The organism is Ensifer oleiphilus, from assembly GCF_013371465.1.
GTDB lineage: Bacteria > Pseudomonadota > Alphaproteobacteria > Rhizobiales > Rhizobiaceae > Ensifer > Ensifer oleiphilus.
Genome location: NZ_JABWDU010000001.1, coordinates 509,139 through 566,809 on the forward strand (window position 1 = coordinate 509,139; position 57,671 = coordinate 566,809).

At 62.1% G+C, this 57,671-nt stretch carries 49 protein-coding genes and 2 tRNA genes (2 of these 51 cut by a window edge); 29 read left to right on the forward strand and 22 right to left on the reverse strand.

The genetic code is table 11. From position 1 onward, the window contains the following. Positions 1–1,173: the 5' end (the start) of a PAS domain-containing hybrid sensor histidine kinase/response regulator gene (locus HT585_RS02475; protein ID WP_176351466.1), read on the reverse strand. Its footprint begins 2,331 nt before the window's first position; only the first 1,173 of its 3,504 coding nucleotides appear in the window; its start codon is at positions 1,171–1,173; the stop codon falls past the left edge of the window. A gap of 274 nt (positions 1,174–1,447) precedes the next feature. Between HT585_RS02475 and mscL the strand changes: the two genes are divergently transcribed. The 3 genes from mscL to galE all read left to right on the forward strand — a co-directional run bounded on the left by mscL (position 1,448) and on the right by galE (position 4,494). After that, complete coding sequence (gene mscL / locus HT585_RS02480) at positions 1,448–1,876, forward strand: large conductance mechanosensitive channel protein MscL (protein WP_176351467.1); 429 nt, start codon at positions 1,448–1,450, stop codon at positions 1,874–1,876. A 248-nt stretch (positions 1,877–2,124) separates the two neighbouring features. After that, on the forward strand, positions 2,125–3,291 hold the full coding sequence (locus HT585_RS02485) for a pyridoxal phosphate-dependent aminotransferase (protein ID WP_176351468.1): 1,167 nt from the start codon (positions 2,125–2,127) through the stop codon (positions 3,289–3,291). A 180-nt stretch (positions 3,292–3,471) separates the two neighbouring features. Further along, positions 3,472–4,494, forward strand: coding sequence for a UDP-glucose 4-epimerase GalE (galE, locus tag HT585_RS02490; RefSeq protein ID WP_176351469.1), 1,023 nt, complete (start codon positions 3,472–3,474; stop codon positions 4,492–4,494). A gap of 9 nt (positions 4,495–4,503) precedes the next feature. Here the strand turns inward: galE and HT585_RS02495 are convergent, their stop codons facing one another. The 8 genes from HT585_RS02495 to HT585_RS02530 all read right to left on the reverse strand — a co-directional run bounded on the left by HT585_RS02495 (position 4,504) and on the right by HT585_RS02530 (position 12,341). Then, complete coding sequence (locus tag HT585_RS02495) at positions 4,504–4,824, reverse strand: chorismate mutase family protein (protein ID WP_176351470.1); 321 nt, start codon at positions 4,822–4,824, stop codon at positions 4,504–4,506. Between the two features lie 420 nt (positions 4,825–5,244). Further along, a complete protein-coding gene (gene cydB / locus HT585_RS02500; RefSeq protein WP_176351471.1) occupies positions 5,245–6,249 on the reverse strand; it encodes a cytochrome d ubiquinol oxidase subunit II in 1,005 nt (334 codons plus the stop codon). Beyond that, positions 6,239–7,642, reverse strand: a complete 1,404-nt coding sequence (locus tag HT585_RS02505) for a cytochrome ubiquinol oxidase subunit I (RefSeq protein WP_176351472.1) — start codon at positions 7,640–7,642, stop codon at positions 6,239–6,241. The genes cydB and HT585_RS02505 overlap by 11 nt, the downstream gene beginning before the upstream one ends. Positions 7,643–7,970: 328 nt before the next feature. Beyond that, entirely contained in the window at positions 7,971–9,140 is a 1,170-nt protein-coding gene (locus tag HT585_RS02510) for a M20 aminoacylase family protein (protein WP_176351473.1), read from the reverse strand. A gap of 1 nt (position 9,141) precedes the next feature. After that, the gene (locus tag HT585_RS02515) at positions 9,142–9,966 is read right to left on the reverse strand and encodes an ABC transporter permease (protein WP_176351474.1); all 825 of its coding nucleotides are present in this window, start codon (positions 9,964–9,966) and stop codon (positions 9,142–9,144) included. Continuing rightward, complete coding sequence (locus HT585_RS02520; RefSeq protein WP_176351475.1) at positions 9,963–10,688, reverse strand: ABC transporter permease; 726 nt, start codon at positions 10,686–10,688, stop codon at positions 9,963–9,965. Before HT585_RS02520 ends, HT585_RS02515 begins: the two co-directional genes overlap by 4 nt. Before the next feature lie 59 nt (positions 10,689–10,747). Continuing rightward, positions 10,748–11,530, reverse strand: coding sequence for a transporter substrate-binding domain-containing protein (locus HT585_RS02525; protein ID WP_077502847.1), 783 nt, complete (start codon positions 11,528–11,530; stop codon positions 10,748–10,750). Between the two features lie 37 nt (positions 11,531–11,567). Further along, positions 11,568–12,341, reverse strand: coding sequence for an ABC transporter ATP-binding protein (locus HT585_RS02530; RefSeq protein ID WP_173418950.1), 774 nt, complete (start codon positions 12,339–12,341; stop codon positions 11,568–11,570). A 286-nt stretch (positions 12,342–12,627) separates the two neighbouring features. On the opposite strand from HT585_RS02530, the gene HT585_RS02535 reads away from it, so the two are divergent. From HT585_RS02535 to HT585_RS02570, 8 genes are all read left to right on the forward strand, one after another. Beyond that, complete coding sequence (locus HT585_RS02535; RefSeq protein WP_176351476.1) at positions 12,628–13,251, forward strand: TetR family transcriptional regulator C-terminal domain-containing protein; 624 nt, start codon at positions 12,628–12,630, stop codon at positions 13,249–13,251. Positions 13,252–13,268: 17 nt separating this feature from the next. Continuing rightward, positions 13,269–14,459, forward strand: a complete 1,191-nt coding sequence (locus HT585_RS02540) for a pyridoxal phosphate-dependent aminotransferase (protein ID WP_176351477.1) — start codon at positions 13,269–13,271, stop codon at positions 14,457–14,459. Next, a complete protein-coding gene (locus HT585_RS02545) occupies positions 14,456–16,060 on the forward strand; it encodes a 5-guanidino-2-oxopentanoate decarboxylase (protein WP_176351478.1) in 1,605 nt (534 codons plus the stop codon). Before HT585_RS02540 ends, HT585_RS02545 begins: the two co-directional genes overlap by 4 nt. Before the next feature lie 249 nt (positions 16,061–16,309). Beyond that, positions 16,310–16,645 (forward strand): hypothetical protein, encoded by a 336-nt coding sequence (locus HT585_RS02550; RefSeq protein ID WP_176351479.1) that lies wholly within the window; start codon positions 16,310–16,312, stop codon positions 16,643–16,645. 111 nt (positions 16,646–16,756) lie between these two features. Next, the gene (secD, locus tag HT585_RS02555) at positions 16,757–19,291 is read left to right on the forward strand and encodes a protein translocase subunit SecD (RefSeq protein WP_176351480.1); all 2,535 of its coding nucleotides are present in this window, start codon (positions 16,757–16,759) and stop codon (positions 19,289–19,291) included. Between the two features lie 509 nt (positions 19,292–19,800). Further along, entirely contained in the window at positions 19,801–20,013 is a 213-nt protein-coding gene (locus tag HT585_RS02560; RefSeq protein WP_077502841.1) for a hypothetical protein, read from the forward strand. Positions 20,014–20,184: 171 nt separating this feature from the next. Continuing rightward, positions 20,185–20,640 (forward strand): RrF2 family transcriptional regulator, encoded by a 456-nt coding sequence (locus tag HT585_RS02565; RefSeq protein ID WP_053248737.1) that lies wholly within the window; start codon positions 20,185–20,187, stop codon positions 20,638–20,640. A gap of 145 nt (positions 20,641–20,785) precedes the next feature. After that, the gene (locus HT585_RS02570; protein WP_176351481.1) at positions 20,786–21,796 is read left to right on the forward strand and encodes a KpsF/GutQ family sugar-phosphate isomerase; all 1,011 of its coding nucleotides are present in this window, start codon (positions 20,786–20,788) and stop codon (positions 21,794–21,796) included. 32 nt (positions 21,797–21,828) lie between these two features. Here HT585_RS02570 and HT585_RS02575 read toward each other — a convergent pair whose 3' ends face one another. From HT585_RS02575 to HT585_RS02595, 5 genes are read right to left on the reverse strand one after another with little or no spacing between them, the layout of a single operon-like run. After that, positions 21,829–23,157, reverse strand: a complete 1,329-nt coding sequence (locus HT585_RS02575; protein WP_176352163.1) for a capsule biosynthesis protein — start codon at positions 23,155–23,157, stop codon at positions 21,829–21,831. A gap of 13 nt (positions 23,158–23,170) precedes the next feature. Further along, positions 23,171–24,805: an LTA synthase family protein gene (locus HT585_RS02580; protein WP_176351482.1), complete on the reverse strand. Its 1,635-nt coding sequence runs from the start codon at positions 24,803–24,805 to the stop codon at positions 23,171–23,173. Positions 24,806–24,860: 55 nt separating this feature from the next. Then, positions 24,861–25,679 carry an SDR family oxidoreductase gene (locus tag HT585_RS02585; RefSeq protein ID WP_176351483.1) on the reverse strand — a complete coding sequence of 273 codons (819 nt, stop codon included), beginning with the start codon at positions 25,677–25,679 and terminating at the stop codon, positions 24,861–24,863. A gap of 52 nt (positions 25,680–25,731) precedes the next feature. After that, complete coding sequence (locus tag HT585_RS02590) at positions 25,732–27,027, reverse strand: aminotransferase class I/II-fold pyridoxal phosphate-dependent enzyme (protein ID WP_176351484.1); 1,296 nt, start codon at positions 27,025–27,027, stop codon at positions 25,732–25,734. Next, positions 27,024–34,568: a type I polyketide synthase gene (locus HT585_RS02595; protein ID WP_176351485.1), complete on the reverse strand. Its 7,545-nt coding sequence runs from the start codon at positions 34,566–34,568 to the stop codon at positions 27,024–27,026. Before HT585_RS02595 ends, HT585_RS02590 begins: the two co-directional genes overlap by 4 nt. Before the next feature lie 405 nt (positions 34,569–34,973). Between HT585_RS02595 and HT585_RS02600 the strand changes: the two genes are divergently transcribed. The 3 genes from HT585_RS02600 (at position 34,974) to pncB (ending at position 38,378) form a co-directional block, all read left to right on the forward strand. Beyond that, on the forward strand, positions 34,974–36,161 hold the full coding sequence (locus tag HT585_RS02600) for a polysaccharide biosynthesis/export family protein (protein WP_176351486.1): 1,188 nt from the start codon (positions 34,974–34,976) through the stop codon (positions 36,159–36,161). Positions 36,162–36,343: 182 nt separating this feature from the next. After that, positions 36,344–36,943: a bifunctional nicotinamidase/pyrazinamidase gene (gene pncA / locus HT585_RS02605; RefSeq protein ID WP_176351487.1), complete on the forward strand. Its 600-nt coding sequence runs from the start codon at positions 36,344–36,346 to the stop codon at positions 36,941–36,943. 130 nt (positions 36,944–37,073) lie between these two features. After that, complete coding sequence (gene pncB / locus HT585_RS02610; protein ID WP_176351488.1) at positions 37,074–38,378, forward strand: nicotinate phosphoribosyltransferase; 1,305 nt, start codon at positions 37,074–37,076, stop codon at positions 38,376–38,378. 575 nt (positions 38,379–38,953) lie between these two features. Here pncB and HT585_RS02615 read toward each other — a convergent pair. After that, a complete protein-coding gene (locus HT585_RS02615; protein ID WP_025425871.1) occupies positions 38,954–39,163 on the reverse strand; it encodes a cold-shock protein in 210 nt (69 codons plus the stop codon). A 279-nt stretch (positions 39,164–39,442) separates the two neighbouring features. Next, a tRNA-Thr gene (locus HT585_RS02620) sits at positions 39,443–39,517 on the reverse strand. A 157-nt stretch (positions 39,518–39,674) separates the two neighbouring features. Between HT585_RS02620 and HT585_RS02625 the strand changes: the two genes are divergently transcribed. From HT585_RS02625 to HT585_RS02670, 10 genes are all read left to right on the forward strand, one after another. After that, a complete protein-coding gene (locus HT585_RS02625) occupies positions 39,675–39,914 on the forward strand; it encodes a hypothetical protein (RefSeq protein ID WP_246707556.1) in 240 nt (79 codons plus the stop codon). A 160-nt stretch (positions 39,915–40,074) separates the two neighbouring features. Then, entirely contained in the window at positions 40,075–41,367 is a 1,293-nt protein-coding gene (murA, locus tag HT585_RS02630) for a UDP-N-acetylglucosamine 1-carboxyvinyltransferase (protein WP_077504382.1), read from the forward strand. A 106-nt stretch (positions 41,368–41,473) separates the two neighbouring features. Further along, positions 41,474–41,914: a DUF2948 family protein gene (locus tag HT585_RS02635; protein WP_176351489.1), complete on the forward strand. Its 441-nt coding sequence runs from the start codon at positions 41,474–41,476 to the stop codon at positions 41,912–41,914. 37 nt (positions 41,915–41,951) lie between these two features. Then, entirely contained in the window at positions 41,952–43,256 is a 1,305-nt protein-coding gene (hisD, locus tag HT585_RS02640; RefSeq protein WP_176351490.1) for a histidinol dehydrogenase, read from the forward strand. Continuing rightward, positions 43,253–43,729, forward strand: coding sequence for a UPF0262 family protein (locus HT585_RS02645; RefSeq protein WP_176351491.1), 477 nt, complete (start codon positions 43,253–43,255; stop codon positions 43,727–43,729). The genes hisD and HT585_RS02645 overlap by 4 nt, the downstream gene beginning before the upstream one ends. 14 nt (positions 43,730–43,743) lie before the next feature. Beyond that, a complete protein-coding gene (locus HT585_RS02650; RefSeq protein ID WP_176351492.1) occupies positions 43,744–44,211 on the forward strand; it encodes an arsenate-mycothiol transferase ArsC in 468 nt (155 codons plus the stop codon). 394 nt (positions 44,212–44,605) lie between these two features. Continuing rightward, on the forward strand, positions 44,606–44,824 hold the full coding sequence (gene infA / locus HT585_RS02655) for a translation initiation factor IF-1 (protein ID WP_004435948.1): 219 nt from the start codon (positions 44,606–44,608) through the stop codon (positions 44,822–44,824). A gap of 49 nt (positions 44,825–44,873) precedes the next feature. Then, positions 44,874–45,494 carry a Maf-like protein gene (locus tag HT585_RS02660; protein WP_176351493.1) on the forward strand — a complete coding sequence of 207 codons (621 nt, stop codon included), beginning with the start codon at positions 44,874–44,876 and terminating at the stop codon, positions 45,492–45,494. A gap of 5 nt (positions 45,495–45,499) precedes the next feature. Then, positions 45,500–45,709 carry a DNA gyrase inhibitor YacG gene (gene yacG / locus HT585_RS02665; protein WP_176351494.1) on the forward strand — a complete coding sequence of 70 codons (210 nt, stop codon included), beginning with the start codon at positions 45,500–45,502 and terminating at the stop codon, positions 45,707–45,709. A 181-nt stretch (positions 45,710–45,890) separates the two neighbouring features. Continuing rightward, positions 45,891–45,966 (forward strand) — tRNA-Phe (locus HT585_RS02670). Between the two features lie 633 nt (positions 45,967–46,599). Here HT585_RS02670 and HT585_RS02675 read toward each other — a convergent pair. The 6 genes from HT585_RS02675 to HT585_RS02700 all read right to left on the reverse strand — a co-directional run bounded on the left by HT585_RS02675 (position 46,600) and on the right by HT585_RS02700 (position 51,876). Beyond that, positions 46,600–46,986 (reverse strand): DUF930 domain-containing protein, encoded by a 387-nt coding sequence (locus tag HT585_RS02675; RefSeq protein ID WP_176351495.1) that lies wholly within the window; start codon positions 46,984–46,986, stop codon positions 46,600–46,602. A 121-nt stretch (positions 46,987–47,107) separates the two neighbouring features. Beyond that, entirely contained in the window at positions 47,108–47,569 is a 462-nt protein-coding gene (locus tag HT585_RS02680; RefSeq protein ID WP_176351496.1) for a YbaK/EbsC family protein, read from the reverse strand. Positions 47,570–47,664: 95 nt separating this feature from the next. Continuing rightward, positions 47,665–47,853, reverse strand: a complete 189-nt coding sequence (locus tag HT585_RS02685; RefSeq protein WP_077504366.1) for a hypothetical protein — start codon at positions 47,851–47,853, stop codon at positions 47,665–47,667. A gap of 78 nt (positions 47,854–47,931) precedes the next feature. Beyond that, on the reverse strand, positions 47,932–48,186 hold the full coding sequence (locus HT585_RS02690) for a GlsB/YeaQ/YmgE family stress response membrane protein (RefSeq protein WP_053250496.1): 255 nt from the start codon (positions 48,184–48,186) through the stop codon (positions 47,932–47,934). Positions 48,187–48,470: 284 nt separating this feature from the next. Next, a complete protein-coding gene (gene rhaI / locus HT585_RS02695) occupies positions 48,471–49,763 on the reverse strand; it encodes an L-rhamnose catabolism isomerase (protein WP_176351497.1) in 1,293 nt (430 codons plus the stop codon). 13 nt (positions 49,764–49,776) lie between these two features. Beyond that, on the reverse strand, positions 49,777–51,876 hold the full coding sequence (locus tag HT585_RS02700; RefSeq protein WP_176351498.1) for a bifunctional rhamnulose-1-phosphate aldolase/short-chain dehydrogenase: 2,100 nt from the start codon (positions 51,874–51,876) through the stop codon (positions 49,777–49,779). A 202-nt stretch (positions 51,877–52,078) separates the two neighbouring features. Here HT585_RS02700 and HT585_RS02705 point away from each other — a divergent pair, with 202 nt between their 5' ends. The 5 genes from HT585_RS02705 to HT585_RS02725 form a co-directional block, all read left to right on the forward strand. Continuing rightward, positions 52,079–52,891, forward strand: a complete 813-nt coding sequence (locus tag HT585_RS02705; RefSeq protein WP_176351499.1) for a DeoR/GlpR family DNA-binding transcription regulator — start codon at positions 52,079–52,081, stop codon at positions 52,889–52,891. Positions 52,892–53,015: 124 nt separating this feature from the next. Continuing rightward, the gene (gene rhaS, locus HT585_RS02710; RefSeq protein ID WP_176351500.1) at positions 53,016–54,005 is read left to right on the forward strand and encodes a rhamnose ABC transporter substrate-binding protein; all 990 of its coding nucleotides are present in this window, start codon (positions 53,016–53,018) and stop codon (positions 54,003–54,005) included. Between the two features lie 258 nt (positions 54,006–54,263). Continuing rightward, positions 54,264–55,760, forward strand: coding sequence for a sugar ABC transporter ATP-binding protein (locus HT585_RS02715; protein ID WP_176352165.1), 1,497 nt, complete (start codon positions 54,264–54,266; stop codon positions 55,758–55,760). After that, positions 55,757–56,737 carry an ABC transporter permease gene (locus HT585_RS02720; protein WP_176351501.1) on the forward strand — a complete coding sequence of 327 codons (981 nt, stop codon included), beginning with the start codon at positions 55,757–55,759 and terminating at the stop codon, positions 56,735–56,737. Before HT585_RS02715 ends, HT585_RS02720 begins: the two co-directional genes overlap by 4 nt. Then, on the forward strand, positions 56,737–57,671 hold the 5' portion of the coding sequence (locus HT585_RS02725) for an ABC transporter permease (RefSeq protein WP_176351502.1). Its footprint extends 70 nt past the window's final position; the window shows 935 of its 1,005 coding nt (coding positions 1–935); the start codon lies at positions 56,737–56,739; the stop codon falls past the right edge of the window. Before HT585_RS02720 ends, HT585_RS02725 begins: the two co-directional genes overlap by 1 nt.

Here is a 57,671-nt window from a genome sequence, read left to right on the forward strand (position 1 = left end):
ACGGCGGATGTTGAGCAGCGTGCCTGCGAGATTTTCCTGCAGCCCACCTCGCTGGCCGAGGTTTCGGCGCAGGAACACCGGCATGACGATATCGTTGGAGATCATGATCGACAGCGCCACGGAGGCGACGATGACCATCGCCGTCGCGGCGGAAAAACCGCCGATGAAAGTGATCAGCGTCAACAGCGGCAGGCCGTTGGCGAGCGGCAGCGTCAGGAGATAGAGGTCGGCGTCGCCGGAGCCGGAGAAGGTCAGGATGCCGGCGATGGCGATGGGCAGGACGAAGAGGTTGATGGCGACGAGATAGAGCGGAAAGAGAATGCCGGCGGTGCGCAATTCGCCTTCCGTGCGGTTCTCGACGACGGTGACGTGAAACTGCCGCGGCAGCATGATGATCGCGAAGGCCGAGGTGACGATCAGGAGGATCCAGCGCGCGATCGGCGTTTCGTAGTGGAGCGCCTGCTCGACCGCCGGGCTCTGCTGGGCGAGCGCCCACAGGTGCGACGGTCCGTCGAAGATCACGAAGACGATGTAGAGGCCGGCGGTGATCAGCGCCACCAGCTTGACCACCGATTCCATCGCGATCGCCAGGATTAGGCCGTCCTGGTGTTCGGTGGCATCCGTATGGCGGGTGCCGAAGACGATGGCGAAGCAGGCGAGAAACAGGGTGACGAGAAGCGGCAGGTCGATGAAGCTTTGCCCAGCGCCGATGCCATAGTCGCTGGTGTTGATCATGGCCGCGACCGAGCTCGAGATCGCCTTCAGCTGTAGCGCGATATAGGGCACGGCGCCGACCAGCGAAATCAGCGCGACGATCGCGGCGACCGCGGGGTTCTTGCCGTGTCGGGCGGCAATGAAGTCGGCGACCGACGTCAGCTTCTCGGTCTTGGCGAGCCGGATGATCTTGCGGATCAGCGGCATGCCGAGTGTGAACATCAGGATCGGGCCGATGTAGATGCCGGTGAATTCGAGGCCACGCTCGGCCGCAAGCCCGATGCCGCCGAAATAGGTCCAGGACGTGCAATAGATCGCAAGGCTCAGCGCATAGACCAGCGGCCTGCCTTTGACCGCAGAGCTTTTTCTCCTGGCCCGCCTGTCGCCGTAGCTTGCGACTGCGAAAAGCAGCAGCAGATAGGCGAAAGCCGAGGCGAAGATGACCGAACCCGAGAGCATGCCTCATTCCTCCGGGCGTCAGCATAGGCCAAGTCCGGGAGGTTGAGAATTGCCTCCGGCATCAGTCTTAAGTCCAAGGCGAGACTGGGAAAAACGTGGCCGGTCTGCAGTCTTGGATCGCGTGCGGCCCGCGACCGCAGAACTCGCTTGCACGCGATTTGATCAAAGGCAAAGAAAGGTTTCTTCGCTGGCGGCTTTGGTTTAGATTTCGTGAACGGTTGCAGCGCGGGACAGCGCCGGCGGTCGCCTTCAACGGGGATATACGGAGAGACGTATGCTGAATGAGTTCAAAGAGTTTATTGCCCGCGGGAACGTCATGGATCTCGCGGTCGGTGTGATCATCGGCGCTGCCTTCAGCAAGATTGTCACGTCGGTTGTCGAAGACCTCGTGATGCCGATCGTCGGCGCTCTGACGGGCGGCGGCTTCGATTTCTCCAATTACTTCCTGCCGCTCTCGGCCAATGTGACGGCGACGTCTCTGGCTGCTGCCCGTCAGCAGGGTGCCGTCTTTGCCTATGGCAACTTCATCACCGTCCTCATCAACTTCCTGATCCTCGCCTGGATTATCTTCCTGATGATCAAGGCGGTGAACCGCATGCGCGCATCGCTCGAAAAGCAGAAGCAAGCAGCACCGGCCGCACCGCCGCCGGAGGACATCCTGCTTCTGTCGGAAATTCGCGACCTGTTGAAACAGCGCGCCTGAGTTTTGTTTTCGCGGGCTCCGCCCAGGGGCGGAGTCCGCGAAACATCACAGAAATCAATAAACCGGTCAGATAAAGTCGTGTGATCGCCGCTGCGAAAGCGGCTAGAAGCGATGGGCAATTGCGGAGCGGGGTTGAGGAAAGGCATGTGCGGCCTTCCGATCGCCTGTCTCTAACCTATCAGAATCGTTCACGTTTATCATCCTGTGGACGATCCGTCCCAAGATCGTCGTGATCCAGGAGCCCGTCGATGACCATCATGACCACCATCAGCCCCCGTGCACTCGCAGCGCCGGAAAGCGGCATCGTCGAGGTTGTGAATTATGCCCGTGGGCGCGACGGTCTGATCCCGCTCTGGGTGGGTGAAGGCGATCTTTCGACGCCAGCCTTCATTTCCGAGGCGACCAGCGAAGCGCTGCTCGCCGGTGAGACCTTCTACACCTGGCAGCGCGGCATTCCGCCGCTGCGCGAGGCGCTGTCGCGATACTATCAGCGCCGCTTCCAGAAGGATCTGTCTCCGGACCATTTCTACGTCACCGGCTCGGGCATGCAGGCGATCAAGCTTGCGATCGAGGCCATCACCTCGCCAGGCGATGAAATGGTGCTTCTGACCCCCGCCTGGCCGAATTTTGCTGCCGCCGCCGAACTGTCGGGCGCCAAGCCGGTCCCGGTGCAGCTTCGTTTCGAAAACGGCATGTGGCAGCTCGACCTTGAGCGACTCGAAGCGGCGATAGGCCCGAAGACCAAGGCCCTGTTCATCAATACACCGTCGAACCCGACCGGCTGGACCGCGAGCCATGACGATCTGCGCGCCATCCTTGGACTTGCGCGCAAACACGGCCTGTGGATCGTCTCCGACGAGATCTATGCGCTTTATCATTACGCTGGCGGCCGGGCGCCTTCCTTCCTCGACGTGATGGACGATGACGAGCGCATCATCTTCGTCAACTCCTTCTCCAAGAACTGGTCGATGACCGGCTGGCGCGTCGGCTGGATCGTTGCGCCGCCGGCAATCGGCCAGGTGCTTGAAAATCTGGTGCAATACGCGACCTCGGGCGTTGCACAGTTCATGCAGCGCGGCGCCGTGGTGGCTCTGGACGAGGGCGATGCTTTCGTCGACGCCAACATCGCCAAGGCGGCACAGAGCCGTGACCTGCTTTGCGACGCATTGATTGCCACCAATCGGGTCGAGACGCTGAAGCCCGACGGCGCGATCTATACGTTCCTCAAGATCGACGGCGTTACGGATTCGCGCGCGGCGGCCATCGACATCGTCGACAAGACGGGTGTCGGCCTTGCGCCGGGAACAGCCTTCGGCGATGGCGGTTCGCTGTTCATGCGTGCCTGCTTCCTGCGCGATCCGGCGCAGGTCGCCGAAGCGGCAAGCCGCCTGCAGAATTACATTCTCGGCCGCTGAGCCTCCGTCCTGGCCTCGGCCCGTGGGTGTTGCGGCCCGCGGGTTCCCGGCGTGACCCTTTCTTAACTCTACACCAAGGAATTGTGCCCACGCGACCGTGCCGGCGTGCCGCCTTTACCTATTCCGAAAGCATCGATGGGCTTTGCTGTCTGCGATGGTCTAGGGAACGGGACGCAGCGAATGGCCGTGTTGGTAACGGGCGGTGCCGGCTATATCGGCAGTCACATGACGTGGGCGTTGCTCGACGCGCATGAGGATGTGGTCGTGCTCGATCGGCTATCGACCGGTTTTCGCTGGGCCGTGCCGCCCGAGGCACGCTTCTATCGCGGTGACGTCGGCGACAAGGCCTTGCTTGCGCGGATCTTTGAAGAACACGCCATTGACGCGATCGTGCATTTTGCAGGCTCTGCGATCGTGCCTGAATCCGTTGCCCATCCATTGGCCTATTACCAAAACAACACCGCCAATACCTGCACGTTGATCGAGGCGGGCATAAAGGCCGGGGTCGGTCATTTCGTCTTTTCGTCGACGGCCGCCGTTTACGGTAGTCAGGACGGTGAAGACCCGGTCCGCGAGACGGCGACACCCCACCCGGAAAGCCCTTACGGACTGTCGAAGCTGATGGCCGAGTTGATGCTGCGGGATGCAGCGGCTGCGCATGCATTCCGCTATGTGGCGCTGCGCTATTTCAATGTTGCCGGCGCCGACCCCAAGGGCCGAACCGGCCAGTCGACGACGGGGGCGACGCACCTGATCAAGGTCGCCTGCGAGGCCGCCCTCGGCAAAAGGCCAAAGATCGATATCTACGGAACCGACTATCCGACACCGGATGGAACCGGCGTGCGCGATTACATCCACGTCACGGATCTGGTCGAAGCCCATATGCGCGCGCTTGCCTATCTCAGGGCCGGCGGGGAGCCACTGGTCAGCAATTGCGGCTATGGCGAGGGTTTTTCCGTGTTGCAGGTCATCGACGCCATCAGGCGCCTCTCCGGCCATGACATCGCAGTCGAGCATGGGCCGAGGCGACCGGGCGATATCGCACGTATCGTCGCCGATCCGTCGCTGGCGCGGCTGAAGCTGGATTGGGTGCCAGTCCATGCAAGCCTTGAAGTGATCGTCCAGAGTGCATTCGCCTGGGAAGAACATCTCGCACGCAAGAACAGCTACGATCTGGCGCGTCCTCTGATCCGGCTGGCGTGAGTTGCGCGATCAGCGCGCTTGATCGTCGCCGTCCGTCTCGCCCAGTATCTTCTGCTCGTGCGCGATGGCGTGGTTGATCAGCCGCGCCCAGAGATCCTCGTAGAAAGCCGGGTCGAGGCCTTGGCTTTCCGCATTCTTGCGGGCATTTTCCCGCACTTCCATCACCCGCGCCGGGATATCGGCTTTCAGGTTCAATGGCCGTTTGATTTCCGCCGCCCGGTCGATATAGCCCCAGCGCTCGGCGAAAAGTGCCATCAGCGCCTGATCGAGCCGATCGATCTCGGCGCGCACGTCCGCCATATCAGTGCATTCGGCTGGGGTCTTTTGCATCTGTCTCGTCCGGTTGCGGCAGGGATGCCTGGCGCCCCGCAGGGGCATGCGGCGCTCTTGCGGCGCACTGCTAACAAACGGCGGGTGATCTGAGAAGAGGCAACAGGGTCGCACTGTGCTGGGATTCCAACAGGGCGGTGCTCACCACGTGCCACCGGAACGGTGGTCACCTCAGCAGGCGATCGCTTGGCGGGGGAGGAGGGTGCGGTCCTGTCTCCGTCCGCGGCGATCGCCTGCTGACGTGTTGAGGAAAGCTAACCCGCCAAGCTTGAGCGAGGCTTTTTGCCCTGTCATCTAATGATTACAATCAGGTGCCGATCATCAACTTGATGGCAAGCCCGACGACGGTGACGGCCGCCACGCCCGCACACCAGAGGCCGACGAACCACAGCAGCTTGCGGCCGGTTCCCGTTTCGCTTTTCAATGGTAGCCCTCCTCCGGGTCGATCTTGCCGCGGAACACCCAATAGGCGTAGCCGGTATAGGCAAGGATGATCGGCACCAGCACCAGCGCGCCGGCCAGCAGGAACGACAGGCTCGCGTCGGGTGCTGCCGCATCCCAGATCGTCAGCGATGGTGGCACGATATAGGGAAAGAAACTGATGCCGATGCCGGCATAGCCGAGCACGAACAACCCGAGCGCGGCAAGGAACGGCCTGCTGTCATGGCGGGTCCTGATGCCCGTTATCAGCAAATAGAGGCAGCCAAGCACCAGGAGTGGCACGATGATGCTGAAGATCGCCGTCGGCCAGCCGAACCAGCGTTGCAGATAAAGCGGCTCGAGGAACGGTGTCCACAGGCTGACGATGCCCATGGCGGCGATGGTGCCGAACGAGCATTTGAGAGCGAGGTTTCGTGCCCGATCCGCCAGGTCCCCATGGGTCTTCATGACCAGCCAGGTGGCGCCGAGCAGGGCATAGCCGACGACGACGGCAATGCCTGTCATGATCGAGAATGGCGTGAGCCAGTCCCACCACCCACCGATATAGGCGCGGTTGGCGATGGGGATGCCCTGAACCAGCGCCCCGAGCGTGATGCCTTGCGCGAAGGCGGCGAGCATCGAGCCACCGGCAAAGGCCCAGTTCCAGAGATACTCTGCCCGCCTCGTTCGCCAGCGATATTCGAAGGCAACACCGCGGAAGATGAGGCCGATCACCATGGCGATGATCGGCGCGTAAAGCGCGGGCAGGATGGTGGCGTAGGCGAGCGGGAACACCGCCATCAGGCCGCCGCCGCCGAGCACGAGCCAGGTCTCGTTGCCGTCCCAGACGGGCGCGACCGAGTTCATCATCACGTCGCGATCATGCTTCTCGGGAAAGAACGGAAAGAGAATGCCGACACCGAGGTCGAACCCGTCGAGGATGACATAGGCGAGAACCGCAAAGGCGATGATACCGGCCCAGATCAGCGGCAGATCAATGTCCATGATGACCTCCATGGGGATTGGCGAGAGCGGCACCGGCCGTGCGGATCGGTCCCTCGTCGAGATCGGGCGTCGGATCGCGCGGCAGCCGCGCCATCAGCCGCAGGATGTAGAAGGTGCCGGCGCCGAAAACGAAGAAGTAGACGATGATGAAGGCCAGCAGCGAAGCGCCGACGGCGGGTGCTGCAATCGGTGCGACCGAGTCTTTTGTCAGCAGATGGCCGTAGACCGTATAGGGCTGGCGGCCGACTTCGGTGGTGACCCAGCCGGCGAGCACGGCGACGAAGCCGGCGGGTCCCATCGCGACGGCGGCGCGATGCAGCCAGGCATTGCTGTCGAGGGTGCCGCGATACCGACACCACAGGCTCCAGAGCCCGATGCCGAGCATGGCGAAGCCGAGGCCGACCATGATGCGGAACGACCAGAAGACGATGCCGACAGGCGGATGCAGTTCCTCGGCAATGGTGTCGAGGCCGGCAAGCGGCGCGTTGAGATCGTGCTTGAGGATCAGGCTGGACAGCTTCGGCACCTCGATAGCGTAGTCGACGCGTTTCTCGGCTGAATTGGGAATGCCGAAAAGAATGAGCGGAGCCCCTTCCGGGTGGCTTTGGTAGTGGCCTTCCATCGCCATCACCTTGGCCGGCTGATGCTCCAGCGTGTTGAGCCCGTGCATGTCGCCGGCAAAGATCTGGATCGGCGCGACGATCGCCGCCATCCACATCGCCATCGAGAACATTTTTCGCGCGCGGCGCGGTGCGGTCCTGCGGATGAGATGCCAGGCACCGCAGGCGCCGACGACAAAGGCTGTCGTCAGGTAGGCGGCAAGCACCATGTGCACCAGGCGATAGGGGAAGGATGGGTTGAAGACGATTGCCCACCAGTCGACCGGTACGAACTGTCCGACGTCGTTGATTTCAAAGCCTCTCGGCGTCTGCATCCACGAATTTGCCGAAAGGATCCAGGTGGCCGAGATCAGTGTGCCGATCGCGACCATGGCAGTCGCCAGGAAATGCAGCTGTGGCCCGACGCGGTTGAGGCCGAAGAGCATCACACCGAGAAAGCCTGCCTCGAGGAAGAAGGCGGTCAGCACCTCATAACCCATCAGTGGCCCGATGATCGGCCCGGCCTTGTCGGAAAAGACGCTCCAGTTGGTGCCGAACTGGTAGGACATGACGATGCCGGAGACGACGCCCATGCCGAAGGCGACGGCGAAGATCGTCTTCCAGAAATTGAACAGCTCGAGATAGACCTCGTCCTTCTTCCACAGCCACAACGCTTCAAGCACCGCAAGGTAGCTTGCAAGCCCGATCGAGAAGGCCGGGAAGATGATGTGGAACGAGACGGTGAAGGCGAACTGGATGCGGGCAAGTATCGTCGCATCGAAATTTTCGAACACGGGCACAATCCTTTCAGACGCGCAGCGCCGGGCGTCGATTCCGACGTACGGAGGTCGCTGCAGCTTTCTGGTCTGCTGCGCACGTTCAGCCCCGCATCATTGCGATCCCAGGCCTTGCGCAGTGCCTTTCAGACCGGGTCAATCCTGTGGTTGTACCCGCGTTTCAGCATGTGCTTGAATCTGCGCCAAAATTGCCAAAGGTCAATGATGGGCGGGCCGCCATGTTGTCACACTGCGGCAATGTCGCGCTTGCGGCAAAAGGGAGCGGGCACGCCGGTCAGCGCCGGCGCGAAGAAGTGGAATGTGCTTTAAGCTCGAGGGCCGGCTTTCAGCGGGTCGGCAGATAGGCTTCCGCAAGCTCGGTCCAGAATGCGGCGCCGATCGGCAGGAGATCGTCGTTGAAATTATAGCCTGGATGATGAAGGGGCTTCTCCTCGCCGCTCACTTTCGAGCCGAGGAAGAAGTAGGTCCCCGGCCGCTCCTGCAGCATGTAGGCGAAATCCTCGCTGCCCATGAAGGGGCGGGCGAGATCGACGACGTTGTCGGTACCGGCAAAACGAACGGCGAGGTCACGGACGAAATCCGTCTCTGCCTTGTGGTTGATGGTCGCGTCGTAGCTGCGCAGGTAGTCGACCGTCGCGCGCATGCCGAAGCTCGTTGCCTGCGCCTCGGCGATCATGCGGATGCGGCGTTCCAGCTCGTCACGAACGGCAGGTTCGAAGGAGCGGATGCCGACAACGATCTCGGCGCGTTCCGGGATGATGTTGCTGGCCGAACCCGCATGGAAGGCGCCGACGGTGACGACGGACGGGTCCATCGGATGGATGTTGCGCGAGACGATCGATTGCAGCGCCATGATGATCGAGGCGCCGCAGACAATGGGATCCGCCGTCTCCTGCGGTTCTGCTCCATGGCCGCCGCGTCCGTGCACGGTGATGCGCGCCTCGTCCACCGCCGCCATGATAGGTCCTTCGCGCAAAGCGAACTGACCGAAGGGCAGGCCTGGTTCGTTGTGAAGCGCAAAGACCGCGTCGCAGGGGAATTTTTCAAACAACCCTTCGTCCATCATGATCTTGGCGCCGCCGAAATTCTCCTCGGCCGGCTGGAAGATCAGGTGGATGGTGCCATCGAAATTGCGGCGTTCGGCAAGTGCGCGCGCGGCGCCGAGCAGCATCGTCGTGTGGCCGTCGTGGCCGCAGGCATGCATCAGCCCCGGTGTCTTGCTGGCGTAGCCGAGGCCGGTTTCCTCCAGGATCGGCAGTGCGTCGATATCGGCGCGAATGCCGATCGACCGTGATCCACCGCCGTTGCGCAGCGTCCCGACGACACCGGTTTTGGCCAGCCCCGTCGTCACTTCGTAGCCGAGCTCGGCGAGGTGCCTTGCGATGAAGGCCGAGGTTCGCGTCTCTTCCAGCCCCAGTTCCGGATGGGCATGCAGGTCGTGGCGGATGGCGACGAGGTCCGGCATGGCGTTGTCGATGGAAGAGGAGAGCTTCATGTCAGGCACCACGGGTTGGTATGCGGTTTTCGAATGTCCGGAAGGCCACCACCAGAATGCCGGTGAGGCACATGTAGATGAGCGCGAGCAACAGCAGCGGCTCGTAGGTCAGGAACGTTTCCTGCCGCACCTTGGAGATGACGGCATAGACGTCGACGACCGTGATCGTCGCCACCAGTGGGGTCGATTTCAGCTGCAGCACCGTCTCGCCGTTGAGCGTCGGCAGGGCGCGATGGATGGCGCGCGGCAGCCAGATGCGGCGGAACATCGTCCAGCGGCTCATGCCATAGGCTTTCGCCGCCTCCAGTTCGCCGGCGGGAACGCCTGCAAAGGCGCCGCGCATCACTTCGCCCTCATAAGCCGCAAACGATATCGTCAACGCCGCAACGCCATAGGGCCACGCCTCGCGCAGATAGGGCCAGAGGAAGGATTGGCGGATGGCGGGAAACTGCGGGAAGAGCGAGCCGAGCCCGTAATAGAGAAGCCAGAGCTGCAAGAGCAGCGGCGTGCCACGAATGACCGTGCAGAACACCTTGGCCGGCAGCTTGAAGAACCAGGGGCCGGTTACCTGCGCGAGCCCGATCGGCACCGCCAGCAGGAAGCCGAGGATCGCGGTGCTGAACAGCATCACCAGGCTGACGAGGATGCCCCAGCCGAGCCGTGGCAGGTAACGCGGCAGCCAGTCCCAGCGCATGAAGACGGCGACGCAGACGACGAAGGCGGCAAAGACCAGCATCATCACGATGCGATGTGGTTGGAAGAAGCTGCGTGCGGTGGGCAGGTCCTCGGGTGTGTAGGCGACGGCGTGGGTGGTTTGATCCGTCATCGCTGCTCCGCGAAACCGCGCCTCGCATGCCGTTCCAGCATGCCGATGAAGACGTTGGAAACGAGCGTCAGCGCCAGATAGAGCGCGCCTGCGGCCAGGAAGAACAAGAGGTAGGCCTTGGTCGTGCCCGCCGCCTGCCGCGTGACCAGTGTCAGTTCGCTGAAGCCGACGACTGCCAGAAGTGCGGTGTCTTTGGTGGCGATCAGCCAGAGATTGGAGAGGCCGGGAATGGCATAGGGCAACATCGCCGGCAGAGTGATGCGCCGCAGCACCTTCAGCGGCGACATGCCATAGGCACGCGCGGCCTCGATCTGACCGGCCGGAACCGCCTTGATTGCACCGCGAAGGACTTCAGTGGAATAGGCGCCCTGGACCACGCCGATGACGAAGATGCCGGCCATCAGGCCGCTGATGTCGACCGGGCCGATCGAGAACAGTGCGAGCAACTGGTTCAGGAGATCGGTGCCGGCGTAGTAGAGAAGAAGGATGAGCACCAGCTCGGGCACGGCTCTGACGACGGTGGTGTAGCATTCGAGCAGATCACGCAGGATCGGCCCGCCATAGAGCTTGCCGAAGGCGCCGCCGACGCCGAGCGTCAGGCCGAGCGCAAAACCGCCGATGGCGATCTGGATGGAATTGACGAAGCCTTGCAGTAGCACGCCGCCCCAGCCGGGCGCGGACAGTGCAAGCAGGCTCCAATTGACGATAGAATCCGATGCCATGCGTCTTCGACCTCCGAAGGCATCGGCCGGCAGCCTGAGGGCTACCGGCCGCTTGCGCCTTATTCGCCGTAGATGTCGAAGTCGAAGTACTTCTTCGAGAACGTGTCATAGGTGCCGTTGTCGCGGATCGCCTTGATCGCGGCATTGAGCTTGTCCTTCAGCTCGGTCTCGCCCTTGCGCAGGCCGACGCCGACGCCCGGGCCGATGACGGCCACGTCTTCGGCGACGTCACCCTTGTAATCGCAGCATTCCTTGCCCTGGTCGGTCGCAAGGAAGGCCTTGAGCGCGATTGCGTCCGCCTGGACCGCGTCGACGCGTCCGGCGGCGAGATCGTTGTTGGCCTCGTCCTGGGTCTGGTACTCCTTAACCTCGATGCCGGCCGCGGCGAAGTGCTTGGCGGCATAGGCCTGGTGCACGGTCGAGACCTGGACGCCGATCGTCTTGCCGGCAAGGCCCTCCGGCGTCGGTTTGAAGTCCACGCCCTTGGTGCCGATGACGCCGGTCGGCGTGTTGTAGTACTTGTCGGAGAAGTCGATCGTCTTCAGCCGCTCGTCGGTGATCGACATCGAGCTCATGATCATGTCGATCTTCTTCGAGGTCAGCGCCGGGATGATGCCGTCCCAGGCGACTGGTGTCAGCACGCATTCGAGCTTTGCTTCCGCACAGACGGCGTTCATGAGTTCGACTTCCCAGCCTTCCCATTTGCCGCTGGCATCGGGCGCGGTGAAGGGCGGGTAAGGCTCGGCGGCGACGCCGACCTTCAGGGCTTCCGCCGAAGCGGCAATCCCTCCGCTGACTGCAATGGCGGCTGCGACCGCCAGGACTTTCAATGTCTTCTTCATGCTGTTCCCCTTTTTTGGTTGTTGAGCATTGCTGAATTCAGTGAATGGAGCTGATGAACTTCTTGAGCCTTTCGGATCTGGGGGCGCCGAAGATGGCCTCTGGCGGGCCCTGTTCCTCGATGACGCCGTTGTGCAGAAAGACGATGTGGTTGGCGACGTCGCGCGCGAACTTCATCTCGTGGGTGACGAGGATCATGGTGCGCTTCTCGCGGGCGAGATCGCCGATCACCGAGAGCACTTCGCCGACCAGCTCCGGATCGAGCGCCGAGGTCGGCTCGTCGAAGAGCATGACCAGCGGCTGGATGGCGAGTGCGCGGGCAATGGCGGCGCGCTGCTGCTGGCCGCCGGACAGGAAGGCCGGATAGGCATCGCGCTTCTCATAAAGCCCGACACGCTTGAGCAACGTTTCGGCAGTTGCGATCGCCTCGGCTTTCGGCTTGCCGAGCACGTGGATCGGTGCCTCGATGACGTTTTCGAGGATGGTCATGTGCTGCCAGAGATTGAAGCTCTGGAAGACCATGCCGAGCTGGCTGCGCAGGCGCTGGACCTGCTTGCGATCTTCCGGGACAAGTCCGCCGCGGCCGTCCGGCTTCATCCGGATCTTTTCGCCGTGCACGCTGACGGTGCCGGCCGACGGCAGTTCCAGCATGTTGATACAGCGCAGGAAGGTCGATTTTCCGGAGCCGCTGCCGCCGATGATGGCGATGACGTCACCCTGTTTCGCTGTGAGCGAAACTCCCTTCAGCACTTCCAATGGCCCGAAACGCTTGTGCAGGTCAGTGACCGCGATTGCCTGGGCCGCATCCGTCATCGGCGCGCCACTCCCATGGCTCTACGAGCTTTTTTTGAAGGCATGAAACAGTTCCCCTGTCGTCTTTCCGCGCAGCATCTTTGGCTTGTCACGGTGTTTGTTGGCAGGCATGGTTGCACTTGTGCCGCTATTGTTCAAGCGTATAATAATGCGTATCGTCGTTTTTTTATCGCCCGCCACGTGCACGATTTCACCCCAAGGAGCCTCCCATGCGCCCGTTCTGCTCGAAGGATTCGACGAGCCTGTTCGCCAGCCCCCGCGCGCGGATGCCCAAGCGGATGGCCCGATGAATCGCCGCACGTTTCACCGGGCCCCCGAGGGAGAACGCCGCCAGGAACTGATCGAAGCGACACTCGATTGCATCTCCGAATTCGGCCTGAAGGGCGCGACCGTGCGCCAGATTGCCATCCGCGCCGGCGTGACGGCGGGCCTCGTCCGGCACTACTTCGAATCGAAGGACCAGATGGTCGCCGAAGCCTATCGGGCGGTGATCGCGTCCCTCACGGACAAGGCGGCCCATGTCGAAGGCGATCCCGAAACGCGGCTCAGGGACTTCATCGCCATCAACCTGACCGAGCCGGTGGCCGACAGCCGCAGCATCTCGCTCTGGGCGGCCTTCATCAGCCAGGTGCGCGTCGACCCGGTCCTCGCCGAAATCCACCGCGACGGCTATGTGACGTTCCGCAACACGCTGCAGGATCTGTTGGCCGACTTCCTGGCGGTGAAGAACAAGCCGGCCGACGCAGAAACATGCCGCGCCTATGCGATCGCGATCAACGGTCTTGTCGACGGCCTGTGGATCGAAGGATGCCTAGCGGGAGACCTGTTCCGCGAAGGCGAACTGGTCGCCATCGCCATGGCCTCGGTCGAGGCGCTGCTCGGCGCGTCGATCGGCAGTGACAAACAATGAAAACGGGAGAGAACACCATGCGCTACGCCTCGATCACCGATCGGCTCGCAGACCTCGGTTCGGGAAAATGGTCGCTGCACATCCGTGCGCGCCAATTGAAGGCGGGTGGTGCCGATATCATCGAGCTGACGATTGGCGAGCCGGACGTGCCGCCGGACCGTGCGCTCATCGACGAATGCCAGCGTGCCATGAACGCCGGTCGTTATCGCTACTCCAACGGCCGCGGCGAGCATGCGGTCGTGGCCGCGCTTGTCGAAAAGTACCGCCGCCGCCGCGACGACGTGACCACGGAAAACGTCCTCTGCTTCCCGGGCACGCAGACCGCACTTTTCAGCGTCATGCTGGGCCTGGTCGAGGCTGGGGATGCTGTTCTTGTCGGCGATCCGCTCTATGCCACCTACGAGGGCGTCATCCAGTCGACGGGTGCGCACCAGGTGCTGGTGCCGCTGAAGCCGGAATTCGGTTTCCACATGCAGGCCGCCGATATCGAAAAGGCGATCACGCCGGCATGCCGGGTGCTGCTGCTCAACACGCCGCACAATCCGACGGGCGCCGTACTCACCGCTTCCGAAATAGCCGAGATCGGCGAGGTCGCGCGCCGCCACGACCTCTGGATTGTCTGCGACGAAGTCTATGAGGAGCTGGTGTTCGACGCCGTCTTTGCCTCTCCGTTCGACAATCCGGATCTGGCCGAGCGCACGATCGTCGTCTCATCGATCTCCAAGTCGCACGCGGCCCCAGGCTTTCGCAGCGGCTGGGCCATCGGCCCGGCGGAATTTACCAGCCGGCTGCTGCCGGTGTCGGAAACCATGCTTTTTGGCGTGCAGCCGTTCATTGCCGATATGACGGCCTACGCGCTGACCCATGACATCGATACGGCGCGGCGGATGCGTGAAAGCTACAAGTCGCGCTCGCGCCGCGTCGTCGATGGTCTGGCCAGTGCACCCGGCATTATGGTCCTGCCCCCGGAGGCCGGCATGTTTACGCTGATCGACGTGTCGGCAACGGGCATGTCGGGCGAAGCCTTCGCCTGGGCGCTGCTGGAGGAAGAGGGGGTCGCGGTGATGCCCGGATCCTCCTTCGGCGATGAGGCGCAAAACTTCCTGCGGATGAGCCTGACCGTGCCCGACAAGGACATCGATGAGGCCTGCCGCCGCATCACCGCGCTTGCCGAGCGCGCCACACTGCGAAAGGAGCGCCGTGCATGACCACGAAAACGGTAGGCGAAGCTCTGGTCGATCTGCTCGAGGCCAATGGCGTTGAGGTGGTCTTCGGCATTCCGGGCGTCCATACGGTCGAGCTCTATCGCGGCCTGGCCGCGTCGAAGATCCGCCATGTGACGCCCCGGCACGAACAGGGCGCCGGTTTCATGGCCGACGGCTACGCCCGCGTCAGCGGCAAGCCGGGCGTCGCCCTTGTCATCACCGGACCGGGTTTGACCAACACCATCACCGCGATGGCGCAGGCACGGCAGGATTCGATCCCGATGTTGGTGATTTCGGGCGTCAACCGTCGCGATTCGCTCGGCCACGGTCGCGGGCTGCTGCATGAGCTTCCCGACCAGCACGGCATGATCAAGACGCTGGCGCTCTATTCGCACACCTTGCTCAATCCGGACGATCTGCCCTTTGTCGTCGACCGGGCTTTCTCGGTACTTCTGTCCGGCCGGCCGGGGCCGGTGCATATCGAGATCCCGACCGATGTCATGGCGGCGCAGATCGAGCCGAAGACGATCCGCTCGGCGGCCGCGACCCGGCCACGCTCCGACAGCGAGACGCTGCAACGCGCAGCCATCCTCTGTGCCGACGCAAGCCGCCCCGTCATCATCTGCGGCGGCGGCGCGCTTACCGCCGAGGCGGAGGTGAGGGCGCTTGCCGAACAGATCGGCGCACCTGTCGTCACCACGGTCAATGCGCGCGGCATGCTCGCCGGCAGTTCGCTGCGCGTTCCCGCAAGCCCGAGCCTCAAGGCGGTTCGATCGCTGCTGAAGGAGGCCGACCTCGTTCTTGCGCTTGGTACGGAGATGGGACAGACCGATTACGACATGTATGCGGATGGCGGGTTCCCGGTCCTGCGCAACTTGATCCGCACCGACATCGATGCGGCACAGCTCGCTCGCGGGCCGCATGCGGCGCTGTCGATCCTGTCCGGTGCAAAGACGGCGACGGCGAGCATTCTCGCCTTCCTGCCGGGACACGCGCCGAAGGATGGCGCCGCGCGCGCGGAAGCCGCGCGCAAGTCCGCATTGAAGGAACTGACGGCGAAGATGCGGGCGGAGATCGCCGTGGTCGATGCGGTCTACAAGGCGCTGCCCGACTGCACCATCGTCGGCGATTCCACCCAGGCCGTCTATGCCGGCAATCTCTATTGCGATGCGCCGCGCCAGCGCAGCTGGTTCAACTCGGCAACCGGTTACGGCGCACTCGGCTACGCCCCGCCGGCAGCCGTCGGCGCTGCCGTGGCAGACCCGTCGCGGCCCGTTGTCTGCCTTGTCGGCGACGGCGGTTTCCAGTTTTCGCTTGCCGAAATCGGCTCTGCCGTTGACGTCCAGGCACGGGTGGTCTTCCTCGTCTGGAACAATGACGGCTACCAGGAGATCGAGTCCTATATGATCGAGACCGGGGTGACGCCCGAAGGTGTCAGGCCGTCTGCGCCGGACTTCATCCTTGCCGCCAAGGCCTATGGCATCGAGGCGGAAAGGCTGGCCTCTGTCGCCGATCTCCCGCGTGCACTGGCGGACGCCGGCGCACGCAGCGGACCGTCGCTGATCGAGATCCACCAGGTCACCACCACCGGTGCAACCGCGTAAACTGCAGATCCAGACACCTTTTGCGTGGCGCGAAATTTGACATTTCGCGTCCGCAATGGTGTTAAGAGCGCCTCGTGCTCGATTCCGGCCATTTTCTTCGGCTAGATTTGCTGCATTCCGGCTGAATTGAACTTTCAGGCGCCAAGCGCCGAGGAAGGGGCGGCGTCCCGAATGGACCCAGTGTGTGGTGGCAACAGAGGCAAGTTTGCCGGCCGGCTAATCGCCGTCCTGTGGCTGTTCTGTGCCTCCATGGCCATGCAGTTGATCGTCGTCGGGCAGGGTTTCTCCTCGCGTCTTTCGGCCGAACAGCAGACGGGCAATTTCTCCGCGCCCGACACCGTTCCTTCGGACCACCCCGCCGCACGCCAGATTTCGCGCGCCACGCCGGTTTCGGATCTGCGCTTCACCGCCGAACGCAAGGATGCCAAATCCGCGACCGGCGACGGCGCGGGGCCGATGCTTTTTGCGTCGGTCTTGGCGCTGCCCTTCGAGCCAACGGGCGACGTCCTCGCTTTCGGCCGTGTTGCCTTTGCCGACGGTTTACCGAACCGCGGCCTGCAAATCCGCGCCCCCCCGGGCGCCTGATCGTCACCGATATTCGGGCACGATGATCGTTGCGATCCTGTTCGTGCCCCCGATGAAACAAAGTCCTGACGACGTGCTTTGCGCCCGCTCAGGCTCTCTTGGAACCACAACATGCGTACATCCAAATGGGCGATTATCGCCTATGTCGCCGTCATCCTCTTCGGATGCCTGGCGGCGCTACCAAACGTTCTCTCGCCGGCGCAACGCGAGCAATTCGGTGCCTGGCTCCCGGTCAAGCCCGTTACCCTCGGCCTCGACCTGAAGGGTGGTTCGCACCTCGTGCTCGAAGTCGATGCCGCCGGTCTGCGCAAGGCACGGCTTGAAACCCTGCTCGACGATACCCGCCGGGTGCTGCGCGGCGAGCGCATTCCTGCCTCGTCCGCGCGCATTAGCGGCGACACCGTCACCGTCAAGATCGACGATCCGGCCGACCTCGAAAAGGCGCTGCCCAAGCTCAAGGAGCTTGCAGCCCCCGTCGGCACGCTCGGTTTCGGCGGTTCGGCCTCCGATGTCGAAGTCACCGAAAACGGCGGCAACATTACCCTGGCGATGACGGAGGCCGGCCTCAACGATCGCATGACCAAGGCGGTCGAGCAGAGTCTCGAGATCATCCGCCGCCGCGTCGACACGGTCGGCGTCGCAGAGCCGTTGATCCAGCGCGTCGGTTCCAACCGCATTCTCGTCCAGCTTCCGGGTCTGCAGGATCCGACCGGGCTGCGCCAGCTCTTGGGTTCGACCGCCCAGATGAGCTTCCACATGCTCGACCAGACCGTGGACGTGACCCAGCCGGCCCCCCGTGGCGTCGATATTCTTCCTGGCGCCAACGACGGCAACAAATATCCGGTCGAAAGCCGCATCGCCATCTCCGGCGAGCGTCTGGCCGATTCCAAGGCTGGCTTCGATCAGCGCACCAACGAGCCGATCGTCTCGTTCACCTTCGATTCGCTCGGCGCTCGGCAGTTTGCTGAAATCACCCGGGACAATGTCGGCCGGCCCTTCGCCATCGTGCTCGACGGCAAGGTCCTGACCGCGCCGGTCATCCGCGAACCGATCATCGGCGGCAACGGCCAGATCAGCGGCAATTTCACCGCACAGGAAGCAACCGTCCTTTCGGCGTTGCTGCGCTCGGGCGCACTGCCCGCACCGCTGACCGTGATCGAAGAGCGCTCCGTCGGCCCTAACCTCGGCAGCGATTCCATCCGCATGGGCATCTTCACCGGCCTCGCCGGCTTCGCCCTCGTCGTTGCCCTCATGGTCGTGCTCTACGGCGCATGGGGTATGATCGCCAACATCGGCCTGGTGCTGCACACGATCCTGACGATCGGCGTGCTGGCCATGCTCGGCTCCACCCTCACGCTGCCCGGCATCGCCGGTATCATTCTCGGCATCGGCATGGCGGTGGACGCCAACATTCTGATCAATGCCCGTATTCGTGAAGAAACCGAGGGCGGTGCCGGCGCCATGAAGGCGCTCGATATCGGCTTCAACAAGGCCTATGCGACCATCATCGACTCCAACGTCACGACGCTTTCGGGCACCGTGCTGCTGTTCGCCTTCGGCTCGGGCCCGGTCAAGGGTTTCGCCGTCACGATGATGCTCGGCATCGTCATCTCGATGTTCACCTCGATCACCGTGGTGCGCCTGATGATGCGTGAAGCCGTCGTTCGCCGGAAGATGAAGAAGCTCGAGATTCCCTCGCTCTTCGGCAAGGTTCCGAAGCTGCCGAGCTTCTCCTTCATGAAGGGACGCTTCGTCGCCATCGGCATGTCGGCCTTCCTGTCGGTCAGTTCGGTCGTACTGTTCTTCACCCCAGGCCTCAACTACGGGATCGACTTCGTCGGCGGCATCCAGGTGGAAGCAACATCCAAGCAGACGCTCGACCTGCCGGCGCTTCGCCACAGCCTCGAATCGCTCAATATCGGCGAAGTGGCGCTGCAGGAATTCGGCCAGGACAAGTCGGTCCTGATCCGCGTCCAGCGTCAGCCGGGCGGCGAGCAGGAACAGACGGTTGCCCTCAACAAGATCAAGGATGCGGCCGTTCAGACGATCGCGGATGTGACCTTCGAACGCACGGAAGTCGTCGGCCCGACGATCAGCACCGAGCTGGCACGTTCGGGCTTCCTTGCCGTCGGTCTCGCGATGATCGCGATCCTGTTCTACATCTGGTTCCGCTTCGAATGGCACTTCGCCGTCGGGGCGATTGCGGTGCTGCTGCTCGACATTACCAAGACGATCGGCTTCTTCGCGCTCACCGGTATCGACTTCAACCTGACGGCCATCGCAGCCCTGCTGACGATGATCGGTTACTCCGTCAACGACAAGGTCGTGGTCTACGACCGCATGCGCGAGAACCTGCGCAAGTACAAGTCGATGCCGTTCTCCGATCTCATTGACATGAGCATCAACCAGGTGATCGCGCGATGCATCTTCACCTCGATGGCGACAGCCTTCTCGCTGGTGCCGATGGCGATCTGGGGCGGCGATGCCGTCAAGAGCTTCGCCTGGCCGATGATCTTCGGCGTCATCGTCGCGACGACGTCGTCGATCTACATCGGCGGCCCGATCCTGCTCTTCCTCAATCGCTGGTGGAAGGATCGCGAAGCGACCCGCACCGGCACCACGCAGCCGGGCGCACCGGCCGCCTGATCCAAGAGCGAGGATACAAAATGTGAAGGGGCGGTCTCATGGGCCGCCCCTTTTTTGTCCGAAAGTGCTGTCTTTATCACCCTCGTACCTTGCAGGTTGATTCGACGCTTCCTAGATAGTGAGGGCCTCCGGTTTCGGATCGGGAGAACGGATATTTCATCCTGACCCCCTAGAATTTGATGGGTTGAGAAATATTTTTCGCGACATCATCTTTTTAATTGACGGAATTGGTAGATTATTCTAGTTTGCAGCTCTGTGAAGCGGCCGAGTCCGCCTCACGGTTGTTCATGAACCGCTCCGGCATTGCGATGCCGGACCAAGCCAAAGGAGTGTGACATGTCCGAAACCGTCTCGATTGCCGCCTTCTTCGGCACGCGTTCCCATTGTCGTGCAACAGTGAAGAAACGTCTCATTCGCCTCTGCCGAATGTGATCCTCGAACTCTCGAAATTCATCCTTTGCCGAAATTGAAATGTCCGCGCCTTCGGGTGTGGAAGGAGCGTTATTTGCATGAGCAAGCAGGTTATCGAATATGGCGGCGAGGCCGTCGGGGTCGTCGTCCCGGACGAAGGCCGTTTCAAGTTCCTGGCAGTGAAGTACCATGTCTGGGATCTGGACGCGCAGCGGTTCCGCTCGGCTGATGAGGCCCGCGCGGCCATCCGCCATCTGCTCGCCCGCCAGACGATGCCAACCGAGCGTCATGGTGACGCGGCCGCAGCGTAGCTGACAGCGGCCGTGTCCAGTATGTCGGGCAAGCTTAAAGACCAGGTTTTGCGTTGATTCCGCGCCACAATTGTGTGTTGGCCGCACGTTTCTTGTGCTATGCCAAACACACGATTGCGTTTGCGCGGATGATTCCCGTTTTTGAGGGAGCCGCAGGGGAAGCTTGCCGGAATGCTGACGAAGAAGGGAAAGTACGGATTGAAGGCTCTTGTCGACCTCGCGCGACTGGAGCCCGGAGAGACGGCTTTCATCACCGAGATCGCCCAGCGCAACAACATCCCGAAAAAATTTCTGGACACTATTCTGCTGGAATTGCGCAACGCCGGCATGCTTCGCTCGAAAAAGGGGCCAGGTGGCGGCTATTCGCTGTCGCGCCCGGCGGCAGAAATCCGAATCGGCCATGTCATCCGCACGCTTGACGGCCCGCTCGCCCCGATCCGTTGCGCCAGCCGCACGGCCTACGAGGTCTGCGAGGATTGCAACGATCCCGAGACCTGTCAGGTCCGCGTTTCGATGACGACCGTGCGCGACGCGGTTGCCTCTATTCTCGATTCCATGACGCTTGAAGAGTTTGCGGCCGACAAGTCGATGCCGCTCGAAGCGCCGGAAGAAAAGCGCGTCGGCTGACGAAAACGTCTTCTTTGCGGGATTTCCTGCGCAAACTCGACGGCTTCGGCTTGGTTTGCCAAGAAAAAGCGCCTATCTGCCTGCAATGGATCTGAGAAACGCCGCTTCTGACCGGCGCAAACGTCTTTGCGGGAATGGAAACACAATGGGTTTGAGACACGCATCAGCGGATGAGCGGCGCGGTTTGGCTGCATTGGAGTCGGTCGGCAGGACTTTGACGACGGCGATGGCCGGCATCAAGGCGCTCTCCGATCATCTCGGCGCCGATACGACGTTCGCCCAAAGCATGGTCGAGGCGATCGAACTCATCGGCGAAAGCCACGGCCGCGTTGTCGTTTCCGGTATCGGCAAAAGCGGGCATATCGGCCGCAAGATGGCCGCGACCATGGCGTCGACAGGCACATCGGCCTATTTCGTCCACCCGACCGAAGCGAGCCACGGCGATCTCGGCATGGTGACGTCGCAGGACGTGCTGATCCTGTTGTCCTGGTCGGGCGAGACGGCGGAACTCGCCAACATGCTCACCTACGCCAAGCGCTTCAAGGTGCCGATCGTTTCGATCTCGTCCAACCGTGATAGCGTGCTGGCCCGCAATTCCGAAGTGCCGATCGTTTTGCCGAAGGTTCAGGAAGCCTGTCCGCATGGGTTGGCGCCGACGACGTCGGCGATGCTGCAGCTCGCGGTCGGCGACGCGCTTGCCATTGCCCTGCTCGAGCGCCGCGGCTTCTCGGCCGAAGATTTCAAGACGTTCCATCCAGGTGGCAAGCTTGGCGCACAGCTGCGCCTCGTGCGCGAACTGGCGCATGTGGGTGAACAGGTGCCGCTGTTGAGTGTCGGTCACCCGATGAGCGAAGCGGTCATCGAAATGTCTTCCAAGGGCTTTGGCGTTGTCGGCATTGTCGACGAGGACGGCAAGCTTGCCGGCGTCATCACCGATGGCGACCTTCGTCGCCACATGTCGGGCGATCTGCTGGCGCAGACCGTCGAGGCGGTGATGTCGCGCAATCCACGCGTCATCAGGGGTGATGTCCTGGCAAGCGGTGCGATGGAGTTCATGCAGGATCACAAGGTGACCGTGCTGTTCCTCATCGACGAAGACGGGCTTCCTGTCGGCATCCTGCACATTCACGACCTGCTTCGCGCAGGCGTCGCCTAAACGCGGGCACTTCGTAAACGGTAACGGTCAGCCTATGCGGATAGCGAGGCTGGCCGTTGTCGTTTCTGGGGCTTGCGCCGCGGTGGCGGATCGACGAAGGCACCGGGCAGGTTGACCGTGTTCTTGTGCAGACGCTCGGCGATCGCTTGTGCGCCCGCATCGGTTCCCGCCCGGGAGTAGAGATTGCCGCGCACCTGGATCGAAGCAGCAAGCAGACGGAACATGGCGGCGCTCACCTCGGCATCGGGGGGCGTCGGTTTTTTCCAGAAATCCTCGAGAGGCTGCTGGTCCGTCAAACCGGCGATGTCGAAAACGGCCGTGCCGAGCACCTTCACCGGTCGACCCTGTTTCAACGCATGCAGACCCGCGGTCGAGTTGACCGTGACCATTCCGGCGCTGGCATCTGCGAGCACATCAAGATTGCCGCCATCGAGATAGAACACACGCCCGCTCAAGCCGAGCGCCGCCGCCCTGTCGTCGATGAATTTGCGCCAGGCAATGAGGTCGTTGTCGAGCGGATGTACCTTGAAGACCAGTCCGGTACCCCCGGCCGCATGGGTTGCAAACGAGCGCAGGACCTCGTCGATCGCGTCCTTCTGGCTATGGAACGGCGAGTGGGCGCGCAGCTGGAAATCGGTCTCGAGCTGCAGCGGATAGACGAAATAGGGCGCCCGTCGCGAAAGCAGCGCACGCACGCATCCTTCGGCTTCGGCTGTGCGCCGCTTGCCGGTCAGCAGACGGCGAACCCAGCCCGCATATTCAGCGAGCGGATGAAAGATCCCGTGACGTCGGTAATGCGGGAAAAGGAACCACAGGAAGACGTTGGGAAGATTGTAGAGGAGATCGTAGCTGGCGTCGGCCACGAAGGTCTGGGTGTAGTGCTTGCGCCAATCCGGCTCCGGTAAATCCTTCGCTGCATCGACGATCAGGCCGGCGTCTGCGGGGAAATGGGAGTTCGACGACATGCCGTTGCGCTCCAGCGTCAGCCAGTCGGGTCTGAGATACCCCATCTCGACGATCGAGATCGCGACGCCGTTCCGGCGCGCAACGGCGGTGGCGGCCTGATGGTAGGGCCGCTCCTCGCCAAGCAGGATCATGTCGGTAACGTGGTGGGTGTCGATGAAGCGTTCGAGATAGGCGGGCCAGTCCGCAAGCGCTCCGCGATAGTTGAAGGCCCCTTTGCGCCGCCAGAAGATCTGGTCGCCGACGTTGAGGTTGATCCGCAGGCAGGTATGGCCATAGCTTTCGAGCCGGTCGGCGATCTTGCGGAAGATCGGTGACGAAGGGCCCTGCAGGAACAGAAAGACCCGCCGGCCTGATCGATCGGCTGAAACGCGAATGTCGTGCACAGCGTTCTTCATCATCTCGCCGCCGCTAACGCAGCGTGTCTTTCTTGAGGTTGGCGTGGTTGAGCAACGCTTCGATCAGATCCCAGGCCGCCACATCCTGCGGTTCGGCCGGCCGATGGTGCGCCGATTTTGCCTTGGCGAGCGGCACGATGAAATAGTCCGTGCGCGGGTCGGGGAAGGGGTCGGCAAAAGACTTCAAGAGCGGCGCATGATCGCCATAGAAGACGAACCAGACGGGCCGGTCGAGTTTGTCGAGACGATCGGTCAGCTGCTTCAGTGCCGCGTCGGATTGCTCCAGGATCGCCAGGTAGATTTCCACCGGATTGGTGAGGTCGCCAACGCGGCCCGGCTCCCATGGGCCATGGTTCGCCATCGAAGCGACGAAAACGAAACCGCTCGTGTCTTCCGGCAGCTTCTCACAGGCATCGATGACTTTGGTCGCGAGCTTCTCGTCGGAGACATAGGGGCCGTCGCGCGAGGGCACATGGTCGAACCCGTCGAGCATCGTCAACTCGGCAAAGCCGAGCTGGGGCATCGCCTTGTGGCGCAGGAAGAAGGTGCGATCGTAGGGATGGATGAAATGGGTGTGCCAGCCGGCGCGCTTCATCTTTCCCGGCCACACGACGTCGGAATAGTGCGATGCCCGCAGATAGGGGTAACTCGCATCCACGTGGATATCGTCGGGCACGAGGCCGCTGATGACGGCAAACTCGGTGCGCAGCGTATAGCCACCCTCAAAGACGCTGCTGAGGCGGCCCCATTGGGCGGCCTGTCGCCGCAATCGGTCAAGCGTCGGCATCTTCAGGGTATCGACACCGAAATGGCGCATGTCGATGAAGGACTCCGATTGCCAGACGACGATCAGCGGCGAGCCGTCGTCACCGATCAGGTCCTGAACGGCGGCACGGACAATTTGCGACAGTTCGGCGACGATCTTCTCGCGTTTGACGCCAAGCCAGATGATGAAGCGGAAGATGACCGATCCAAAAGTGCCGAAGCGCACCGTGTTCATCTTGACGTCGAGCACCTTGACGAGCCGCTGGACGAGCGCCGCCGTCGGTCGGTTCACCGGGCCGTAGAACAGGAGAAGCCACGGTCCGGCAGCGACTGCCACCATCAACAGGATCCAGAAGGCCTTACCGCTGCTCGGCAGGATCGTCGGCTCGAAATACAGGTAGAGCCCGGAGACGCCGAAGACATAGAGAAAGGCGACGGTCCAGAACACGATGTTCAGCGAACTGGCGTAGAAGATCGTCTTGTATTTGAAGACATCGACGACGAGGGCGATATCGGAGAAGATCAGCGGCTCGCGGATGAACTTGAACTTGGCCCGCGAAATCCCGGTGAAGATGATGAAGAAGCTCATCGTGCCGGCGGCGGCATAGAGCGGCCGCCAGGAGCCTGCAAAGAAGCCGGCGAACACCAGCGCGATGACCGGCAAGCGGGCGAGGACATCGATAACGTCCTGTTTGCGCCCGAAGGGGGAAGGGTTCGCCCGGCGCTCGCGTTTCGGCAGTGCGAAGCGGTCGGTGAAGAAGATCACCGCGCAGGACAAGATGAAACAACAGATCGTCAGCGTTATCGGATAGTCGTGCAATTGAACGGGGAGCAACGCCAAGCGGAAACCTTCATGCTTTCTTGCACGCCGACACCGCCTCATGCAGCCCGGGATCGGTCTGAGACTTAGAACCTATCGTCGGCACGCACAAGCGCCGTCACCCGCCGTGTTTTGATACTCCACTGCTACTGCGGGCCACCGCCCGATCGAACCACCAGTTGAGAAGCGGTCTGACGGCCGGGCCGAACCGGCCGAGAAGAAAAAGCGTGAGGCCAAAATAGATCTCGAACCGACCGCGCTCGATGCCGGCGACGACCTTGCGGGCCACCGCTTCTGCCGGCCACGGGCTGACCGTCCCCATGACCGCTGCCGCCTCGGCGGGCCGAAATGCAAGCTCGCGCTGAAACTGCGGCGTCTCAGTGTCCGGCGGAAAGCAGACGGAGACGTTCACGCCACGCCCGCGCGCCTCCGAGCGAAGCGCCTGCGCAAAGCCGTGAAGGGCGAACTTCGACGCACAATAGGCAGAGTAGCCGTAAATGCCGAGTAGGCCGGCGCCGGAAGAGATCATCATGATTTTTCCGCGCCCGCGTTGCGTCATTCCGGCGTAGACGGCGCGCACCGCATGGACAGTGCCGGAAAAATTCGTGTCCATCTGCCGCTGGAACGCGGAGCTGCCAAGCTCTTCGAACCGGCCGGGCTCGACGACGCCAGCCGAGGTCACCAGGATGTCGCAGGGTCCGAATGCGGCTTCGCAGCGATGGATGGCCGCTGCGATTTCGTCCTCCCTCGCAACGTCGGCCGTCTCGATCCGGATGTCCCCGACTGTCGATGCCTTCGAGGCGAGTTCATCCTGTGCCTGTTTCAGGATCTCGGCCGAACGGGCGATCAGCGAGAGGCGCGCGCCGCGGCTGGCGTAGATCGATGCGATCGCCAGCCCTATGCCGCTCGAGCCGCCGGTGATGATCACATGGGTCATGCTGCTTCCCGCCCGCGGCATCCGGCCCCAGGAGGGGGCTTGCGCTTTGTCGTCAACGCGCCGAGAGCGCTTTCATCATCTGGTCGATGTCGATGCCGCCAAGGCCGAAATTGCGTTCGGTCAGATCCTTCAGGCGTTCTGCCGTCAGGGTCACCGTTTTGCGGATCTGCTCTTCGGTATGGTCGCTGGTTATGAAGAAGCGCAGCCGCGCCAACCCTTCGGGAACCGCCGGGTGGATGATTGGTAGCGCATTGACGCCGGCCGCAAGCAGATCGTTGGAAAGCTGAACAGCGCGCAGGGAATCGCCGACCAGAACCGGCACCACCGAAAAGCCGCTGCTGAGACCGGTGTCCAGACCCGCCTCCTTGGCAAGTTTTAGGAAGAGCGCACCATTGCGCCTGAGGGCGGCGGTGCGCGACGGCTCGCGCGCAAGCACGTCGAGGCTTGCGGCGGCCGACGCGGCCAGAACCGGTGCAAGGCCGACGCTGTAGACGAAGCCTCCAGCAGACGCCTTGAGGACGGCAACGAGTGCTTCGCTGCCGGCGATGTAACCGCCGCAGCTGGACGTCGTTTTCGACAGCGTGCCCATCCATATGTCGATCTCATTCGGATCGACGCCGAAGTGCTCCGCAAGGCCGCGGCCGTGTTTGCCGACCACCCCCAGGGAATGGGCTTCGTCGACCGTGCGCAGCACATGTTCAAGGTCGTTGGCGTCATTGTGCTTGAACAGTCGCCGCGTGGCGCCGGAGAGCTTGATGCCGGCAAGTGCGCTGTTGTGGATGAACTCGTCGTGGACGACGAGATCCTTCGGCCCCATCAGGCAGCTGATGGCGGCGACATTGGTCAGATAACCGCTGACGAAGCAGACGGCGGCATCGACGCCGTAGAAACGGGCGATCTTTTCTTCCAGCTCGACATGAACAGGCCGCTCGCCGGCGACAAGCCGGCTGGCCGAGGCGGAGATCCCGAAGGTCTCGACGGTTTCCTTTGCCCTTGCCAGCACTTCAGGGTGCCGGTTGAGGCCAAGATAATCATAGGACGCGAAGTTGATCAGCTTGCGGCCGTCGATGACGGTCGTGGCACCGGCTGCGGTCTGATGCGCCCGGTAGAACGGATTTGCGATCCCGAGCTGTTCGCTGGCGAACTTCTGGGTCTGAACCTGCTTGTACTCGGGCAGATCCTCGAAACGGGCCTGTTGCCGGCGGGCCGGCGGCGGCATCTCTCGCTCCGACCGCGCCATGCGGTTGCGCTCGGAGGATTGATGCGTGTTTCTCATCCGGTCCAGCAGGTTCTCCTTGAGGCTGCTGGTCATCTTGGACGAGCCGGGACCGTTTCCGTTCGTGCTCATTGGCTCTGTGCTTTTTCCTTTGCCGTACCGACATGCCGTTGCGCCAACTCGGTGACCAACTTGTCGTCCGCACCGTCGCTGTCGTCGCCCTGGTCTCGCTTGCTGACCTTCTCATAGAGCTTACGGGCGACGTCGCCAACCGTCGTGTTGTCTGCGACGCCACTCAGCGGCATGTCGAAGCCGGTGTTCTGCTGGAAGCTCATGCCGAGTTCGACGGCCATCAGGCTGTCGAGGCCGATTTCCTTCAAGACCTTGCTGCGCGTGACCGTATCCTTCGACACCCGCAGGATCGCGGCAATTTCGCCTGCGACCAGATCGAAGAGAATATCCTCGGCTTCTTGTGCAGATTTGCCCTCGATCATCGCGACGAGGTCCATCTTGGTGCCTTCGCCGCCGGACGAATGCTGATCGGCGCTGCGCAGGATAACCTCGAAGAGCGCATTGCGGGCGACCGGCAGGTTGCGGGCCGCCGACCAATCGATCTCCGATATCATCACGACGGCAGCGTCCACCGTGCCGGGGTCGCCGGCAAGGTGGCTTTCGACCATGTCGAGCGCCGTCTGCGCCTTCAGCGCCGTCTTGCCGATGCGCTTGGCCAGGATATCGTTGACGTCGGTGTTCTGTACCAGATAGCCCTTGTCGGCGATCGCGCCGAACCCGACCGCAAGACCGGCAAGCCCTTCGGCGCGCCGGGCGCGGGCGAGACCTTCGAGGTAACCGTTGGCGGCAACGTAATTCGCCTGGCCGGGATTGCCGACCAGCGTCGTTGCCGACGAGAACAGGATGAAGTTGTCGAGCGCGTCGCCGCGGGTCAGCTGATCGAGAACAGCGGCACCCTTTGCCTTCGTGTCGATGACCGGCCGGTTGCGCTCGCGATTGAGATTGCTGATGAGCGCGTCGTCCAGCACCATCGCTGCATGAACGATGGAGCGCAGCGGTGCTATCGCCCGCAATTCCGTGAGCAGTTGGTCTGCTGTCGTCGCATCCGTGATGTCGCAGGCATGAACCGTCGCCGAGATGCCGGCCTTGGCCCAAAGCTCGATCATCGCCGTCGTTTCCGCGTCGGCAAGACCGCGCCGCGAGCAGAGCGCGATGTTCTTCGCACCCTTGTCGGCAAGCCAGTTGGCAGCGGCCAAGCCGAAGCCGCCGATGCCGCCGACGACGAGGTGCATGCCTTCAGGGTCGACTTTGACGCCACCGCGCGGCCGGGTTGCGACCTGGTGTTTGCCGGCGACCGGCGGCAGCACGACGATCTTGCCGATATGGCCTGCGTTCTGCATCAGCCGGAACGCATTGCCGATTTCGTCGAAGTCGAAGGCGCGGTACGGCAGCGGTGTCAGCTTGCCGTCCTCGAACAGCGCGCCGATCTCGGTGAAGATGCGCTTGGTGAGCGCCGGCGCGTTGACCAGCAATTGGTCCGCGTCGATGCCGAAGTAGCTGACATTGCGACGGAACGGCCGAAGGCCGATCTTGCTGTCGGCGTAGTAGTCGCGCTTGCCGAGTTCGAGGAAACGGCCGAACGGTTTGACGAGCGCCAGGCTCTGCTCCATCGCTTCGGCGAAGAGCGAGTTCAGGACGAGGTCGACGCCTTCGCCGTTTGTCACGGCGCGCACGTCGTTGACGAAACCGAGCGAGCGCGAATCGAACACATGGTCAGCGCCGAGCATCGAAAGGAAGCGGCGCTTCTCGCGGGTGCCGGCTGTGGCAATGACTTTCGCGCCCTTCAGCTTGGCAACCTGAAGTGCTGCGAGGCCGACGCCACCGGCCGCACCATGAATGAGGATCGTTTCGCCGGCCTGGATGCGGCCGAGTTCGACCATGGCATAGTAGGCGGTGAGGAAGGCGACCGGCACGGTGGCCGCCGCGACCGGGCTGACCGATTGCGGCAGCCGGGCGACACCGGCGCGCGAAACGACCGCATGGGTGGAGAACGCCGCCGAAGCGATCGCCATGACGGCGTCGCCAACCGAAAGATCGTCCACGCCTTGGCCGACGGCAACGACGTGGCCGGACAGTTCCATGCCGATCGTCGCACCGGCAAAGCCGTCTTCAAGTGCTTCTTCGGGCAGAAGACCCATGGCCCACATGACGTCGCGGAAGTTGAGGCCGGTGGCGGCCACCTTGACGACGACGTCGCCTGGGCCCGCGGTCGGCACATTGCTTTCTTCCCAAACGATGCTGCCGACCTGAGAGGCGACCCGTTGACGGATCGTGGCTGCGTCGAAGGACGCCGTCGAGCCATGGGCGCTGTCGGTCGGACCGGAAACCGCGCGGATTTCCGAGAGCGATCCGCTCGGCCCTTCCAGCAGCCATTCACGATTGGCGCCGGAAACGGCAAGCAAGGGAAGCGCCGCAGCAGTCTTCTGCTCGTCAGACGTCGCGCTGTCTGCGGCAAGATCCAGAGCGTGGACGTCGAGGAACTCGTATTCGTTCTGCAGCACGCGGGCGAAGGCCCAAAGGCCGGCATTGGTGCCGGAGCTTACGGCCGTCGTGCCCGCGACGCGGGCCGCAACCGGTGCCCCGTCAGGCGCGACAACAACGAGCCTGGGCCGTGCGTCGCCGTTTGGATCGGTATCGCCGACATGCTGGCGCAGCACTTCTGCAACAGCGCTGAGCGCCAGAACCTGGGCCTGCAGCGAGGCGGAGTCGTCTGTCCGGCTCTTGGGCGCAGGCGACGACAGGAAGACGGCCCGAACGGGTCGATCGCCGTAGGCCGCGAGCGCATCGCGAAGCAACGCCGTATCCGTGGACGTGTCACCCGTCAGATTGACCGGGATGGCGCCTGTGGACGGCTGCGTTTTCAGGCGCACACCGACCTGGAGCAGCAGGTAGGTCCCAACTGCTGCAACGGCAGCATCGGCACCGGTCTCGGCAGGCACCGGCGTTTCCACGCCGCGTGCCTCAAGAACGATGATGTTGCCGCTGGCGCATTCGCGATCCGTAACGTCGATCTCGCGAAGGTCGAGATCGACCAGACATTTCTGCCAATGCGGCACGGCTGCGAGATTGCCGATCGGGAATTCGGCTGCCTGGCTGCGGGCAAACCAGCCGTCCGACAGTCCGAGCGCAAAATCGTTGAAGAGCGATGGCGCACCGACTGCGGCGACAAGACCACCGGTCCGCCGCAGCGTCGAGCGAAGCGCCGCGCGAACGTCGATATCGTCTTCAATCAGACCGTAAAGGCGGTCGGATGCGCTGATGGCGAGATCGAATGGCGCGTGGGTCGCCAGCTCACCCTTCTTGAGAATGCGGACATGGGCATCGTTTTCAAAGGCGAGTTCCAGGCCACGTTGCGCGTTGTCGCGCGGCTCGACCACGCTGAGGCTCGCGCCGTGTTTGGCAGCAAGCGCCGACAGGCGACGGGTGAAGCCGGCGGAAACGCTGCCGAATTCGACAATGCGCAGGCGCATTCCGGCTGGCTGGGCACGCAGCGTCGCTTCCACGGCGTCGAGAACGAGCGCCATACGCTGGCGGCTTGCCTCGGAGTGCACGGCCTGATGGTCCAGCGTCGCATCGCTGATGAAACCGGAATTGGCGACGGCTTCGGTTTCGCCACCGGCCGGAGCCGCCAGCAGGACATCAAGACGCGCCAGGGCTTCCGCGTAGGCGTTGTTGATCAGAACCGCCTCGACGGCGCGATCCGGGCGCTCGCCATAGAGCTCGCGCAGGATCTCGGAAACGCTCGGAAGGCTGAATTCCTGCGCGACGGTCCAGACACCGTCCTTGTGTTCGCAGAGACCGGCATCCTCAAGCACGTAGAGGCAGCTCGCCAGGAAACATTGGAAGGCGAAATCGCCAGGCAGGCTGTCGCTGCGCACGACCGATCGTCCCTTGCCGAGCTTCAGCGCAATTTCCTGGCAGGCGCGATAGATGGCTGCGTTGAACAACAGCGTCGTGTTGTCGATACCGGTATCGGCCGCGGTCGTGACGCCAAGGGTCACCGGCGCTTGGACGCCAGCATCAACCGTCGGCAGGAGCGCCTCGGAAAGCACAGTCTCGTAGTGGAACGAGAGGGCGTCCAGCGTCTTGTGCTTGCGCAGATAGGTGCGCCGGAAGCGGCAATCCTCGAAATAGGCAACCGGGCCGCCCGACTTGTCGAAGAAGTGGAACTTGGCCTTGATCGAATTGGCGCTGACACGCTCGATCTCGATCGTGGCGCGCGCGATAGGCTGACCGGCATTGACGACGCGAACGGAACCGAACCGCACCGGAATATAGGGCGCACCGCTCTTGTCGCCGGTAAAGCGGTCAAAAAGCGCAACAAGGCCGTGGAACGTGGCGTCCACGGAGATCGGGTTCAGCGCATAGGTGATCAGCGGATGTCCGGATTTATCCGGGCTCTTCAGCTCGACGTCGACGAACCGATCGTCATAGGCAACGGCCTTGGCGAGCAACTGGAAACGCGGACCGTAGTCGAGGCCGAACTGTCGTGCCGTTTCGTATGCTTTTGCCGGCGCGACGGTTGCCGTCTTCTGCATGCCGGCAAAGGACGGCAGCGGGCGTTCTTCACTCGGCAACGGCTTGCGGGACCGGGCAACCGCGTGAACGGCCCAGTCGTCTTCCGACAGCCGTTCGCGCGAGCGGATTTCGATGTCGCCGGTTTCCGGCGACAGGACGGTCGACAGCTCCATGATGCGGCTGTCGCTGAGCTCCAGCGGCCGGACGATCTCCAGATTGGTGATCTCGACCTCGTCGGTACCATAAAACTGCTGCGCTGCTGCGATGGCGATTTCGATGAAACCGCTGCCCGGCAGGATCGCCTTGCCGTCGACGACATGCTCGGCCAAATCAGGAAACAGCGGCGCGTCGATGTGGTTCTTCCAGCTGCCGCTGTTCGGATCGCTGCGCCAGCCGGTCAGGCGATAGGGTTTTGCGGTGCGGCCGAAGAGGTCCGTGGCGTCGGTGGTAGCAGCCGGCCGCAGTTCGACCGGCTCGAACGGCAGGCTCGGCAGCGAGATCGCCGCATTGCGCTTGCCGAAAACGCGTGTCGTGTCGACGATGGCGCCGTGGGCGACAGCCCGCGCCATGGCCGCCGAGATCGGATCCTGGCCGGTCGCTCCGACGTCTCTGAGCAGTGTCGGCACGACCATGCCCGGCGAGGCCGCTTGCTTGATCGTTTCCTTGACGTAGGAAGAGAGGATCGGGCGCGGAGAAATCTCGACAAAGAGCCGGCAACCGAGCTCGATCGCCGCTTCTGCCGCAGCCTGGAAGCGAACCGGCTCGCGGACATTCTTCCACCAGTAGTCCGGGTCGAGTTGCGTCCCGTCAAGGGCCGCACCCGTCACCGTCGACAGATAGGTGACTTCCGCCCGGCGGGGCGCGATGTCGGGGATGTCCGAGAGGAACGCGTCCTTTGCCCGGTCGATGATCGGGTGGTGGAAGGGGTAGTTGATATCTAGAATCTGGACCGGGATCTTGGCCTTGCGCGCCGCGTCGCGGAAAGCGGAAATCTGATGCGCCGGGCCCGAGATCGTCACCGAATTATGGGCGTTGACGGCAGCGACGCAAAGCTCGTCGAGGCCGCGTGCCTCGGCAAAGGCGCGTGCAGCATCTTCACCCAGCATGACGGCGGCCATCGTCCCATGGCCGGCTAGCAGATCCTGGTGCAGCGACCGCTTGGCGACGATCGAGACGGCATCGACCATCGACAGCGCGCCGGCCGCATAGGCAGCGGCGATTTCGCCGACCGAATGACCAAAAACGGCGACCGGCTTGATGCCCATCGCGACAAGCGAATCGGAAAGGGCGGCCTGAACCGCGAAGAGCAGCGGCTGGGCGATCTTCGTATCGGAAAGCTTTTTGTCGAGGTCGGGATCAGTCAGAAGCTCGATCAGAGAAATGTCCGAATGGAACTTGAAGAGCGCGCTGACCGACGTGAAACACTGGCGGAAGTGAAGGTTTTCACGGAACGCTTCGACGCCCATGCCCGCCCACTGCGAGCCATTGCCCGAAAAGACGAAGGCGACCTTGGCATCCCGGGTTACGGCTTCGCCGACTTCGCCGATATCCGAGCCCGGCTTTTCCACATGGCTCGCGATCGCACGAACGATATCTTCGGGATGGTCGCTACGGGCCGCGAACCGGTAGCGCATGTGCGTGCGGTTGGCGCCGGATGCGGCGACCATTGAGCGGATCTCGCCCTTGGACGCGTTGGCAAAACGCGTCTTGTAGTCCTTCAGCAGGGCTTCAAGGCTGGATGCGGTGTGGGCGCTTGCCAGGAAGACATGCCCTGACGACGGCGGATTGTTGATCTTGTCCTCGGAAACCGGCTCCGGATCGCTGATAACGACGTGGGCGTTGGCGCCACCGAAACCGAACGAGTTGATACCGGCAAGCCGGGCGCGCTTGCCGCGCAACAGCTCGATCGGACTGGCCGTGACACGCACGTTCAACCCGTCGAAATCGATATGTTCGTTCGGCGTCTCGAAGTGCAGCGATGCGGGCAGGTAGTTGTTCTCGAGCGCCAGGATCGCCTTCATCATGCCGAAGAGGCCGGAGGCCGGTTCGGTGTGGCCGATGTTCGATTTGATCGAGCCGATCGGAACCGGTGCCCGGCGGTTGGCGCCGATGACCGTGCCGATGGACCAGACTTCCGCCGGGTCGCCAACTTTGGTGCCCGTGCCGTGACCTTCGACGAAGGCGACCTGGTTGGCATCGATGCCGTTGCCTTCGTAGATCGCCCTGAGCAGGTTTGCCTGGGCTTCGCGCGAGGGGAGCGAGATGCCGTTGGTCCGGCCGGCAGAATTGACGCCTGTCGCAACGATCCGGGCGTAGCTCCGGTCTTTTTCCTTGCGGGCGCGGTCAGAGCGGCGCAACACGAATACGACGCCGCCCTCGGCGCGCACATAGCCTGCGCCATCGTTGTCATAGGCGCGGCAGAGCCCTTCGGGCGAAAGCATGCGCGCCTGCGCAAAACCGACGAACGGCAGGGGATGGGCGAGAATATTGACGCCACCGACGATCGCCGTATCGATCTCGCCGGCGTTGAGCGCCCGCATCGCCTGATCGAGCGCGACGAGCGAGGAGGAACAGGCCGTATCGACGGTCATGCTAGGGCCGCTCAGCCCGAAAATGTGCGAAATACGATTGGAGACGATCGACAGAGTGTTGCCGGTCATGAAGTACGGTCCGGCGGCAGCCGGATCCTCGACCGTCAGATTGGCATGGTCGAGGCTCGATGCGCCGATATAAACGCCGACATTCTCGCCAAGCAGCGAGGTCGTGGAGATATTGGCGTCTTCAAGCGCGCGCCAGGCAAGCTGCAGGAGCACGCGCTGCTGCGGATCCATATACATGGCTTCGCGCTGCGACATGCCGAAGACGGCCGGGTCGAAGTCATAGAGCTGATCGAGCACGCCAGCAGCAAAGGAGTAGGTCTTGCCCTGCGTCCCCATGACCGGATGCCAGAAACGTGCAACGTCCCAGCGATCGGAGGGGATGCTGGTAACCGTGCACTTGCCCTGACGAAGAAGTTTGAACAACGCCGAAGGCGATTCTGCTCCAGGGGCGAGGCATGCACGCCCAATAATCTCAACAGCCATATATGATCGAACGCTCTAAGCTGACGTTAAAGTTGCATCTGCGATTGCGGCTCCAAGCGGAAAACGCAACCACCAATCATCCCGCCCCAGGGTTATCCCCACGTATATTCGTCCCGCCTCATTAGGCAGCTTTTAACTTAAAGTGCCTAGCTTTCAAGTCCAAAGGCCTAACATATACATGCCAAGAACCTTCATCCAAGACAAATCGGGAGGCAAACCCGGCAAGGTGTAGGAGGTATGACCGGAAAGGCGCAGGGCCAATTATTTTGCTTGTCTTCGTCTGCAAGTGACTTGTTGTGAGACGGCTATTGTGCTTTTCAGAGACCGGCGGATTCCCGACCGGGAGATCATGCGGTGCAGAACTATGAACAGAATCATGGCTGTGCCGAATTCGGAGTGTCGTAGTTGAAACGTGTAGCTGCCCTTCTGCTTTCTACCGCGCTTGCGGGATGTCAGGCTGTTCCGGGCGAGGGGCCGCTGGCCGGGGCCATTGTTGCGGATGCTGGTCAATCCGGCGCCGAAATCGGTCGAAAGAACGCCACAGTCTTTGACATCGTCGATGTGAACGGCCAGTCTGCACGCTTGGTGTCCGACTATGTGTCGTCGACGCTCAACCGTCGGTTTGGCATCGGTGGCGGCGTCGGACGGGTGGTTATCGGCGTTGGCGACGCATTGAAGGTGTCGATCTTCGAGGCCGGCAGCGACGGCCTCTTCTCGACGCAGGATTCCAAGCAGACAAGCATCGATCTGGTCGTTCAGCCTGACGGCAAGGCAGCCATTCCCTATGTCGGCTCCGTCCAGTTTGCCGGCCTGACGCTGGAACAGGCGCGCCAGGAAATCCTGGAAGCGCTGAAGCAGAAGGCGGTCGAGCCCGACGTCATCGTCACGAGCATGAGCACCGCGTCTCGCAACGTTACCGTTTCGGGTGCCGTCGGCAAATCGTCGGTGGTCCCGCTCAGCCTCGTCGACGAAACGATCAACGAGGTCATCGCCAAGGCAGGCGGCCCCGTCGCTCAGCCGTACGAGACCTACGTGACGCTGGTGCGCGGCAAGAAGACCGGTACGGTTCTCCTGAAGTCGATCATCGAGAACCCGTCTGAAAACATCCATGTCAAGCCGGGCGACCAGATTTTCGTTGCGCGCGATCCGCGCCGCTTCACGATCCTCGGCGCCGTCAAGGCGAACCAGCGCGTCGAGTTCGGTGCCAACGATCTCAACCTGCTGGAAGCCATGGGCTTGGCCGGCGGTGGTTCCGACTACGCGCTGGATATGAAGGGCTACTTTATTTTCCGCTACGAAGAGCCGGATGTGGTCATGAGCCTTCTCGGCCGCGAGCGCTTCAACGAGATGTTGCGCAAGGGTATGAACACCGACAGCCAGGGGCGTTACCCGATCGTCTACCGCTTCGACATGAGCAAGCCGGACAGCCTGATCGTCGGCCAGACGTTCCCGATCAAGAACCGCGACGTGATCTACGCATCGCGCCATCCGTCGGTCGATTTCTCGAAGTTCCTGAACTTTGTTGCGCAGCCGGTCGGCATCGCCAATTCCGGCTTCTCGATCGCCGACAACATCAACAGCATCAACAACTGATCCGTTTCAGTGTGCATTTCGAAGAGGGCGTCGACCGCGGTCGGCGCCCTTTTTCTTTTGCGTTCGAGGATCGAGCCACGGAGCGCCCGAAGCGGGTTGCCGTCGCCCAAATTCTGTGATTGATCTTGGACTTAAATCGATTTTGGTGATCGATAGAAATTGGTCCGGTCGAAGGAAAAGCGATGGCTGGTGAAGGGTTGATCGTCGTCGACGTGCAAAACGATTTCTGCCCGGGTGGAGCGCTTGCCGTTTCCGGCGGCGATGAGATCGTGCCTGTGGTCAATGATCTGATCCGGAAATTCGAGCATGTGGTGCTGACGCAGGACTGGCATCCCCAAGGGCATTCGAGCTTCGCTTCCGTCCATCCGGGAAAGACGCCGTTCGAGACGGTGACGATGCCCTATGGCGAGCAGACGCTTTGGCCCGACCATTGTGTTCAGGGCAGCGCCGGTGCCGATTTCCACCCGTCGCTGGAATGGACGCGCGCCGAGCTGGTGATCCGCAAGGGGTTTCGCACCGGCATCGACAGCTATTCCGCCTTCTTCGAAAACGATCGCCGGACGCCAACCGGCTTGACCGGCTATCTCCGGGACCGCGGTATCGACAGCGTCACCCTGTGCGGTCTGGCGACCGATTTCTGTGTGGCCTTTTCAGCGCTCGACGCGGTTGCGAGAGGGTTTTCGACCTCGGTCGTGCTCGATGCCACCAGGGGTATCGATCTGAACGGCTCGCTCTCCGCCATGATCACGCGCATGCGACAAGCCGGCGTGCGGATGCTTTAGCCTTGCGCCCCCTCAGCATATTTCCTTAATTCGCATTCGAATTAAGGAAATATGCTGAAATTCAAAGTGTGGCAGCGACCTTTGCGCGTCTCGTAAGACGCGCGGCACTGCAGGAGGAGCAATTCCTGAGATGACCAAGACCGATATCGCCAGGCGCGTCTACAACCACGCCTGGAAGCTCGACCCGATTGTGCGCAGCCTGCTCGATACGGATTTCTACAAGCTGTTGATGCTGCAGATGATCTGGCAGCTCTACCCGGATGTGGACGCGACCTTCTCGCTGATCAACCGCACCAAGACGGTGCGGCTCGCCGACGAGATCGACGAGCATGAACTGCGCGAGCAGCTCGATCACGCCCGCGAACTGCGGTTCTCCAAGAAGGAAATGATCTGGCTTGCCGGTAACTCGTTCTACGGTCGCAAGCAGATCTTTTCGCCGGAGTTTCTCGCCTGGCTCGCGAAATTCCGGCTGCCGGATTACGAGCTGTCGCGGCGTGACGGCCAGTTCGAGCTGACCTTCTGCGGACGTTGGGCCGAGACCACCATGTGGGAAATCCCGGCGCTTGCGATCATCAACGAGTTGCGCTCGCGCTCGGCGATGAAGGGGCTCGGTCCTTTCACGCTCGATGTGCTCTATGCCCGAGCCAAGGCGAAGATGTGGTCGAAGGTCGAGCGGCTCAGGCAGTATCCCAGCCTCAGGATCTCTGACTTCGGCACCCGAAGGCGCCATAGCTTCCTGTGGCAGCGGTGGTGCGTCGAGGCGTTGAAGGAAGGCATTGGGGCATCTTTCTCCGGCTCCAGCAACGTGCTCCTGGCCATGGATACGGATCTGGAAGCGCTTGGCACCAACGCGCATGAACTGCCGATGGTGGCAGCAGCACTCGCCCGCAACGACGCCGAACTCGCCCAGGCCCCCTATAAGGTGCTGCAGGACTGGAACCAGCTCTACGGCGGCAATCTGCTGATCGTGCTTCCCGATGCCTTCGGCACAGCCGCGTTCCTGCGCGATGCTCCGGCCTGGGTGGCGGACTGGACCGGTTTTCGCCCGGACAGCGCCCCGCCGATCGAAGGCGGCGAGAAGATCATCGCCTGGTGGAAGAAGATGGGGCGCGATCCGCGCGAAAAGCTCTTGATCTTTTCCGATGGCCTCGATGTCGAAACGATCATCGAAACCTACCGGCATTTCGAAGGGCGCGTGCGCATGAGCTTCGGCTGGGGAACCAATCTCACCAATGATTTCGCCGATTGCGCGCCCACCGAGATCAGGGGCCTCAATCCGATATCGATCGTCTGCAAGGTCAGTGATGCCGACGGCCGGCCGGCGGTCAAACTGTCGGACAACCCTCGCAAGGCGACCGGTGACGCCGCGGAGGTCCAGCGCTATCTGAAATTCTTCGGAAGCGAGGATTTCGTCGAACAGGCCGTCAAGGTCTGACAACGTCAACGAGAAGACCGGACAAAAAGAAACCGGCGCGAGCCGGTTTCAAAAGGGGATTTAAGCGTTGCGATTGTCCATCATCGCGCTGTCAAATCTAGGGGGCGAATCTTAAGGTTGCGTTAAGGCGCATTCTTCGGCGCCTGCAACTACAAATTAAAATTCCGCTTGAACGTTTCGATCGCTCCATCGCTCAGCCTGCCCGAGCGACAGGTTAAAACACGAACATATAAAGCAGGATGATGGCGATCAGGGGTACGCCCATGAGCCAGAGAACGATGCCTTTCATTTCAAAACCTCCACGTCATTGCCGTTGAAGAGGTAACGCCGGCTAGCGCAAAACGTTCCCTGTGCGTGACCTAATCCTGGTCGCGCCGTCGCTGAGGAGGTCGAGCTGATGGCGTGGTAATGCCTTGAGCCCGCTTCATATTTCAGCTTGGGTCACCGCCGGTTCTTAGGAAGATTTGTCCGTCTTCGGTGACATCAGCGCAATAAAAAAGGCCGGGCGAACCCGACCTTCCCATTCGCTATAGAACCGCTGCCCGCACATCTGCGTTCGGCGGCTGCCGCGAAAATTACTTGGCCTGCAGGTTGTCTGCAGAAGACTTGCCGGTCTTGCGGTCGCGCGTCAGCTCGTAGCTGATCTGCTGACCTTCGTTGAGGCCGGAAAGGCCTGCGCGCTGAACGGCCGAAATGTGAACGAAGACATCAGGGCTGCCGTCGTCAGGCTGAATGAAGCCGAAACCCTTGGTGCTGTTGAACCACTTTACTGTGCCTGTAGCCATGACGATTCCCTTTCAATCGTTCGTAATAGACATTCCCGGAACAAACCTCCGGATCAGGATAACCGATTTTGAAGAGGGAAGTCCGTCTCTCACGCGCTTAGGGCGCCGACACAAAGTTCGTCAGCAATATCGATTTCCGCCAGATAGGAGCTGAATGTGACGATTGCAAGGCTTTGTTTGTCGATGCCTGGGCAGGCTTGGCGGGTATGCACACGTCAATGCTTTCCGTCGCAAAGCGATGCCGAACAGCGATCAGGTTTTAAGACGTATGTGGGGGAATGGTGCTGCTAGAGAGATTTGAACTCTCGGCCTCTCCCTTACCAAGGGAGTGCTCTACCCCTGAGCTATAGCAGCATCTCGCGGCCGGTTCGTTGACAAGCCGCATCAAGCGAGGCGGCTATTGCCATAGCTGAACGGGGAGCGCAAGCAGCATTTTGAAGTTTTCGCTGTTGTTCTGTGAGAAAATCCGTTTCGGCTTCCGAACCCCCTGGTTTTGCGCTAATGCATCCTCATGCAAATAGACGACAAGAAAAGCGCTGAGAGCGAAGCCTCGTTGGTCGAGCCGGAGAATGCGCCGGCAAAGCGCAAGCAGAAGGATACGACCGAGCAGGACCTGCGCAAGGCGCGCCTTGCCAAGACGCTGCGCGACAATCTACAGCGCCGCAAGCAGCAGATGCGCGCGCGCCGGTCTGGTGCCCCGGACGAGGCGATCGGCCTGCCTGCCGCAAAAACGGACGAATCGGACGATTAGTACGGGGAGGGCGCCGTTCGGCGACCTTTCACAACAGCAGGCGGCTGTGGCTGCCATGCGTTCAAGGCACTTCTAATTTCGTGGCGTCTCCCCTAAAGAGGCGCCTTCAGACACACTTCATTTTTTTGGAAAGGCGGGCCAAGCCCGTTCGAGAGGCCTCATGGATCGCATCAGGATTGTAGGCGGGAATGAACTTCACGGGGTCATCCCGATTTCCGGCGCGAAGAATGCGGCCCTGCCGCTGATGATCGCATCGCTGTTGACCGACGATACGCTGACGCTGGAAAACGTTCCGCATCTGGCCGACGTCGAGCAACTGATCCGCATCCTCGGCAACCACGGCGCCGATATCTCGGTCAACGGCCGGCGCGAGCGCCAGGGCGAAAGCTATGCCCGCACGATTCATTTCACCTGCCGCAACATCGTCGACACGACGGCCCCCTATGAGCTTGTGTCGAAGATGCGCGCAAGCTTCTGGGTCATCGGCCCGCTGCTCGCGCGTGAAGGCAAGGCCCGCGTGTCGCTGCCGGGCGGCTGCGCCATCGGCACGCGCCCGGTCGATCTGTTCATCGAGGGCCTGCAGGCACTCAGCGCCAACATCGAGATCGACAGCGGCTACGTCAACGCGACGGCGCCGGCAGGCGGCCTGATCGGCGCCCGCTACACCTTCCCGAAGGTCTCCGTCGGCGCCACGCACGTGCTGATGATGGCAGCGACGCTTGCCAACGGCACCACCGTGCTCGGCAATGCCGCGCGCGAGCCTGAGGTTGTCGACCTTGCCAATTGCCTGAACGCCATGGGCGCAAAGATCACCGGTCAGGGCACAGCAACGATCACCATCGAAGGCGTGCGCTCGTTGTCGGGCGCCCGTCACCGCGTCCTGCCTGACCGTATCGAGACCGGCACCTATGCCATGGCCGTGGCCATGACGGGCGGCGACGTCATCCTCGAAGACACGGATATGGCGCTGCTCGACACCGCGCTGGAAGCGATCCGTCGCGCCGGCGCCGAAATCACCGAGACCAACAGTGGCATCCGCGTCGTGCGCAACGGCGCCGGTATCAAGCCGGTCGATATCGTCACCGATCCCTTCCCGGGGTTCCCGACCGATCTGCAGGCGCAGTTCATGGGTCTGATGACCATGGCGAAGGGCACCTCGCATATCACCGAGACGATCTTCGAAAACCGCTTCATGCACGTGCAGGAGCTGGCGCGCCTCGGCGCCAAGATCTCGCTGTCGGGCCAGACCGCCAAGATCGAGGGCGTCAGCCGGCTGAAGGGCGCGCCCGTGATGGCAACCGACCTTCGTGCCTCGGTCTCGCTCGTCATCGCCGGTCTGGCGGCGGAAGGCGAGACCATGGTGTCGCGCGTCTACCATCTAGACCGCGGCTTCGAGCGGCTGGAAGAAAAGCTCACCCGTTGCGGCGCTCACGTCGAGCGCGTCAGCGACTGATTTTACCCGTCGCGCCTGATGCCGTTGCGGTTTCAGGCGCGACGTCCTATGTCCATTTCAATTGTGGCACGCAAAATGTGCGACGAAAGCGAAAGGAATGGATGGCATGGATGGTCTGAAGCTGCTGGCGCTCGATGAAGAGGATCTGGCCGTCGTCTCCGCCCACGTCCAGGATGCCGTGTTCAAGGTCTCCGGGCTGGAATACGACGCACGCCGCAAGCAGTTTTCGCTCACCGTCAACCGCTTCGTCTGGGAGATGGCCGATGGCAAGCGGCGCTCCTTCGAGCGTCGGCGCGCGGTGCTTCTGTTCAAGCGGGTGAGTGCCGTGCGCTCGCTCGGCTTTGATCGCGGCAATGGCGAGGCCGTGCTCGATCTGTTGGCGGTGACGTTCGCGGTTGCTGGCGAAGGGCCCGAAGGCACAGTCGAGCTGGTGCTTGCCGGCGAAGCTTCGATCGCCCTTGATGTGGAATGCATCGAGGTGCAGCTTGCAGATACCGGCGGGGCATGGGAAACCGCTTTCAAGCCCCGGCATCCCGAAGGCGTTTGAACCCGCGACTTAAGGCATACGACAAGGACATTTTGCGTTGGCAATCAGGCTGAACTATCTCGACGGTAACTTCGAACAGCAGTTCGCGGCATTCCTGACCACCAAGCGTGAAGTTTCCGAGGACGTCAACGCGGCGGTCAAGGCGATCATCGACGATGTCCGCCTGCGCGGCGACGAGGCGGTGGCGGAATATTCCGCCCGCTTCGACGGCATCGATTTCGCCACGACGCAGATGCGCGTCAGTGCCGAGGAAATCGACGCGGCAATCCAGGCCGTCGAGCCGGAAGTGCTGGGTGCCCTCAAGGTCGCCGCCGTTCGCATCGAATCGCATCACGCCCGCCAGCGGCCGAAGGACGATATCTACGAGGATACGATGGGCGTCGGCCTCGGTTCGCGCTGGACGGCGATCGACGCGGTCGGGCTCTACGTGCCGGGCGGTACGGCGAGCTATCCAAGCTCGGTGCTGATGAACGCGCTGCCGGCCAAGGTCGCCGGCGTCGAGCGCATCGTCATGGTGGTGCCGGCCAATGGCGGAAAGATCAACCCGGCCGTGCTGGCGGCTGCCCGTCTTGCCGGCGTCGAAGAAATCTATCGCATCGGCGGCGCGCAGGCGGTGGCAGCCCTTGCTTATGGCACCGCGACCATCGCGCCGGTCGCCAAGGTCGTCGGCCCGGGCAATGCCTATGTGGCCGCCGCCAAGCGCCAGGTCTTCGGCACTGTTGGTATCGACATGATTGCCGGCCCTTCGGAAGTCCTCGTCATCGCCGACCGCGACAACGATCCGGACTGGATCGCCGCCGATCTTCTCGCGCAGGCCGAGCACGACGTCGGCGCGCAGTCGATCCTGATCACCGACGACGCCGCCTTCGGCGAAGCCGTCGAGGCGGCGGTCGAGCGTCAGCTGAAGACGCTGCCGCGCGCCGAGACCGCATCGGCGAGCTGGCGCGATTTCGGCGCAATCATCCTGGTGCCGGATCTTGATAAGTCCATACCACTTGCAAACCGCATTGCCGCCGAACATCTGGAACTGGCGCTTGCCGATCCCGAGCCGATGGTCGCGAAGATCCGCAATGCCGGCGCCATCTTTGTCGGGCGCCACACGCCCGAGGTCATCGGCGACTATGTCGGCGGCTCAAACCACGTGCTGCCGACGGCGCGCTCGGCTCGTTTTTCCTCTGGCCTCGGCGTTCTCGACTACATGAAGCGCACGTCGATCCTGCGGCTCGATGCCGAGCAGCTTCGCATCCTCGGGCCGGCGGCGATTGCGCTGGCGCGCTCTGAAGGGCTTGAAGCGCATGCGCGCTCGGTCGCCATCCGCCTCAATCTCGGGGATGCGGGATGAAGGCTGACCGCAACCAGCGCCTCTGCGATGTCGTACTGGACGAGACGATCGGCCGTTCGACGCCGGACGTGGAGCATGAGCGCGCGGTTGCGATCTTCGACCTTCTCGAAGAAAACCTGTTCGAGCCCGTCGGACATGCGGGCGGCCCCTACAGGCTCAATCTCTCTCTGATGGATGCCAAGCTGGTCTTTGCGATCTCCACCGAGAAGGGATCCGACGTCGCCACCCATATTCTCTCGCTCACGCCGTTTCGCCGCATCGTGAAGGACTACTTCCTGATCTGCGAAAGCTACTACGAGGCGATCCGCTCGGCGACGCCGAGCCAGATCGAAGCGATCGACATGGGGCGCCGTGGCATTCACAACGAGGGGTCGCAGACGCTGATGGACCGTCTGTCGGGCAAGATCCGGCTCGATTTCGACACCGCGCGCCGTCTGTTCACGCTCGTCTGCGTGCTCTACTGGCGCGGATGACGGCGGAGACCGGAATGACGGGAACCGCGATGCACCAGCCGACAACGCCCCGCTCCGTCCTCTTCATGTGCGGCATGAACGCTATCCGCTCGCCGATGGCCGAGGCGCTAGCCAAGGCCGCCCTGCCGGCGGGCACCTACGTAGCGTCCGCCGGGGTGCGCCACGGCGAGCGCGATCCCTTCGTCGACGTGGTGCTCGATGAGATCGGCCTGTCCGTCGGGCGGCATCAGCCGCGCACCCTGGACGAGCTCGAGGACGATTACTTCGACCTCATCGTCACGCTGGCGCCGGAGGCCCATCACCTGGCGCTGGATTTGACACGCTCCATGGCCGTCGATGTGGTCTATTGGCCGACGCCGGACCCGACGGTTGCCACCGGCACGCGCGAGCAGATTGTCGATGCCTATCGCGCCGTTCGAGATCACCTTGCCACGCTGATTAATCGCCGTCTGGTAGTGGCGCCCGCGGGCGAAAAGGCTTAATACCAACCTGCGCTGATATTGACCGATTGCGTGGGACCGTGCGCGGTCATCCAGCAAGGAGCTACCGCAGGGCGATGCCTCGGCATCGATCGAGGATTGCGACGCTGCCGGTGGCCGACACACGGCCCAGCCGAAGGGCCGGGCGCTTTTGGCCTCCGGGCAGCGTCGACAATCCTCACCGGACCGCTTGGTCCGGTTCCGGTTATCTCCTTGCCGGAAACCGAAATCGCTCCGGCGCAAGAGTTCAATATCAGCGCAGGTTGGTATAAGGCAGTACAAAAGCTGAAAAGCCGGCGCAAAGCGGTTCACAAATCCTCGTCGATTGTGTAGTTTCCGGCGAATTTTTCGGGATGCGTGCCGTATCCCCGAACAAACACAGAAAGAACAGTCCTACATGGCGAAAGAAGAAGTCCTCGAATTCCCGGGTGTGGTCACGGAATTGCTTCCCAATGCGACCTTCCGCGTGAAGCTCGAAAATGAACATGAAATTATTGCCCACACCGCAGGCCGCATGCGCAAGAACCGTATCCGCGTTCTGGCCGGCGACAAGGTGCTCGTCGAAATGACGCCCTATGACCTGACCAAGGGTCGCATCACCTACCGCTTCAAGTAAACCGCCGACGGGTGGCTTTATCATATCTCTGGGGTGGCGGCGCGTACCGATGACAACGGCTCAAAAACTGATACTGGCGTCCGGTTCGCCGCGTCGCGTCGAGCTTTTGGCCCAGGCAGGCATCGAACCTGCGCGCCTGATGCCGATGGATCTCGACGAGACGCCGAAGCGCTCCGAGCATCCGCGCTCGCTGGCGCGTCGTCTTTCTGCCGAGAAGGCGAAGGCGGCGCTGGCTGCGATCAAGGGCGAAGCCGGTTGGGATGGCAGTTATATCCTGGCGGCCGACACGGTCGTCTGCGTCGGCAGGCGCATCCTGCCGAAGCCGGAACTCGTCAGCGAGGCCTCTAGCGCTCTGCATCTTCTGTCGGGCCGCAGCCATCGCGTCTATACCGGTGTCTGCCTGATCACGCCCGATAGGACGCTTCGTCAGAAGGTGGTCGACACCAAGGTCCGCTTCAAGCGTCTTTCCGGTTTCGATATCGAGAGCTATCTTGCCTCCGGCCAATGGCGCGGCAAGGCAGGCGCCTATGGCATCCAGGGCATTGCCGGCAGCTTCGTCGTCAAGCTCGTCGGCTCCTACAGCAACGTCGTCGGCCTGCCGCTCTATGAGACCGTCGGCCTTTTGGTCGGCGAAGGTTACGACGTTCACAATCGTTGGCTGGAAGGCTGAAGGCAGTGACGGACGAAGACAAGAAGACGGGCTCGAATGTCGCGCCCCTGCGCGCACCGCGTCCTTGCCCCGAATGCACTCGCCCCTCGCACCGCGAGCACTATCCCTTCTGCTCGGATCGCTGCCGCAATGTCGACCTCAACCGCTGGCTTTCGGGCTCCTACGCCATTCCTGTGGCAGACGACGAGTCGAAAGCCGCCGACGACGATCGTTGACCCCGATCTGCCTGAATATCCTCAGTTTTTTGCCTTTTTCCACACTCTTTGAAATAACTGCCAAAAAACTTTCATTTGGTGCTGGACACCGCCGAACATCATGTTATAACCCCGCTCGCTTCCGGGGCACAAACAACGCCCCGAGGGTTCCGAAAGGAACCGCTGCCCGCAACGGCAGGATGCCCGGATAGCTCAGTTGGTAGAGCAGCGGATTGAAAATCCGCGTGTCGGTGGTTCAAATCCGCCTCCGGGCACCATTTTCCCAATGGTCCAATTATACTCAAATTTTCTCGTCCTGCGCAGTCTGATGTCTGTGTTGGCGCGGTCTGCTTTGCCACGGATGTCATTCGCCGAATGTTCGAGCTCAACCCGAGGCGAAACACTCGTCGTTAACCAATTGTTAACCATGTCGGCTCAACCTCGTTCATTGATAGCAGATTGTGCACGGATCCGATGGGATCATGCCAGTCGGACGTTTCAAGCCTGGGTCGTTTCAGGCATGCTGCGCCCCAAAAGCAGACGCATTCGTTCATTCCTGAGGGAGTAGAGGCAAGGATGTACGAAATGGCAGATCACATGATGAAAATGCTGATGAGCATTATGGCAGCGCTGTCGCTCGGCTCGCTGCTGTTTCTGATGGCTGTTCTGTAAAGCGCGTCGCGACCTTCTGGGCTCGCGTATCGCGTTTCAAGCTCTCGTTCTTTCGCGATGCCGTCATTGCGAAAATGCTGAACATTTTTGCACGACAGAACGTGCTCCGGCGAAAACGCGGGTGCCCGTAAAGCGCCGCAGCTCGTCGAAAGCCTGTGGGCCGATGTAGCCGCTTGAATCACTGAAATTCTTTCACGTAGCGAAATGCGATCCAAAGGGCATATCTGTCGCTAGGCCCATCAGGGATAGAGATAAAACTCGTCCCAACGCTCGTGCGGCACGAGCTCGCCGATCTTGTATTCGAAAGACAGGATATCAAGGTGCTCGGCATCGGTGAGGCACTTGAACTTCAGCTTGTACCACTCCCCCTTGCTGCGGAACACAGCGCCCGGCGCCTTCATCTTGTCTTCCTTCATGACCGGTTCGGCGAAGGTATAGGCGATCACCTTGTCGGGCTTGAAGGTCGATTTGTCGGCGTTGATGCGCTCCATGGCCTCGGTGTCGCAGCGCTGCTCCAGCCGGGTCTGTGGATCGAGCTTTTCGAATTGGCGTACCAGGGACTGATCCATCGCCAAGACCGGGGAAAATGTGGCGGCGAAGATGAGCGGGTACGCGAGTGTCTTCATGCTGGATGGGCTCCTGGCTATGGAAGGGGCGGTCGCGGCAAATCGTTGCCGTGGCGCAGCTTGGGTTTCAGGTAAGCTTTGTGGCCATACCAAGGCACGGACCATACTTCCGAAACATGGATTACGTTTCCGAAACGTCGATCCACTCGGCGCCGGTCAATTCGACGATGCGCTGCGGGTTGATGTGGACGGCCGCGTTAGTGGCGCCGGCCGCGGGCACGACGATGTCGTAGGCCTTGAGCGACAGGTCGCAATAGATGCTGTGGGGCTTGGCAAGCCCGAACGGGCAGACGCCGCCGACCGGGTGTCCAGTTTCCGCCTCGACCTCGTCGAAGCCCAGCATGCGGGCCTTGGTGCCGAAGCGGGCCTTGTACTTCTTGTTGTCGAGCCGCGCATCGCCGCGGGTGACGATCAGGATCACGTCGTCGCCGACCCGCAATGCGAGCGTCTTGGCGATCTGGGCGGGTTCGACGCCATGGCCCTCGGCGGCAAGCGCCACCGTGGCGGTGCTCTGTTCGAGTTCTATGACGTCGATATCCGGCGCGTTCTGCGAAAAGAACTGTTTGACGGAGGTAAGGCTCATTATGGGGCTTCAGGCTCTGGCAATGGTTTGGGGATGGAATAAAGAGCGGACGAACGCCTGCAGGCCGAGGCGGCGCTGCCGACGGCAAGACTGTCTCAATCGTCGTTGGAGGCGTCAAGATTTTCTGGGCGCGTCCCTTCCTGCTGTGTCGGCAGGTAGCCATGGGTAGTGAACCAGTTTTCGAGGATCGCCGCGATTGCCTGCTCGCGCGTCAGCTTGCCGGGATGATCGGCCATGAACGCCTTCAGCGCCGTCTCTATGTTGTCGGTGTGGAGTTCGCTCATGGTGTCTTCCTTCCGTTGGTCTCGGCACGGCCCGCCGGGTGGGCGAGCCGTCCGACATCGATGGGCGGCGTTAAGTCATCAAGCCTGTTTGACGATGCGGATCAGCACCAGGAGGATGACCGCGCCGATCGTCGCGTGCAGGATCGCGGAAAGCACGCCCGTTCCAAGGCTGATGCCGATGGCGGGAAAGAGGAAGCCGGCGATGAAGGCGCCGATGATGCCTACGACCATGTTGCCGATCAGGCCGAAGCCGAACCCCTTGACGATCAGGCCGGCAAGCCAGCCGGCGATCGCACCGACAATCAGGAATACGAGAATGCTTTCGATACCCATGAATGGTTCCCTTTGCGTTGGACCTCCTGCATGTTTCCTCAAATCCTAGCCGATCTGCAGATAAAACATGCAGCATTCAAAGTGCTACAGCGACCCTTGCGCGCCCGCAGGAAGCGCGGCGCTGTAAAGGGAAAGATAGACCAGGATTTCAAATCAGATAGGGGGCAATTTCATCGCGCGGTGTTTTTTTGAGCGAAGGCGCGCAGATTGCATCCAAAAGACAGTCGCCGAGCAGCGGTTGCTGCCCGGCGACCTGCGAAGCGATTGCTATTAGGGGGGGCGTGTCAGACGATGCCGCCGCCGCCACCGGCGACGGCCGGCCGCTCGCCGGCCACCCTGGCGCGGTAACCGCTCGCCCGATAGGTCGCAACCGGCGCGATCGCTCCGCCGCTTTCGAGGCGGGCCATGGCCAGGATCGGTTCGACGTCGGTGCGAAATGCTGTCTTCAACGTTTCCGTCGCCATCAGCGCATCGTTGTCCTGCTGGAAGCCGTCGAGTCCCGCGCGGTCGACGATGAGTGCCTGGGCATAGGCGCGGCTGACTTCCATGGCGCTGGTCATCAGGCTCTCGATCGGGTCGGTGACATTGTGGCTCTGGTCGAGCATATGGGCCGGATCGAAGCCCTCGGCGCCGCGGGCCTCGGCATCCACGAGCTCGTTGAAGACAAGGAACAGGCGGTAGGGATCGACCGAGCCGGTATCGAGGTCGTCGTCGCCATATTTGGAATCGTTGAAGTGGAAGCCGCCGAGCTTCTTGAACTGGATGAGCCGGGCGACGATCATCTCGATGTTGACGTTGGGCGCGTGGTGGCCGAGGTCGACAAGGCAGAAGGCCTTGGGGCCGAGCTCCTGGGCGATCAGGTAATTGGTGCCCCAGTCCTGGACGACCGTTGAATAGAAGGCCGGTTCGAACATCTTGTGTTCGGTGAAGACGCGCCAGTCGTCGGGTAGTGCGGCATAGACCGCTTTCATCGCATCAAGGTAGCGCTCGAACGACTTGGTGAAATTGCTCTGGCCGGGAAAGTTGGAGCCGTCGCCGACCCAGACCGTCAGCGCCTTCGAGCCGAGTTGCCGGCCGATGTCGATGCATTCGAGATTGTGTTCGACCGCCTGGGCGCGGGTGGCCGCATCGCTGTGCGACAGCGATCCGAACTTGTAGGAATGCGCCTGTCCGGGCGCATCCGAAAACGTGTTGGAGTTCATCGCGTCGAAGCCGAGACCGAGGGCCGCGCCCTTCTGTTTCAGCTCCTGGATGTCGCTCACCTTGTCCCACGGGATGTGCAGCGAGACGTTGGGCGTTGCCCGCGTCAATTGCTGGATGACGGCGCAATCCTCCAGCTTGTCGAAGATGTTGCGCGGCTCGCCCTGGCCGGGGAAGCGGGCGAAACGCGTGCCGCCGGTGCCGACACCCCAGGAAGGCACGGCGACGCCATAGGCGCCGACCTTCGCCTTGATGGTGTCGATATCGATGCCGCGGCGGGCCAGTCTTTCGCCAAGGCTGGCATAATCTTCGCGAAGAGCCGCCTCGCGCCGTTGGTTTTCCACGTCGAGGACGCTTTTGCCGATCATGGTGCTCATCAAACTCTCCGGCTCAGCGGGTGAACGACTGGGCGTTGCCCGCGTCGACATTGACGATGTTGCCGGTCGATTTCGCCGACATGTCGGAGGCTAGGAAGTAGATCGCCTCGGCGATATCCTCCGGGAACACGCTGAGCTTCAGCATCGAGCGCTCGCGGTAGTGCGCCTCCAGGTCGTCGACATCCATCTTGTAGGCGGCGGCGCGCTGTTCCTTCCACTCGCCGGTCCAGATTTTCGAGCCGCGCAGCACCGCGTCCGGGTTGACGACGTTGACGCGGATCTGGGCTGCGGCTCCCTCGAGCGCCAGGCAGCGGGCGAGGTGAATTTCGGCGGCTTTGGCGGTGCAATAGGCCGATGCGCCGGGCGAGGCGGCAAGGCCGTTCTTGGAGGCGACGAAGACGACGTTGCCGCCGGCCTTCTGGTTGCGGAAGATGCGGAAGGCCTCGCGCGAAACGAGGAAGTAGCCGGTCGCGAGAATGTCCATGTTCTTGTTCCAGAGCGCCAGCGTCGTGTCCTCGACGCTGGCGGAGGAGGCAAGGCCGGCATTGGAGACCAGGATATCGAGGCCGCCGAAGGCGAGAAGCGTATCCCCGAAGCCGCCCTCCACGGCGGCCTCACTGGTCACGTTCATGCTGACCGAGCGGACGAAATCCTTGCCGTGGCGGGCTGCAAGCTCGCTTTCGGCGCTAGCGAGCGCCGTCTCGTCGATATCGGCGAGGACGACGCAGGCGCCCTCCTGCATCAGCCGGTGGGCCGTTGCCTTGCCGATGCCGCCGGCGCCGCCGGTGACCAGCGCGATGCGGCCGGCAAGGCTCTTCGGCTTCGGCATGCGCTGAAGCTTGGCCTCCTCGAGCAACCAGTACTCGATGTCGAAGGCCTCCTGCTCCGGCAGGCCGACATAGGTCGAAACCCCGGAGGCGCCGCGCATGACGTTGATGGCGTTGACGTAGAACTCGCCGGAGATGCGTGCTGTCGCCTTGTCCTTGGCAAAGGTGATCATGCCGACCCCGGGCACGAGATAGACGACTGCGTTCGGATCGCGCATGGCAGGGCTATCCGCGTGCTTGCAGCGGTCGTAGTAGGCGGCGTAGTCCGCGCGATAGGCGGTGATCGCATCAGGCAGTCCGGCCAGCGTCGTGTCGACATCCGGCTTTGCCGGGTCGAAATCGACGACCAGTGGCCGGATCTTCGTGCGCAGGAAATGGTCCGGGCAACTGGTGCCGAGCGCTGCTAACGGCTTCAGGTCGCGCGCGGCGACGAAATCGAGTACGGCCTGGCTGTCGTCAAAATGGCCGACCTTCTTCTCGTCGGTGCTGATAAGGCCACGGATCACCGGCATCAGCCGTTTGGCGATTGCCGCGCGCTCGGCCGCCTCGAGCGTCGGCTTTACGGCGCCACCGAAGGCTGGGCCAACGTTGTATTCCTCGAACCAACCGATCGCGACATTGATAATCTCGATCGTCGTTTCGTAGGCCTCTTTGGCCGTGTCGCCCCAAGTGAAGAGGCCGTGGCTTTCGAGGATGACGCCGCGCGCCTGCGGGTTCTTCGCGCAGAAATCGCTGAGCCAGAGACCGAGTTCGAAACCGGGCCGCTTCCAGGGCAACCAGCCGATCTCGCCGCCGAACAGGTTGTCGGTCAGGTTCTGACTGTCCTTGCTCGCCGCAATCGCGATGATGGCGTCGGGATGCATGTGATCGACATGTTTCTTCGGCACATAGGCGTGCAGCGGCGTGTCGATCGAGGCGGCGCGGGGGTTAAGATCGAACGTGCAATGCGGGAGGTAGCCGACCATCTCGTCTTCGAACGCGACGCCACGATAGATGCCCTTCAGTGCGTTGAGCTTGTCCATGTAGAGCGTGGCGAAGCCGTCAAGCTTGATCGTGCCGACGTCGCCGCCGGAACCCTTGACCCAGAGAACCTCGACCATTTCTCCGCTGAGCGGATCCTTCTCCATCACTTTGGCCGAGGTGTTACCGCCACCGTAATTGGTGATGCGCTTGTCGGAGCCGAGCAAGTTCGAGCGATAGAGCAGACGCTCTGGCTCGCTCATGCCCGCAGCCTTCGCGTCATCCCAAAGGTTTGCAAGTCCCGCGCCCTGCTGCTTGTCGAGCATCTCGAATTCCTCCCGGTCCGTTGCCTCGCGGCTTGGCGGCCGCGTGGAGATGTGGTTGGCATCAGATCACATGGCTCGAAAGTCGTTGTCAATCAAAAACGATCAAATTCGCGCATATCGCACTGCACAATGAAAAAATATGATTGATTGTGATTGACAATGTTTGGTCGTGATGGAAGCATGCACATTATCGGAGGAACGGATGCACGAGAAAGAAAGACATCGGATCATTCTGTCGGCGGTTCAGGAAAAGCCTGTCGTCACGGTGCCGGAACTGGTCGATCTGACCGACAGTTCCGAGGCGACGATCCGGCGCGATATTGCGGCGCTCCACGTGCAGAAGCGGCTGCGGCGCGTGCGCGGCGGGGCCGAGGCGATCAATCCGCCGCAATTCGTGGGCCTTGCCGGTCGCCCGTTCAAGGTCAATGAGAGCCTGCATGCGCGGGAGAAGCAGGCGATCGCCAAGGAAGCGGTTGCGCTCTGCGAAGACGGCGAGCCGATCATCATCAATGGCGGCACGACCACCTTCCAGATGGTGCACTTTCTGACCAATCGCCGGATGCAGGTCTTCACCAATTCGTTTCCGATCGCCGAGCATCTGCTCAAGCATTCGAAGAACACGGTGATGCTGTCTGGCGGCACCATCTACCGCGAGCAGAACATCATCTTGAGCCCCTTCGACAATGACGTGACGCGCAATTTCTATGCGCGCCGCATGTTCATGGGCGCCCAGGGGCTCGGTCCGCTCGGCCTGATGGAAGCCGACCCGCTGCTGATCCAGGCCGAACAGAAGCTGATCGATCAGGCCGACGAACTCGTCGTGCTGGTCGACTCCTCGAAATTCCACAAGCGCTCCAGCCTCATCCTGTGCGGATTGAAGCGGATCGCCACTGTGATCACGGATTCGGGCATCGAGGACAGGCATGCCGCGATGCTCGAAAATGCCGGCGTGCGCCTGGTGATCGCCAGTGCCAGGGCCGGCACGGATGCTGAGACTGCATCCTCGACCGCTTGAGACGGCCGAGGGGAGGGGAAGATCGACACCGGTTGCAAAAGGCCGGGCCGGTTCGAATTGGAGAAGGTCAGTACCGGACGATGCGGTCATCCCGATCGCGTCCCGGTTCATGGGAGGAGTGGAAATGAAGATCCTGAAATCATTGATGGTCACGGCCGCCGTTTCGCTGGCGTTGATGGCCAGCGCCGCGCATGCGGAAAACAAGAAGATCGCGCTCGTCGTCAAGGCGCTCGGCATCGGCTTCTTCGAGGCCGCCAACAAGGGCGCGCAGGAAGCCGCAAAGGAACTGGGCAATGTCGAGGTGATCTACACCGGTCCGACGACCACGACCGCTGAAGGCCAGATCGAGGTGATCAACTCGCTGATCGCCCAGAAGGTCGATGCGATCGCGGTATCGGCCAACGACACCGACGCGCTGGTTCCGGCGCTGAAGAAGGCGATGGATCGCGGCATCAAGGTCATCTCCTGGGACAGCGGCGTCGCCAAGGACGGCCGCCTGATGCACCTCAACCCGTCTTCGAGCCCGCTGATCGGCAACATGATCATCAAGCTCGCCGCCGACAATCTGCCGGAAGGCGGCGATGTCGCCGTGCTCTCGGCAACGGCGACCTCGACCAATCAGAATGTCTGGATCGAGGAAATGAAGAAGGTCCAGGGCAACTACAAGGGCATCAATGTCGTTGCTACCGTCTACGGCGACGACCTGGCCGACAAGTCCTACCGCGAAACGCAAGGGCTCATCCAGTCCTACCCGAACCTGAAGGCGATCATTGCGCCGACCTCGGTCGGCATCGTCGCCGCGGCTCAGGCTGTCACCGACGCCGGCAAGATCGGCCAGATCAACGTCACCGGCCTTGGTCTTCCCTCGGAAATGGCCGGCCACGTCAAGTCGGGCGCATCCAAGTCCTTCGCCATCTGGAACCCGATCGATCTCGGCTACTCCGCAACGATGATCGCCAATGATCTCATCAACGGTGCCGAAGCCAAGCCCGGCGCGGAGCTGAAGATGGGCCGCATGGGCGCCGTCAAGCTCGACGACAACAACGAAGGCGCAATGGCCGACCCGTTCGTCTACGACGCGTCGAACGTCGAAGAGTTCGCAAAGATCTTCTGATCGGCGAGGGGCGTTTGATCGCATCCGCCCCTCATCCGCCTGCCGGCACCTTCTCCCCGCTTACGGGGAGAAGGGACAAGCGGCATACTCGCCCGTCCCCCCTGCCACCAGTGAGTGGCTGGTTCCCAACGGACCCCCTCTCCCCGAGAGCGGGGAGAGGGCTGGGGTGAGGGGCCATTTTCAGACTGCGGTGCGCTCGGTGTGAGGCACACAAATCAGGCGGAACTGAACTTGCTGCAGGACCAGACCACATCGCGGATGAAACCCGCCATCGCGCTCGAGGGGATTTCGAAATCCTTTCCCGGCGTCAAGGCGCTGTCCGATGTTTCGCTGTCGCTTTATCCGGGTTCCGTGACGGCTCTCGTCGGTGAGAACGGTGCCGGCAAGTCGACCCTCGTGAAGATCCTGACTGGCATCTACCAGCCTGATAGCGGCAGCATCCGCGTCGCGGACGCGGAAACAGTCTTCCCGACAGCGCTTTCCGCCGCGCGTGCCGGCGTCACCGCCATTCACCAGGAAACGGTGCTGTTCGACGAACTGTCGGTTGCCGAAAACATCTTTCTCGGACATGCGCCCCGCAATCGTTTCGGTCTGATCGACTGGAAGAAGTTGAATGCGGATGCGCGCGCGCTTCTGCTTCGCGCCGGTGCCGATTTCGATCCGACCATCCGGCTTCGCGATCTCGGTATAGCGAAGAAACATCTGGTGGCGATTGCCCGGGCATTGTCGGTCGACGCCCGCGTCGTGATCATGGACGAACCGACGGCGGCGCTGTCGCACAAGGAAATCCACGAACTCTACGCGTTGGTCGAACGGTTGAAGGCGGACGGCAAGGCGATCCTGTTCATTAGTCACAAGTTCGACGAGATCTTCCGCATCGCCGATCGCTACACCGTGTTTCGCGACGGAACGATGGTCGGCGAGGGGCTGATTGCCGATGTCGCCCAGGACGATCTCGTGCGCATGATGGTTGGGCGCGCGGTCGGCTCGGTCTATCCGAAGAAGGACGTCGTCATCGGCGAGCCGGTGCTGACGGTCTCCGGCTACCGCCACCCGACCGAATTCGAGGACATCAACTTCGAACTGCGGCGCGGCGAGATCCTCGGCTTTTATGGCCTCGTCGGTGCCGGCCGTTCCGAATTCATGCAGTCGCTGATCGGCATCACCCGCCCGTCGGCAGGCGCCATCCGGCTCGATGGCGAGATCCTGGTGATCCGCAGCCCGTCGGAAGCGATCAGGAGCGGCATCGTCTATGTGCCCGAGGAGCGTGGTCGCCAGGGCGCGATTATCGGCCTGCCAATCTTCCAGAATGTCACGCTGCCCTCCTTGTCGCGCACCTCGCGCTCCGGCTTCCTGAAGCTTGCCAATGAGTTCGCGCTTGCGCGCGAATATACCTCGAGGCTCGATCTGCGGGCAGCTTCGCTCGACCAGGATGTCGGCACGCTTTCGGGCGGCAACCAGCAGAAGGTGGTCATCGCCAAGTGGCTGGCAACGAAACCGAAGGTGATCATCCTCGACGAGCCGACGAAGGGCATCGACATCGGCTCCAAAGCCGCCGTTCACGCTTTCATGAGCGAACTTGCGGCCGAGGGCCTCAGCGTCATCATGGTCTCGTCGGAAATCCCCGAAATCATGGGCATGTCGGATCGCGTCATCGTCATGCGCGAGGGCCGCATCGCCGGCCGCTTTGAGCGCGACGAGCTGACGGCGGAAAAGCTGGTGCGCGCGGCAGCCGGCATCGTGGAGGCCGCATGATGGCAAAGCTTTTGAAAAATCGTGAACTGTTGCTCGTCGGCGCGATCCTGGTGCTGATCGCGCTGATCGCCTGGCGCTTCCCGCCCTTCGTCGCGCCGGCCAATCTGGCGCGGGTCTACAACGACACCTCGATCCTGATCATCCTGGCGCTCGGCCAGATGGCGGTGATCCTGACGCGTTGCATCGATCTGTCGATGGCGGCAAACCTCGCGCTTTCCGGCATGGTCGCGGCGATGCTGAACGCCGCCTTTCCCGGTCTGCCAATCCCGATCATCATCCTCTCGGCGATGGCGCTCGGCGCCGTCCTCGGCATGATCAACGGCGCGCTGGTCTGGAAGCTCGACATCCCGCCGATCGTCGTCACGCTCGGTACGCTCACCATCTATCGCGGCCTGATCTTCCTGCTCACCAACGGCAAGTGGATCAATGCCCACCAGATGAGCGATGCCTTCAAGAGCTTTCCACGTGCCGATCTGGCCGGCATTCCGGTGCTCTCCTGGCTTTCCGTTGTCATGATCGCGGCGATGTTTCTGGTCATGAGCCGCACCGCCCTTGGCCGCGCCTTCTTTGCCGTCGGCGGCAATCCGCATGCCGCGGTCTATACCGGTATCGATGTCGGGCGCACCCGCTTCTTCGCCTATTGCCTCTCGGGCACGCTGGCCGGCCTCTCCGGTTATCTCTGGGTATCGCGTTATGCGGTCGCCTATGTCGATATTGCCGCCGGATTCGAACTCGACATCATCGCGGCCTGCGTCATCGGCGGCATCTCGATCGCCGGCGGCATCGGCTCGGTGCCGGGCGCGGTGCTCGGCGCCATGTTCCTCGGCGTCATCAAGAACGCCCTGCCGGTCATCAACATCTCGCCGTTTGCGCAGATGGCGATCTCCGGCATGGTCATCATCACGGCCGTTGCCGTCAACGCCCGTGCCGAACGGCGCAAGGGCCGCGTCATCCTCAAGAAGGCGGAGGCTGTCTGATGGCCGAAACGCATCTCTCCCCCCGCAACATTCCCGATCGCCTGGAAGGGCGCAGCGCGCGCTTGCTGAAGAGTTGGGAAAGCCTGCTGCTCGTTGTTGCCTGCCTCATCTTCCTCGGCAATTCGCTGGCTTCGCCGTATTTTCTCGATCCGTGGAACCTGTCCGACGCGACGTTCAACTTTACCGAAAAGGCGATGATCGCCTTCGCCATGGCGCTGGTGATCATTTCCGGCGAGATCGATCTCTCGGTCGCCTCGATCATAGCACTTGCCTCGACGGCCATGGGTTATGCGGTCCAGCTCGGCTTCGACACGCCGGCGCTGGTGGTGGTCGGACTGTCTGTCGGCCTTCTCTGTGGCGTCGTCAACGGCCTGCTGATCACCGGTCTTGGCCTGCCGTCGATCGTTGTCACCATCGGCACCATGAGCCTGTTTCGCGGCCTGTCCTTCATCATCCTTGGCGACCAGGCCTTCACAGGCTATCCCGACAGCTTTGCCTGGTTCGGGCAGGGCTATATCTGGTGGGTGTTCTCGTTCGAGTTCACGCTGTTCGTCGTGCTCGCCGTCATCTACGGCGTGGTGCTGCACAAGACCAATTTCGGCCGCGCCGTCTACGCCATCGGCAACAACCAGACGGCAGCACTGTTTTCCGGCATCCGTGTCGGCAGGGTGAAGTTCACGCTGTTCCTGCTGACAGGCCTGATGGCCGGCCTTGCCTCGATCTGCCTGACCTCGCGTCTCGGCTCCACCCGCCCGTCGATCGCACTCGGGTGGGAGCTGGAGGTGGTCACCATGGTCGTGCTCGGCGGCGTCAGCATTCTCGGCGGTTCCGGCACCATTCCGGGCGTGGTGCTTGCCGCTTTGATCATGGGCATGGTCACCTTCGGCTTCGGATTGCTGAACGTGCCGGGCATCGTCATGTCGATCTTCATCGG

What these genes read in the sequence shown, in the direction of transcription:
- mscL (WP_176351467.1), top strand. Translation starts at nt 1,448, where the DNA reads ATGCTGAATGAGTTCAAAGAGTTTATTGCCCGCGGGAACGTCATGGAT.
- HT585_RS02485 (WP_176351468.1), top strand. Translation starts at nt 2,125, where the DNA reads ATGACCATCATGACCACCATCAGCCCCCGTGCACTCGCAGCGCCGGAA.
- galE (WP_176351469.1), top strand. Translation starts at nt 3,472, where the DNA reads ATGGCCGTGTTGGTAACGGGCGGTGCCGGCTATATCGGCAGTCACATG.
- HT585_RS02495 (WP_176351470.1), bottom strand. Translation starts at nt 4,824, where the DNA reads ATGCAAAAGACCCCAGCCGAATGCACTGATATGGCGGACGTGCGCGCC.
- cydB (WP_176351471.1), bottom strand. Translation starts at nt 6,249, where the DNA reads ATGGACATTGATCTGCCGCTGATCTGGGCCGGTATCATCGCCTTTGCG.
- HT585_RS02510 (WP_176351473.1), bottom strand. Translation starts at nt 9,140, where the DNA reads ATGAAGCTCTCCTCTTCCATCGACAACGCCATGCCGGACCTCGTCGCC.
- HT585_RS02515 (WP_176351474.1), bottom strand. Translation starts at nt 9,966, where the DNA reads ATGACGGATCAAACCACCCACGCCGTCGCCTACACACCCGAGGACCTG.
- HT585_RS02520 (WP_176351475.1), bottom strand. Translation starts at nt 10,688, where the DNA reads ATGGCATCGGATTCTATCGTCAATTGGAGCCTGCTTGCACTGTCCGCG.
- HT585_RS02525 (WP_077502847.1), bottom strand. Translation starts at nt 11,530, where the DNA reads ATGAAGAAGACATTGAAAGTCCTGGCGGTCGCAGCCGCCATTGCAGTC.
- HT585_RS02530 (WP_173418950.1), bottom strand. Translation starts at nt 12,341, where the DNA reads ATGACGGATGCGGCCCAGGCAATCGCGGTCACTGACCTGCACAAGCGT.
- HT585_RS02535 (WP_176351476.1), top strand. Translation starts at nt 12,628, where the DNA reads ATGAATCGCCGCACGTTTCACCGGGCCCCCGAGGGAGAACGCCGCCAG.
- HT585_RS02540 (WP_176351477.1), top strand. Translation starts at nt 13,269, where the DNA reads ATGCGCTACGCCTCGATCACCGATCGGCTCGCAGACCTCGGTTCGGGA.
- HT585_RS02545 (WP_176351478.1), top strand. Translation starts at nt 14,456, where the DNA reads ATGACCACGAAAACGGTAGGCGAAGCTCTGGTCGATCTGCTCGAGGCC.
- HT585_RS02550 (WP_176351479.1), top strand. Translation starts at nt 16,310, where the DNA reads ATGGCCATGCAGTTGATCGTCGTCGGGCAGGGTTTCTCCTCGCGTCTT.
- secD (WP_176351480.1), top strand. Translation starts at nt 16,757, where the DNA reads ATGCGTACATCCAAATGGGCGATTATCGCCTATGTCGCCGTCATCCTC.
- HT585_RS02560 (WP_077502841.1), top strand. Translation starts at nt 19,801, where the DNA reads ATGAGCAAGCAGGTTATCGAATATGGCGGCGAGGCCGTCGGGGTCGTC.
- HT585_RS02565 (WP_053248737.1), top strand. Translation starts at nt 20,185, where the DNA reads ATGCTGACGAAGAAGGGAAAGTACGGATTGAAGGCTCTTGTCGACCTC.
- HT585_RS02570 (WP_176351481.1), top strand. Translation starts at nt 20,786, where the DNA reads ATGGGTTTGAGACACGCATCAGCGGATGAGCGGCGCGGTTTGGCTGCA.
- HT585_RS02575 (WP_176352163.1), bottom strand. Translation starts at nt 23,157, where the DNA reads ATGAAGAACGCTGTGCACGACATTCGCGTTTCAGCCGATCGATCAGGC.
- HT585_RS02580 (WP_176351482.1), bottom strand. Translation starts at nt 24,805, where the DNA reads ATGAGGCGGTGTCGGCGTGCAAGAAAGCATGAAGGTTTCCGCTTGGCG.
- HT585_RS02585 (WP_176351483.1), bottom strand. Translation starts at nt 25,679, where the DNA reads ATGACCCATGTGATCATCACCGGCGGCTCGAGCGGCATAGGGCTGGCG.
- HT585_RS02590 (WP_176351484.1), bottom strand. Translation starts at nt 27,027, where the DNA reads ATGAGCACGAACGGAAACGGTCCCGGCTCGTCCAAGATGACCAGCAGC.
- HT585_RS02595 (WP_176351485.1), bottom strand. Translation starts at nt 34,568, where the DNA reads ATGGCTGTTGAGATTATTGGGCGTGCATGCCTCGCCCCTGGAGCAGAA.
- pncA (WP_176351487.1), top strand. Translation starts at nt 36,344, where the DNA reads ATGGCTGGTGAAGGGTTGATCGTCGTCGACGTGCAAAACGATTTCTGC.
- pncB (WP_176351488.1), top strand. Translation starts at nt 37,074, where the DNA reads ATGACCAAGACCGATATCGCCAGGCGCGTCTACAACCACGCCTGGAAG.
- HT585_RS02615 (WP_025425871.1), bottom strand. Translation starts at nt 39,163, where the DNA reads ATGGCTACAGGCACAGTAAAGTGGTTCAACAGCACCAAGGGTTTCGGC.
- HT585_RS02625 (WP_246707556.1), top strand. Translation starts at nt 39,675, where the DNA reads ATGCAAATAGACGACAAGAAAAGCGCTGAGAGCGAAGCCTCGTTGGTC.
- murA (WP_077504382.1), top strand. Translation starts at nt 40,075, where the DNA reads ATGGATCGCATCAGGATTGTAGGCGGGAATGAACTTCACGGGGTCATC.
- HT585_RS02635 (WP_176351489.1), top strand. Translation starts at nt 41,474, where the DNA reads ATGGATGGTCTGAAGCTGCTGGCGCTCGATGAAGAGGATCTGGCCGTC.
- HT585_RS02645 (WP_176351491.1), top strand. Translation starts at nt 43,253, where the DNA reads ATGAAGGCTGACCGCAACCAGCGCCTCTGCGATGTCGTACTGGACGAG.
- HT585_RS02650 (WP_176351492.1), top strand. Translation starts at nt 43,744, where the DNA reads ATGACGGGAACCGCGATGCACCAGCCGACAACGCCCCGCTCCGTCCTC.
- infA (WP_004435948.1), top strand. Translation starts at nt 44,606, where the DNA reads ATGGCGAAAGAAGAAGTCCTCGAATTCCCGGGTGTGGTCACGGAATTG.
- HT585_RS02660 (WP_176351493.1), top strand. Translation starts at nt 44,874, where the DNA reads ATGACAACGGCTCAAAAACTGATACTGGCGTCCGGTTCGCCGCGTCGC.
- HT585_RS02675 (WP_176351495.1), bottom strand. Translation starts at nt 46,986, where the DNA reads ATGAAGACACTCGCGTACCCGCTCATCTTCGCCGCCACATTTTCCCCG.
- HT585_RS02680 (WP_176351496.1), bottom strand. Translation starts at nt 47,569, where the DNA reads ATGAGCCTTACCTCCGTCAAACAGTTCTTTTCGCAGAACGCGCCGGAT.
- HT585_RS02685 (WP_077504366.1), bottom strand. Translation starts at nt 47,853, where the DNA reads ATGAGCGAACTCCACACCGACAACATAGAGACGGCGCTGAAGGCGTTC.
- HT585_RS02690 (WP_053250496.1), bottom strand. Translation starts at nt 48,186, where the DNA reads ATGGGTATCGAAAGCATTCTCGTATTCCTGATTGTCGGTGCGATCGCC.
- rhaI (WP_176351497.1), bottom strand. Translation starts at nt 49,763, where the DNA reads ATGAGCACCATGATCGGCAAAAGCGTCCTCGACGTGGAAAACCAACGG.
- HT585_RS02700 (WP_176351498.1), bottom strand. Translation starts at nt 51,876, where the DNA reads ATGCTCGACAAGCAGCAGGGCGCGGGACTTGCAAACCTTTGGGATGAC.
- HT585_RS02705 (WP_176351499.1), top strand. Translation starts at nt 52,079, where the DNA reads ATGCACGAGAAAGAAAGACATCGGATCATTCTGTCGGCGGTTCAGGAA.
- rhaS (WP_176351500.1), top strand. Translation starts at nt 53,016, where the DNA reads ATGAAGATCCTGAAATCATTGATGGTCACGGCCGCCGTTTCGCTGGCG.
- HT585_RS02715 (WP_176352165.1), top strand. Translation starts at nt 54,264, where the DNA reads ATGAAACCCGCCATCGCGCTCGAGGGGATTTCGAAATCCTTTCCCGGC.
- HT585_RS02720 (WP_176351501.1), top strand. Translation starts at nt 55,757, where the DNA reads ATGATGGCAAAGCTTTTGAAAAATCGTGAACTGTTGCTCGTCGGCGCG.